This is a genomic window from Neobacillus vireti (assembly GCF_001026695.1).
GTDB lineage: Bacteria > Bacillota > Bacilli > Bacillales > Cytobacillaceae > Neobacillus > Neobacillus vireti.
This window is the reverse complement of the sequence record NZ_LDNB01000010.1, coordinates 171,218-228,888: the sequence shown is the minus strand read 5'-3', so window position 1 is coordinate 228,888 and position 57,671 is coordinate 171,218. Positions and strand designations below refer to the sequence as shown.

Genomic DNA, 57,671 nt, shown 5'->3' with positions numbered 1-57,671 from the left:
AAAATCCCGGCAGGAACCCCTATCGATGTTAAAGGGGATCCCATTATTGATAGAAGTATCCCAGGACAAGAATCCTACTATATTTCTGATGCACCAGATTCTAATAGTTTAATGAATGTGGGCGGGAATCTATTCCTAGTATCCCATTTTGAATACCAAACTCTTGACAGCTCAGGAAAATCAGCTTACGGGGTAGTTCCAGCATCTATGACCTTAACCGCATTAAATCAAGATAAAAAGAATGGCGAATTATCAGTTAAAGAAGCTAAAAAGGTTGATTTTTCCCTCGTAAATGGACTATGGATTCCATGTAATGGTTCTACCTCTCCATGGGGAACCCATTTAGGCTCAGAAGAATATGAGCCAAATGCCCGCCAATTTGAAGCAGAAATTGGGACAGATAAAGATTCAACGAATGTGAAAGGCTTTGCTAAGCTATACTTTGGTGATGAAGCGAAAGGAAATCCATATAACTATGGATGGATTCCTGAAGTGACTGTACAGCCAAATGGTGATACCAGCGTGGTAAAACATTATAGTACTGGCCGTTTTTCACATGAAATGATGCAAGTAATGCCAGATAATCGGACAGCTTTCTTCGGTGATGATGGAAACTATACCGTTACGTTCATGTATGTCGCTGACAAAGAAAAAGACTTATCTGCAGGGACCCTATATGCCGCTAAATTTGGACAAACTAGTACAGAAAATGGCGGAGCAGGTAATCTTGAATGGATCAAGCTTGGTCATGCGACTGACGATGAAGTCAGAGCGATTATTGACAAAGGTACAAAATTCAGTGATATTTTTGAAACAGCCAGCCAGCCAACAGAAGGCTTTACGGCCGTTAAAACCGATTCCAGTGGAGCAAAAGTAGAATATTTAAAAGTAAAGCCAGGGATGGAAAAGGCTGCGGCGTTCTTAGAATCCCGCCGTTACGCAGCCCTAAAAGGGGCAACAGCTGAATTCCGTAAAATGGAAGGTTTGGCAGTAAATGAGAAAGATAAGAAAGTCTACATGGCCATGTCTGAGATCGGAAAAGGGATGCTCGAAGATACAAATAAGGTTGACCCTGTCGATGATATCCGCTTACCACAGATTCTTGCAGGTGGCACCTATGAATTGAACCTAACCGGCGGACAAAAGGATAAGGATGGCAATACTATTGATAGTAACTACGTTGCCTCCGCAATGAAAGCAATTGTTGTCGGTGAGGACTTAGCTGCACCAGATGCATATGGCAATAAAGCTAATCCCGATAAAGTATCTAAACCAGATAACTTAAGCTACTCGGAAAAAATGAGAACCCTATTCATTGGTGAAGATGGCTCGGAGCACACCAATAACTTTGTTTGGGCCTATAACATTGATACAAAAGAATTGTCCCGCGTGTTATCAGTACCAGTGGGAGCAGAAGCAACGGGCTTACGTGTCCTTGATAACTTTAATGGATTCTCTTATATTTTGAGCAACTATCAGCATCCTGGGGATGAACTTCAAAATTTCCAAGGAACGGCAGTTGATAAACAAGCATTAGAGAAGGCAATGGAAGAGGGCATTGGCATCCTGAAAAAAGGCGGTATTGGTTATATCGCTGGCATGCCGCAATTAAATGATCTCCATGTTGGCTGGCATCTTGTTTCTGGTAAATGGTTCTTCTACGATGAAAAAGGTGTGATGCAAACTGGCTGGGTAAAAGTCGGATCGCAATGGTATTTCCTAGATGAGTCGGGTGAAATGAAAACCGGATGGGTGAAAGACGGATCAAAATGGTATTATCATGCGCCATCGGGTGAAATGAAAACCGGCTGGGTGAAAGATGGAGCGAAATGGTACTATCTAGCATCATCAGGTGAAATGAAAACAGGCTGGGTGAAAGACGGATCAAAATGGTACTATCTAGCAACATCAGGTGAAATGAAAACCGGCTGGGTGAAAGATGGAGCGAAATGGTACTATCTAGCATCATCAGGTGAAATGAAAGTAGGCTGGGTGTGGATCAAAANGGCTGGGTGAAAGATGGATCAAAATGGTACTATCTTGCGTCCTCTGGTGAGATGAAGACTGGCTGGGTGAAAGATGGATCAAAATGGTATTATCTTGCATCCTCTGGTGAGATGAAAACAGGCTGGGTCCAAGTGGGACAAAAGTGGTACTATCTATATAACGATGGCAGTATGGCAGCAAACACCACCATCAATGGCTACAAAGTCAATAAGAATGGTGAATGGATTAAGTAATGCCTATATAGTTCAAGAAAGGCGAACAGTGATTTTTGCTGTTCGCCTTTCTATGTTGATTTATTGCTGAAATTTACCGGAAAAGTGCATGTCAGACGCCATTTACGCCACCTTATTGGATGTCTGCCGTCACGGATGATTCAGCGGGTCTCTCGCCATTTTGTAGTTGAGCAATAGTCAAGCCAAAGTCCATTTGTAAATGAGGGTAATCTTTAAATTTAGCCCAGTCGCCGCCCCATTCAAACCCTAAAGTTTTTGCCAATGAAACAACTTCGTTCCAATCTGCCTTTCCATTTTTATTTCCATCATAATCCATATCCCAAATCACGTTTCCAGAAGGGGTCTTTAGCGCAAAATCAATGGCTAGCCCAAAATTGTGGTAGGACTCTCCGCCTTTTGCATACGTAACAATACTTCCCTCAGCCGAACGACCCTTTTCATACAGTCGATTCTGATCGTCCGCACTTCGGAAACCATCGGTAATCACGATGACAATTCCTTTATCCGCTGCTTGTTGGACCAATTGATTGGTCCGTTCCTTCACAATTGGATGAAGCTCAGTTGGTAAAGAATTAGAATGATTTATGTTCCGTTCTGTAAAAGGATTAGATTCCTTAAAAAACAGATTAAAGAATAGGAGAGCGATTAGCACAAGAATAAATAGATAAATGGAACTTCCTATCCGTTTTAGTTTCAACACAACATATTCCTTTCGTATCAAAAATGATTTCACTTTGTAAGACGTAAACAAGAGCTTAATTGTTTCATATTATTGTAAACCATATTTTGGGTGCATCATAGTAGCACAAGACATTAAAAATATGGATAACATTAAAGGAGGGCACTGAAAAAGTCCCTTGAATATTGATTGTGTGTCTAAATTGTCTGTTGATTTCCACTCCAGGCGGCTTCGCTTTCCGCGGGCGTGCCGGTGAGCCTCCTCGGCGCTAGCGCCTGCGGGGTCTCACCAGTCCCGTACTCCCGCAGGAGTCTTCGCCGCCTTCCGCTCCAAACAACAGAGTTCTTTTAATTAGATAGATACCTTTATGAACAAACAGACGACTTTAAAATTCACTTTTGGAATTTTAAAGTCGTCTGTTTAGTTGTGCTTTAGAAATTCTTGAAAAACCGAAGGTTTTTCAGTGCCCTTCATTAAAGAAATATTCCATTTTTACAGAAAATAAACAAAATTAACAAACAGTTATCGTTTGCTTAAAATTTACTTAACAAAATGTAGGTAGAATGGTACATGGTGGAAATTTAACTGAGAAGAGGGGAAGAATGTGAGAGTTGGGAAGGTTAGAAAGAAAGTAAGGAAGTTGTTCGTACTTGCCTGTATGTTCGCGATTATTCTATCAAATCTTAGTTTGGCGGCTCCAAGTAAGCGAATTTATGCAGAAGAAATGCCAAAGGATGAACAAAATGTGGATCCTGCTAAAACAGAAAATAGTCAAAGTGAACCTGTGGATCCAAGTCTACAAGGTCAAGGTCAAGATGAATCAGCTGCATCAGATCAACCCAGTGATAGTCAATATGAATCAAATGACCAAAGTCAATCAGATGACAGTCAAAATACAGAAACTGACAAAAATCAACCAATTGAACCATTAACGGAGGAAACTCATTCAGTAAAAGATGGTTCTGTATCTAGTCCACCACAAGAAGACACATCAGCAAAATCAGGTGAAAATCAAACAGATGACAATGCTGCCTCTCAAGCAATAAACGGAGTTGAAGAAGATTATAATCAGTTTCCTCAGCTGTTGATTACCGAGCTTTCTCCCAATTCTAAAGGATCAGGGACGGATTACTACGAGTATATAGAACTCTATAACAATACCAATCAACCACTTTCTCTAGAGAATTATTCATTTATTTATAAATATACAGACACGGGAGTGGAAAAGCCATTTCTCGTTCCGGCTGTAACGATTGCACCACAGCAGACGATTGTCTACTGGTTTAATAATGGCAACCTTACGTTAGCAGACTTTAATGCGAATTTTGGCCTGAATTTATCGGCTGAGCAGGTAGTAGAGTTTAAAGATGTGTTCCCTGGATTTGCAAACGGCGGGTACCGTGCCCTCGTGATTAAGGATAAGGCTGGGAAAGAGATTGTATCTGCAAGCTATTTAGGCGAGGAAACCGATAACACTGGCGCTGGGATTGAATACAAATATCCGGCATCAGGAACAGCGATGGATAAATATCGCGTGTTGGCAGCGCCGACACCTGGAGCCATTGAAGCGGAGCAGGTTCCGGTAAAACCAGTAAATCTGGATGAAATCCCGAAGGACGAAGAGGCGCCAGTTATTAAACATACACCTGTAACCGATAGTGATGCTTTTTCGCCTATAAAAATAGAAGCAACGGTAACTGACAACATGGCCGTACCATTTGTCACCCTTCATTATAAAATAGGGGAAGAGAAAACTTTTACATCGGTTTCCATGAATGCAAGTAAAGATGATTCAACTAAATACTTTGCCGATATCCCCGGTGTAAATGTAGAGTCCGATATTACATACTATATCGAAGCTTCTGACGGTACTAATAGTTCAAAAACAGAAGAATATCTCATTACTGTAAAGAAATCCACTATGGATTATAATAAACTTCCAGCCTTTTTAGTTACAGAGCTTGTCCCGGATTCTACTAATGTGGGTTCAGCTGATGGCTATGAATTTATTGAAATCTATAACAATACGGATAAAGATGTGAACTTTAAGGATTATAAGATTCAATATCGCTATGGCACCGATCCGGCAACAGACGTTATTTGGGCTTCAATCCCGGATGTTGTGTTGGTTCCTTCTCAAAAAACGCTCGTCTTCTGGATTATTAATGACCAAAACACGGAAAAAACAGTTGCTGATTTTAATGCGAATTATGGATCGAATTTGGTGGAAAACAAAGATATTGTAAAAATTTATAGTGCGGGAATGGCCAATGCATCGACAAGAGGCCTCGTTGTGGCAACCAATACGAAAAAGGAAATCGCAGTTGCCTACTATAATGAAGAAGCAAATGTGCTTGATACCAAGCCGGATAAAGGGATTTTCTATAAATATCCGCTGGATGGGTCGACTAAAATGGCAAAAATCAGTGCTGGTGTGAAAGACGCTACACCGGGAATGGTTGATCCATCCCAGGTTCCGGCACAGCCGGCCCACATTAGCGATGATACCATCAAGCCTGTGATTGAAAACATGACAAAGGTAACGGAAGTGAATCAAAAGGATAACATTCAAATTGTTGCCGATGCTTCTGATGACAGGGAAGTAAAAACAGTACGTTTATTTTATCGTCCTAACCATCAACAGGAATACAACCAGGTCCTGTTAGCGGAAGATTTCGATGATATGATGTATCACCATACGATTTACTCTCCCGAAATCATCGGGAATCAATACGTGGAATATTACTTTGTTGTCTCAGATGGTACAAATGAAGTAACGAGTGAAACATATAAAATCACTATAACGAATGATTTGGACGATTCCAGCTTGCGCTTGAATGTGAAATTGAATGAGATTGTTTCCAAAGAAATGATTCTTAAAGGAACATCTAAATCGGAATCACCGGATCAGGTAAGACTTTTCATTGATGGCTCCGAATTGACCGAAAATACGTACCAATCGTTGGAACATGATGCGTATTTTGCTTTTGAAGCGAGCGGAGTGGATATATTTTTCCAAAATGGGGTTACCATGGGAGATGACATCATCCGAATTTTTGATGATGGCATTACGAACTGGGATACGATCACCGTACCAATTGATGCCGATCGCCTGAAGATTGGAGAAAATGTGATTACCATTCGTTCTGGTAATAAAGCATCACCATTTCAATTAGAGGAATCTAAAGAAAATCGCGATGATTTTGATATTAGAAATGTTCGTTTAGTTTTAGCAGACGGCACGATTTTACGAGACCCTATGAAAAATAACCCCACGAAGGTTTATGATATGGGGGATGACGGAACCTATCGGCCATTTGAAGATTTCAAGTTTACGATTACATCGGATCAAGCTCCTTCCAAGTCCTACAAATGGGATACCACGAAGGCAGCTGAAGGAAAACATGTTGTAAAGGTACAAGACTCCGATGAAGAAGTAACAGTTTCAGTAAACGTCGATAATACTGCACCAGTGATTACAACCAACCTTGAGGATGGGAAGGAATACAAGGGCAAGTTTGACATCCAGGTCGATGTGGCTGATGCCATTGCAGGCGTGCAAACACTTCAAGTCATGCTGGATGATGAGGAAATAACGGTTCCATATGAAACAGCTTCGTCAAAATTGACGCCTGGTGACCATACGCTGACTGTCACAGCCTTTGATAAAGTAGGAAATAAGGCAGAGAAGATTGTTCGTTTTTCAGTTGTGAATGAAAATCCAAACAAGCCTGAGCTGATTTCACCGACAGATAGGAGTTCAACTCCTGTAGATGGAAATCCTACTTTAAAGGTAAAAGTAACCGATCCAACTAACGACGATTTAGACGTTACCTTCTTTAAGGGCTTTAAATATGATGCCAGTCAAACGGATCGTGTAAAGGCATTTAAAAATGCTACAGATACAGAACCGCCAAAAGCAATGGTTCCTGACGGTGAACAAGCCCTTACGGCGGATGATATATCACTTGTTTCAAAGGAGGATCAGCAGTACTTAGTGACGGATTCAGCCACGCAATTTCCTTATCAGCGGTTTGAAGTGGAAGTGGATGGTTCAGTTGACGAAACAGACCTTGTTGTATTGGAGTGGAAGGGGAATTCTCTGCCAGGCAGAAAGGTATCCATGTATGCATGGAATCATAAGCTTGGCAATTGGTCAATGATTCAATATAAAATCGCTGGAGAAGAAGATTTTGAATTGAAAGGGAATGTGGCTGTCAGCGATTTTGTCAAGGATGATAAGATTAACGTGTTAATCCAAGATGAAATCCCTGCAACTTCTGACCAGTATGATTATACATTCGTGTGGATGTCAGACACGCAATATTATTCGGAAAGCTATCCATATATTTATGAGCGGCAAACAAAGTGGATTGCAGAGAAACAAGAGGAGATGAAAATCAAATATGTATTCCATACAGGTGATATTGTCGATAAAGCAGACAAGGAGGACCAATGGCAGGCTGCCGATAAAGCTATGAAAGTGCTTGATGATAACAATATTCCGTATGGAGTCTTAGCTGGAAATCATGACGTAGACCATAAGACGAGTGATTATACACAATATTATAAGTGGTTTGGCGAAGATCGCTTTAAGGACAAGCCATACTACGGTGAATCTTATAAAAATAACCGCGGCCACTATGATTTAATCTCAGCTAATGGAAATGATTTCATTATGCTATACATGGGCTGGGGGGTGGAAGATGAAGATATTAAGTGGATGAATGATGTCTTAAAACAATATCCACACCGTAAGGCAATTTTGAGCTTCCATGAATATCTTCTAGTTTCCGGCAACCGGAGTCCAATTGGCGAGCAGTTATATCAGCAAATAGTGCTGCCAAATAAAAATGTCATTGCAGTTCTTTGCGGTCATTATCATGACTCGGAAACATTGGTTGATGCAATCGATGATGATGGCGATGGGATACCAGACCGCCAAGTTTATCAAATGCTTGGCGATTACCAAGGTGGGCCTGAGGGCGGCCAAGGATACATGAAGCTGCTTCATTTTGATCAAAAAAATAACAAAATTATCGTTAATACGTATTCACCGTATTTAGATAAGTATAATTATTATGACCCAATTGAATTTCCAGAGAAGGATGAACGGAATTTAGAAGTAGACTTGGAGCCGAAGCTAAAACGCGTCGCGACTGACTATTTTACAGTCAATGTTTATACCGATACTGAAATCGGTAAGGCAGAAAACATTCCAAGTGGGTCTATTGCTCAAGCTGAATGGAAAGGATTAGCCGAGAATCAATCGTACTCTTGGTATTCAGTCGCCGAAGATAACTATACCGGAAGAGCTGTCTCTGATATCTGGACATTTACAAAAGGGAAGGATGAAAATCCAAATTCAGATCCAGATCCAGATCCTGTTCCACAAGAACCATCTGATCCTAAAGATGGGCAAGGAAACAATCCTGGGAATAACGATGGTTCTACCGATCAAGGGGACAATCCTGGGAATGACGATGGTTCTAGCGATCAAGGGGACAACCCTGGGAATAACGATGGTTCTACCGATCAAGGGGACAATCCTGAAACTACCGATGGTTCTGTCCCCGGTACATCCAATACGGATGGATCAGGGAAAGGCGGCAATTCAAAAGGAACAAGTCCTGACAAGAAACCAGCAGCTCAAGGCACTCATTTGCCTTCAACCGCGACAAACACATTTAACTTACTTCTTATTGGAATTTTGATCATCACCATTGGTGGAACAATGTGGGTTTTAAGACGGAAATCAACTGGAACCGAGTATTAAAAATAGTAGATGGCGATGCGGAAAAACCGCATCGTCTTTTTAACATATTGGAGAAAATTCCGATTATTATGGAGGGTATTAAAAGATGATGAAGAGCATGTTAAGAATTTATGTAATATCAACAATACATAAACTGCCCCTAAAAATGGAAAGATAAATAAAAATTGGGGGTGGTCCGGAATGAAAAAAAACATCTTAGTCTCATTAATTAAGATTTTCAATAAGGAGCCCCAATTCAACGAACAATCCAATGCGAAAATCATTTATTTAAAAGAGCGGGATATTACCGGGCATTATGACCAAAATTTAGCGACTTTTAAGTCAATTTTTAGTATACCGAAAAATACAGATGTGAAAATCCGTGAATTTACCATTCGTGCACTAAAGCGCCGTGCCTTTATACTATACATCGGCACCATGGTGGACAGCGAAAAAGTTCAGCAGAGCATTTTGAGGCCGCTTATTGAAAACGAACGGCCAACTGGAAAGATACAAGATATTATTTCTTTTCCGGTTGAAAAGACAACCACCAATATTGGTGATATTATCAATAACATCACAAGCGGCATCACCGCGCTTTTTATCGATGGAGATCGTCAATGCTATATATTTGAAACAACACAAGTTCAAGGGCGCAGCATTGAGAAGTCCGATAATGAAGTCATTGTCAGAGGGGCAAAAGAGTCCTTTAACGAAAGGCTCGCAGATAATATTGGGTTAATCCGTAAAAAAATTAAAAATGAAAATTTGATTGTTGAGGGATTGGTGGTTACAAAACGTTCCCGAAACGACATACTGCTTGTTTACGAAAAAGACCTAGTAAATGATGAGTTACTTCAGAAGATCAAAGATCGGATTCATATGATTGATGCAGATAGTGTCATTGATTTAAGTATATTGGAACAATATTTGGAGGAAAGGCCTAGGTCGCTGTTTCCTACGATCCTTAACACGGAACGTCCTGACCGGGCAGTCTCTTTTATTGAAGAAGGCCACATTATTTTGTTAATGTCCAATTCACCAAACTGTCTTGTTCTGCCTGCTACCTTTTGGGCATTGTTTCATTCGCCGGAAGATCATTACCTGCGTACTCCATATGGTAATTTCATTAGGATTTTGCGATTCATTGCATTATTTATCTCTGTTTTTGCGTCATCCTTTTATATTGCAATTACAAACTATCATGTCGGGATGATCCCGCCTGATTTGTTAATGGCATTTGCAGGAACAAGGGAAAGGGTTCCCTTTCCGTCTATAATTGAAATCTTAATGATGGAACTTGCCTTTGAACTGATTCGCGAAGCCGGGCTGCGTGTGCCTTCTCCAATTGGACCAACAATTGGAATTGTAGGAGCCTTAATTCTGGGACAGGCTGCTGTTCAAGCCAATGTCATTAGTCCGATAGTTATTATTGTAATCGCCTTAAGCGGCTTAAGTTCCTTTATTATCAGTGATGTCAGCATGAATTTCGCTATTCGTATATCGCGCTTTTTGTTTATTTTTGCCGCAGGCTTTATGGGTATCTATGGACTAGCTGCTTTGGTTGTGAGCGGACTGTTTTATTTAGTTTCATTAAAATCTTTTGAAGTCCCTTACTTTGCCCCAATGACACCCCGTTTCTTCTCGGCAAAGGACTTAATTATTCGTCATGTGCCCATCAAGGAAAGGTTTCGTCCAGGGTATTTAAAACCAAAAGATATGGTCAAACAAAGAGGGGATTCAAATTGATGAAGCAGCAGCCGGGGAAGCTAGGTATCCGAGAATATGTATCAATTACGGTTTTGATGGTTGGTTCAAAAGCATCAGAAGATACACCATCCCTTTTGTCCATTCAGGTGCAAAACGCAGCTTGGATGATTCCAATCCTATCTGCTGGACTCTTCTTTATCCCGCTCTTTTTATTAATCAAGACGATATCGCTATTTCATGAGAAAGACTTGTTTTCTGTCATTGAAAAATTATTTGGAAAATACATTGGCTTTTTTGTTTGTCTAGTTATTTTTGCCATCAGTTCATTTGGCATTTCAGTTGATTCAAGAACGTATACAAATATCATTAGGGCCTATTATTTTAATACAACTCCTGTATTGGTCCTTTACGGTCTTTTCATGGCGGTTTGTGCCTATGGGGCAAAAAGGGGAATTAGGAATGTGGGGTCCGTTTCTTATCTGCTTATCTTTTATACATTACTCTCCTTGTTTATTGCATTATTATTATGTACTCGAGAAAGTAATATTCAAGCAATCATGCCGATTTGGGGACCTGGGAAATGGGAAGTTTTAAAGGGAAGTTTGAAAAACCTGTCTCTTTATGCTGATTTTTTTCTGCTCACCATGCTTGTTCCTTACTTAAGGTCAAGTAAAGAATTTCGACGAGGCACTTGGATTGCCTATATTTTCACTATTATTTTGACTAGTGCTGCTACGATCGTTTTCGTTTGCATGTTTGATCAATCTTTAGGGGGAATCGGCTATCCGTTCCATTCGGCAATTCGTTATATTTCACTTGGAAGTTATATTCCAAATCTCGAAATCATCTTTTTTGTGATCTGGATTATGGGGGCGTTTATTCGCTTTACAGCCTTTTTGTATATTAGTGCTCTTATGTTTGGTCATCTGTTTAAAATTAAAGATTTCGAATACTTGATTCCACCACTGGCTGCCGTTTATTTATTGATTGGGGCTATACCTGAAACTCCAATTGATGTTAGCCTTGAGTGGAAATCTATTGTTCGAATGACAGCGGGTCCTGTGTTTACTGCCATTTCGCTTATTATCTGGCTGGCTGCTTTGTTAAAAGGAGAATTCAAACATGCAGAAAACAAAAATAGTATGTGAAATTTTGTTGATATTCATCCTTGTTTCTACCTTAACAGGCTGTTGGGATCGTGAAGAGCTTGAGGACCGAGCATATGTAATTGGAATTGGACTCGATCGCTCCAAAGCTAAAGGGAAAATTAAAGTGACCATGCTGCTGGCCAATCCTGAAGTGGGGAGTATGCAGGGCGGCGGCGGTTCAATAGAAAAGCCGCGTGAAATTATTTCATTTGATGCCAATGATTTCGTTACGGCGAAAGTGACAGCAAATGCGATCATCTCTCGAAAGATTAGTTATGATTTATTAAAGATTATGGTGGCTTCTGAAGACCTAGCAAGACAACCCTTGTTTTATAATCTCATTAATGACGCTGCCTATGATAAAGAAATTCGGATGAATGTTTTTTTAGCTGTATCAGAAGAAAAGGCCAGTAAGTATTTTTTAAAGAATCGTCCGAAAATGGAAACAAGGCCACATAAGTACTTCCAATATATGATCGATCATGGAATTGAAAATGGGCTTATTCCTGATTCTACTCTTTTTCGCTTTTTTAAAACGACCGAAAGGGGAACAGACCTTTTTTTGACGATGAACACAACAGCTACCAGAAAGAAGGACACTAAAATGAAAGGGGAGGACGAATACTATGCCGGGCAAGTAAATGCAACAGGGGAATTCGATGATACTCAATTTATCGGGTCGGCAGTATTTAAGAATGGAGTAATGATTGGCAAGTTGACCGGTCAAGAAACAAGTATTGCCAATACTCTTGATGATACAACGAACATTAGTGATTTTTTAGCGGATATCCCTAATCCCTTTCCAGGCAAACGGAAATCATTTGCAATCAGAGTCATGAAAAGAGAACATAATAAAGTGAAAATGGATCTAAAGGGCCCTAGGCCAAAGATTTTTATCACCCTCCCGTTAGAGTTTGAGTTTAAGTCAAACCCATCAATGGTCGACTTTTCTAAGAAAAAGAACCAAGCAATCATAAAAAAAGAAATAGCCCGCCATTTTAAAGAACAATTTGAGGGTTTATTAAAAAAAACACAGAAACAATATAGAGGTGCACCATATCCGTTATCCTTTGATGCCCGAAAATATTTTGGGACTATTCAGGAATATGAAAGATTTAATTGGAACAAATCGTTTCTAAAAGCAGACATTTACGTAAAGCCAGATGTTGAAATTGTCGATTATGGAAGCTTAACAAAGAAGGCGGGTAATTAGGTTGAAATTAGTCACTGTCATTGTGTTGCTAGTTATTTCTATATATACCTTTGGTTTCGCCGTCTCATTATGGAAGGAGAAACAAAAATTCGGGTCGGCAGCGGTTTTTTTTCTTACCCTGGCTATTCTTATTCTTCCATTATTTTCAATTTTTTGATACGAATATTAGGGCTTCTGATTGGCAAAAAGGCGTACAGAATCCTCACTGTCCGCCTTTTCTTTCTTGTAAGGACAAATCAATCAAGAAAGATCCCGTTCGGTAGCTTATCGAGGTTATAAGCTACCGAACCTGTCAAAAAAGAAAACGTTGGGTAGCTTATCGGGCTTATAAGCGACCGAATCCATCAAGAAAGATCCCGTTCGGTAGCTTACCGGGATTATAAGCGACCGAATCCATCAAGAAAGAACCAGTAGGGTAGCTTATCGAGGTTATAAGCGACCGAATCCAGCAGGAAAGAGTCAGTTGGGTAGCTTATCGGGATTATAAGCGACCGAATCCATCAAGAAAAAACCAGTAGGGTAGCTTATCGGTCTTTAAAGAGTAATCTCTGTCGTCTCAATCAGCTTAGAATCATAGTCTAGTAAATCTCATTGGTCAGACGCCCCTTACAGAGAGGTAGTGGGAGTCTGCCCTTTTTTTCCTGCTTTTATCTCCAGTTTTTCACTTAAAAAAGTCGCCCCTAGGACAAGAACACCGCCAATCATTTGAATAAAGGTCATGCTCTCGCTTAAGAATATCGCTGCGATGATGACGGCGGAAATAGGATCGATATAGCTGAGAACAGCGATCGTTTGCCCTTTTAGTTTTTGAAGCGAAGTAAAATATAAAAAATAACCTAACCCTGTATGTACAATCCCTAGGATTAAGATAAAAATAATGGAGGTTGAGTTTATACCGGCCAAATTTAGTTGTCCCTGCCACCATATATAAGGAAACAAGACCAAAGCAGCGGCCATTAATTGTACTAAAGTAGTTTCAAAGCCGGACAAATTTTTGATGAATTTGTTCATTAATATAGCACTTGCATAGAATGCTGCCGCTAAAAGGCCATAGAAAATACCTACTGTATGATTCTGTGAACCGCTTGTACCGCTAGACCCATTATTCACGATTAAAAACAAACCAACCATTGCCATGATGATACAGACAATTTTCACACTCGTCAGCTTTTCTTTCAGGAGCCATGGTGCTAACATCATCACAAAGATGGGTGCAAAGTAATAGCTGATCGTGGCATTGGAAATCGTCGTATAGCGGTATGCCTCAAAAAGAAAGATCCAATTAAAGCCAACAGCCGCCCCCGATAACAGCAGTAGAATGGCATTTTCCTTTAAGGCTTTTAAAGATGGCTTATGTTTGACTAGGAAACAAGCAAGAATTAGGAATATACTGCCGATTACTCCTCTTAAAAACGCAATTTCACTTGAAGTCAGATCAATCTTTTTGACAAAAACCCCGATGCTCCCAAATATGAGCATGGCCGTAATGAACCTCATTTTCCCTTTCATTCCCATCCCCCTTTTTTATTCTTAATCCAATCACAAAATGAAAGATTTCTCAACTGGTTTTTATGCTATTCGGCTTTATAGGCGACTGAATCCATCAAAAAAGAGTCCGTTCGGTAGCTTATCGTGTGAAGAAAATGTTAAGAGTTGACCATGGATGGTGATACTGATTGCTTTTTTAACATAAAGTGATGGTAACCATTTGTAAAATTAGGAGCGGACATATGAATCTTTCAAAATTTGTTGATGAACTCCCTGTGCCTGCTGTTTTAAAACCTCGTTATAAAGATCGATTCCATACCTATTATGAAGTGAATATGACACAGTTTAAGCAATCCCTCCATCGTGACTTGCCTGAAACAACAGTATGGGGCTTTGAAGGTGCGTATCCAGGGCCGACGTTTGAGGTGGAAAGCGGTGAAAAAGTTTTTGTAAAGTGGATCAACAACTTGCCTGATAAGCATTTGCTGCCGATCGACCATACAGTTCACGGTGCCCACTTGGGTGTTCCAGAAGTCAGAACGGTCATTCATTTGCACGGTGCAAGTGTTGAGCCGGAAAGCGACGGCTATCCGGAAGCTTGGTTCACGAAAGGGTTTGAGCAAGTAGGACCTCATTTTTCAAAGGAGATCTATCGCTATGATAATTTTATGCCCGCTTGCACTCTCTGGTATCATGATCATGTCATTGGGATTACCAGGCTCAATGTGTATGCTGGATTAGCAGGATTTTATCTGGTAAGAGATCAAAGGGAACGTGAATTAAATTTACCAAGTGGACAATTTGATATTCCGCTAATTATCCAAGATAAATCCTTTCTTCCAGATGGTTCGCTTTCTTATCCGAAACAGCCCAAAAAGCCGGTGAAGGAATTAGATACCTCTATCATTCCTGAATTTTTAGGAGATGCCATCGTGGTGAATGGGAAAGTATGGCCCTATTTCAACGTGGAACCGCGTAAATACCGTTTCCGGCTGTTAAATGGATCGAATACCCGTTTTTACCGACTTAAGCTAGATTCGGAGCAGCTTCTTTACCAAATTGCTACAGATAGCGGCTTAATCGAATATCCGAATGGAATCAAAGAAGTCATTTTGGCGCCTGCAGAGCGGGTAGAAGTGATCATTGATTTCACTAAACTTGAAGGAAAAAGAATCGTTATGACAAATGATGCCCCATTTCCGTTTCCAGATGGCGAGCCAGTAGATTCTAATACGGTTGGAAAAGTGATGGAATTCCGAGTGGTTCTGCCGCTTTCAGGCAATGATACGAGTGTCATTCCGTCTTTCATGGTGCCTTTTCCGAAAAGGAGAGTGCAGACAGCCTCAAAGTTTAGGTTTCTAGCCTTAACATCAAAAATGGATCAGTATGGTCGTGAAGTGATGCTGCTCAATGATCAAGATTGGGATGCCCCGATAACCGAAAACCCAAAATTAGGGCAGACAGAAGTATGGTATCTCCTCAACCTTACAACCGATACACACCCGATCCATCTTCACCTAGTCGATTTCCAAGTTATTGACCGCAGAGCTTTTGACGTTGAAAAATATAAACAGAAGGGAATTCTCGATTACACTGGCCAGGCAATGCCTCCGACTCCACAAGAAAGAGGGCGGAAGGATACCGTCATTGCCTATTCTAATCAGGTTACTCGGATAATTATGAAATTTGGACCTTATACAGGATTGTATGTGTGGCACTGTCATATCTTGGAGCATGAGGATTATGTTATGATGAGACCGTTTTGCGTCATCCCATGATGCCGATTTTGCGATAATTGAATACAAAAAAAGTATAAGAAAGTTAATAAACTTTTCTTATACCGGATAATCGGATGGAGAAAGAATTTTGCTGTTCATCTTTCAGCGAAAGAATTTGTTCGCGCAAATTTAGGCGATAGACACGTCCTTTAATAGTTTGTAAAATACCATTTTTATCATAGTCAATTGTGACAAGTTTTCTTTCAGCCAGTTTTTTTAAAAACATTCAGATTCCTCCCTTCATAAGTAATGGTTCATACAATGACATTGTAAACTGAACATATTAAGAAATAATGAAGTAGTTGTTAAGGATAGATGTTAAAAAGGTAAACATTTTGGAAATCATGAACTCACAAATCATAGAAAGGGTGCGAAAATTTGTTTCGCACCCTTTAAGTTGGTATGTAAACTACGAAATTAGAAGATGAAGGATTTCTCAACTGTTTTTTACTACGAGATGAATGAAGATTTAAAATATTGAGAGTGAGTATATGGTAAAATAAGTTGGATGGAAATGGCATCTTTAGCAGTTCGTTTGAAGTTGTTGTAAAATATCGACATTTTAATGAGGAGCAATTTTATGGAAACTAAAAAGTGGATATTGTCTTTTGGGGTGTTATGGACGATTCTTTTTTCCGGCTTGAGTTTTTATTGGGCAATGGGAGGCATGTTTGGTGTTAGATCCCTTGGAGGATCCATTTATGAAATGGCATTAAACCCACCACCATCGTTTGTAAAAATAGTTTGGATAACTGGATTCATCAAATTGCTCGGAGCCTTATTGCTTATGATGCTGTTAATTAAATGGAGAAAATCTTGGATTCAAACGACACTCTATCTCATAACGAAGATTTGTGGACTATTACTTTTTTTATATGGTTTGTTCAATTTCATAACAATATCCCTGGGTGCAATGGATGTTTTAAACCTTGAATTGGAAAGGTACGCCACCTTTTGGAGGTTAGTCTTTTGGGAGCCTTATTGGATGGTTGGGGGTATACTTTACTTTTTTTCGATTAAAAAAACGAATTAAGAATGGATGGTCAAGTAAATGGCAGTTTGGAGGAATAAAATGCATCAACTAATTTTTAAGAAATTTGAAGCAACAGATTTTCAGGATTACTTCCGACTAGTATCGAATGAACAAGTTATGGCTCAAATTACAGAACGATCAATTCCATTAAAAGAGGCTCAAGTAAACTATCAAAAATTAATAAAACGTAATGAAAAATATGAGCTATATGGCTCATATAAAGTCTACAATAGTGTAACGAATGAATTTATTGGGCTTGGACATTTAACATTAAATGAAAACGAAATTGAAGAAGCTGAAATTGGCTATATGATATTACCTGAATTTTGGGGTAAAGGATATGGTAGTGAAATTGCAAAAAAACTAATTGAATTAGCTAAGCAAACAAAATTGATCATTCTGAAGGCGATTATTGACCCAGAAAATATCCCGTCTAGAAAAATTTTAATAAAGCAAGGATTTACATCAGAGAAGATTTGTAAAATCGAAGGGCTACCTGGTGAAATTTTAAGTAAGTTATTGAACCAACACAAATTCAATATAACTCAGTATAGTCCCAAGTATGCTGAACAGACAGTGGCTATGTGGCGAGATAGTAAGGAACAGGCTATTGGCCAGAAAGAAATTCACAGCTTTGAAAATCACCTATATTTTTTAAATTCTATATTACCTGAACAATTTCAAATAGATTTAGCGTTAATTGATGAACAAGTAGTTGGAATGATTGCCTATAATGAAAGGGAAATAAGCCAGCTTTATATTCATAATGATTATCAAGGAATCGGATTAGGTCAAACATTACTAGACAAAGCAAAAGAACAATCAAGTGGGAGATTAACATTATATACATTTGAAGTAAATGAAAAGGCACAACGATTTTATGAAAAACATGGATTTAACAAGATTGGTTATGGACATGAAAATGAAGAAAATTTATCTGATATTCAATATGAATGGATGTCCAAATAAATAAAGTAATCACGTAATAAAATAAGTATTGGGGCAAGTAATACCTTGAGGCATTAAGAGGTGATCGGTTTGGTGAAAACAGATAAATAGCCTCCAAAAATTCATAAATACAATTTTAGGAGGCTAATAAAATGAAGTTTAATTTAATTGATAGAGAAAATTGGGATAGAGATCAGTATTTCGAGTATTATTTAAATGAAAAGTGTACGTTTAGCATTTCAGCAAATATAGACATCACAGCATTATTAGAACACCTGCGCAACAAGGGGATTAAACTTTACCCGAGCTTTATATATATGGTAAGTAAAATAGTAAATTCTCATCCGGAATTTAGAACCTGTTTTAATGATGAGAGAGTTCTGGGGTATTGGGATCAAATGATTCCTAGTTATACAATTTTCCATGATGATAATAAAACATTCTCTTGCATTTGGACTGAGTTCTCAAATGAATTTTCTGTCTTTTATGAAAACTATCAAGAGGATATAAAGCAATACGCAGATGTTAAGGGTCTTTTTACGAAAGAAAATGAACCTAAAAATTCATTTCCTATATCCAGTATTCCATGGGTTAGTTTTACTGGATTTAACTTAAATATAAATAATGAAGGCGACTTTTTATTACCTATCATTACAGGGGGAAAATATTTTAATCTGGAAGATAGAACTTTGTTGCCTATTTCATTACAAGTACATCATGCAGTTTGCGATGGTTATCACGCTAGTACATTTCTTGACGAGTTACAGCATTTAGCTAATAATTGCCATAAGTGGCTCACTTGAAAAAAATATATGAGAGTTCGTCTTTATATAAGGAGTTGTTATAGAAGCTCCTTTTCTTCAACTGGGCCAATTATATTAACCCGTTGCTAGGGACTTCCAAGAGCAACTTTTATCATAAGGTTGTAATTAGGACATGAGTTCAATTATTTGAAAAATCTATATATTATATCATCACGTAAAAGGAATGAAAGATGCAAGGGACTTGCCAAAGTTGCTGTAGAAGGGACTAATTAACCCATGACCAAGGCTGTAAATATGCTTTCTATACTATGGTTGCTCAATACTGGAAAACGAATGACTGCCCAGCAACTGGCAGAAGAATTGGAGATCAATATCCGCACAGTGTACCGTTATATCGATGCGTTGTGTGCCAGCGGAGTTCCGATCATTTCTGATGCGGGTCATAATGGCGGCTACAGTTTGCTCCATGAGTTTACAAAGGCGCCATTATTTTTTGACGTAGACGAGCAAAAAGCGCTGATTCATGCAGCAAGTTTTGCATTAGAGGCAGGTTATCCATTTAGTGAGTTTTTGAATAGGGCAATCACAAAGTTGAAAAAATATACAAATCCAGAACAATTGGATTATATTAATCGTCATGAAATAGGGTTTGATGTGATTCAGCCTCCAGCTAATTTAGAATTGGAATCGCTAGATCCTTATGGACTTATTTATTGGAAAGGCAATTGGTATGTCATCGCCTTTTGTCACCTCCGTCTTGAAATACGCAGCTTTCGTGTGAATCGGATAGTGAGTCTATCTCGAACAGGTATTGAATTTGATCGTCCAGCAGATTTTTCAGCACGTTCTTTTTTTCTAAATGGACTTTTGCCTGATTTAGATCAGCCCGAACAACTGATATCTATTCAAATTGAAGGAAATAATCATGCCCTCGATGACTTATGCCAGCATTGGTTATTTGGGCATGCACTTATCCGCCGGTCGGAAAATCATGCTCATTTTATGATCGATGAGCAATCGATCGATACTTATGTACCCTACTATCTTCTTCCCTATGGAAGGGCCATAAAGATTCTAGAACCGTTATTTTTAAAAGAGAAAATGGTAATGGTCACTTCAGAATTAGTAAAACATTATCAAAACTTTTAACTTCACTGACCATATATGTCAGTGAAGTTTGTTTATGATGGAAAGGTAGTACAATAATGAGGAGGGATTTTTTTGATGAAGGATCTGAAGTATGTATTTTATATTGGTGGAAGTCCAGAGGAAGTATGGAAGGCATTAATCTCGCCGGAGGGAACAAAACAAATTTATTGTGGAAGCGTGATCCGATCCACCTTTCAAGTTGGAGATCTGCTGGAATACATTGGCCCGGGGGCTGATGGCGATGAAACGGTTCATGTTTATGGGAATGTATTAGAGCATGTTCCAAATCAAGTACTACGTTTTACCCACTTTGCTGGAAAGTCGTACACGAAAGATGATAAACAGGAATTTGAATCTAGAATTTCCTATCTGCTTGAGCCAGTAGGCGCGTGTACGAAGTTAACCTTCATTCATGACCAATGGCAGAAAGGAGATCCTCTTTACGAGAAAAGTGATGCTGCATGGTGGATGATCCTTAGTAACACAAAGACATTAGTAGAAACAGGCAAAACACTTGATTTAGAATAAAAGTACTTAATTGTGTTGTAAAATTGGTGGTCCCCTCTTACACGCCGTAGGATTAAATACTATTTCCGGGTTGGATAATAGTAGATAAATATGTATTTATAATATAAATCCCGACAATCCAGGGAATATTATTTCTGACGGAATTGAACGGGAGGGTTGTTTTTTGAAAATAATGAAGTATTCGAAGTCATTAATGCTTTTGATGATAATACTTTCTTGGTTTACTACCCTATTATTAGGGAAAAGCTCATTTAAACGGTATTTACCTGCAGGGTTATTTAGTACTTTGATGGTGAGAATTGTTAATATAATCGGGGGCCGTTCTTCGTTGGTTTAATGTGGATATTAAAATGGACATACGGTAAGTTTTTCAGGTATATGATTTTGAATGGAATTTTTGGTTCAATATTTACTTACATTAACGTGCCATACTTAACCAAATTCGGAATAGCGTCTTTAGTACGAATGAAAAAATACAATTAATGTATGTTTTCGCAGTTCTATCTTCCCTGTTATATTTGTTTCAAGTCTTAAAAGAAAAAGGTCAAAATAAAATGGTCGGGAATCAAGAAATTAATAAATAAATACCTTCAGCTTACCTGATGAGAGCTCTGATAACAAAAAATATGTTATTAAGGGCTTTTTTTTTGGGAATAAAGTTGTGCTTGAATCCTAAAAATTTCCTATTGAACCTCACCTTACTTTAGGAATTATAGTAAATATATTGAAATGGAGTCACAAGTTTCTCCTATCTTCCAATTAATCATTCTAAAGTTGTAGAAAAAGCCAGCCCTTTTGCCGAAGTGAAAAAGGTTATAAAATTGTATGATATTAAACAGTCGATGTTAAGTGACATCATAACTTTTTGGGGAGAAAATAATAAGCAATAGAATAGAGCAAAGGGGGCTACTATTATGACATCAAAAATGATGCAAGCGATTCAGGTTTATCAATATGGTGGACCAGAAGAACTGAAAATAGAGAATATACCGTGTCCAGAACCAAAAGAAGGGGAAGTGCTAATTCGCGTTGAAGCGGCAGGTGTCCTTCCGATTGATTGGAAAATTCGACGAGGGTTAACTAAAAATATTGTTCCTGTTCACTTTCCTTATATACCTGGCTCTGCTTTTTCCGGTGTGGTTGAAAAACAAGGGCCAGGGGTTACAGACTTTCAAATAGGACAATTTGTCTTTGGCCGGGCTAAAGGAACCTATACTGAATATACCATTTCTTCCGTCGATGAACTCATTCCTATGCCGGAAAATCTTACTTTTACAGAAGCTGCTACGATTACAGGTGGGGCTGCAACTGCCTATAATGCTTTATTTAATGAAGGGAAACTAGTGTCTGGTCAGAAAGTGCTCATCCATGGTGCTGCCGGAGGAGTTGGTTCATTTGCGACACAGCTAGCTCACTGGAAAGGAGCGAACGTCATCGGGACTGCCTCAACAAAAAATCTAGATTTTATCCGTCTTCTTGGTACAGATCATGTGGTAGATTACATGAAAACTCAGTTTGAAAAGGTTGTAAAGGATGTTGATCTAGTTTTAGATACGGTTGGTGGCGATACTCTTCAGCGGTCTTTATCCATTATCAAACCCGGTGGAACGTTGATTTCGCTTGTGGGACAGCCTCCAATAGATAAGGCTAAGGAACTTGGAATTAATGCGAAAAGAAGTAGTAGTTTTGCCTCTAAGGAGGATTTATGGGCGATTGCAGATTTAATTGCTCAGAAAAAGATTAAAGCTATCGCTGATAATATATTTACATTAAATGAAGTCCAGCACGCACATTCAGTGAGTGAAACGGGACATGGACGAGGACGGATAGTGCTTCAAATTGCCGACACATTAAGCAGATAAAAAAGAAATAGCGCATTTTTCTAATAAGCCCTGATAACAATATGTTAGTTATCAAGGGCTTTTTTTCTTTTCGAGAAGGGACCTTTAAAAATCATGTCTTGTTACGGTTAATTGTATAACGATTCCAAATGGGTCTCGTACACTGCCATAACCCGGGCTAAATGAAGTTTTTTCAAAAGGTGTTAAGGTTTTCACTTCATTATGCTTAGTTAGATTATGATAGAGTGTTTCAATAACTGAGAAGTCTTTCGATTGAATACATAATGAGAAGCTATTACTTAATTGCCATGGACGAGTTGAATCCATTGCCTCTTCAGCAATCATGATTTTGTTAACACCAATTTGTAAAACAGAATGCGTAATATAATCGTCCTGGCCATCTTCATACGTAAACTGCGGATCCATTTCTTTCATTTCTTTATAATTTTTCTTAAATAAAACCTTTGCCCCTAAATATTGTACATAAAAGGCAATGGCCTCAGCCCCTTGTCCATTTAATGATAAAAAAGGAATAACTTCAAAATTCATTGTATTGCCTCCTTCGATTTTGTCTTTTACACTTATTAGTATACATTTAAAAGGTGACAACTAATGGCACTGATAAGGAGAATTTTTATGAAAAAAAGTGACCGCTTAAATCAGATGCTGCGCTTTATCAATCAGAAACAACGGTTCACATTGAAGGATTTAATCCATGAATTTCAAATTTCTAAAAGGACAGCATTACGTGATATTTCCTCATTGGAGGAAATGGGTGCCCCTCTTTATGTAGAGTACGGTCGGTATGGCGGGTATCATTTACTGAAATCGATGACATTACCACCGATTTCATTTTCGAACCAAGAAGTTTTTGCACTTTATTTTTCCATGCAAGCATTACAAAGTTTTGCTAGTAGCCCTTTTCAAATATCCTTTAATTCCATTAATGATAAGTTTTTAGAAGTGGTTTCACCAAAACAACGGGAGCAAATTGAAAGCTTTCAAAAGAGGGTCGCTTTTTATCATACAGAACAAACACATGAAAGTGCTTATCTAGAAGAACTCTTGTTAGCTGCGGTTCAGAATAAGGTTTTAAAGATACACTACACAACACCAAAACAAACGACCATTCGCTGTATTCAACCAATCTCTATTTATGCAATGAAAGGTTTCTGGTATTGCCAATCTTATGATTTATATAAAATAGCTTATCGTGTTTTTCGCTGTGATCGTATTACGTCAGTAGAAGTAGCAGATCTAGAACCAAGAGTAGATTTGAAAGATGTAGATATTGATAACGCTCATAGTCTTTGGCAAGCAACTGAGCATGCTGTTCGTTTTAAATGCTCGATTACTGCTTCAGGTGTTGAAAAATTCAAGCAACAACATTTTTCTTCTATGAAATTGATTGAGGAAGATGAAAGTAGTTATTTGGTTGGAACATATGAGCCTTCGGAAATGGGTTTTATTATTCCTTATCTAGCTAGCTTTGGTAAATCCATAAAGATAATTGATCCGCCTATGTTAAAAGAAAGGCTGAAAGAATACTATTTAGATTTAATCAATCATTTGTAGCCAAGCTGCCTTAAAGGTATGAACCTTTATATGGCAGCTTTTTTAATTTAATCTTTCATTCAGATTTTATACTTTTTTTAGAATTGCTTTAGAGGCGGTTTAGACATGAAAGGTATGATGAATGATAGAAAGCTTTGGCAAGTCTCACTCGGAGGGAATGCAGCTAAGGCTTTTCAATTAATAATCTAGGAGGTTTATCAATGAAAAAGAAATGGATGACGGCGGGAGCAGGATTAGGAATCGGAGCGGTACTGCTTTTAGCAAGTGGTTTTTCCGCGATGGCAAACACATCCGGTTATGATGCCTACAAAACTGCACTGAAAAATACGAAGGCAGAATCGAGTATAACTATGAATGTTGACTTGACGATAACAGATAACGGGAAAAAGCTTGTCACAGGAGCTGCTGATTTGAAAGTAAATAAGGATCAGAAAGCTGGAAGCGTGGCTGCAACCATTGGTGATTCTACTGAAAAGCGCTCGATTAATGTTTTTCGACAAGATGGAAAGGTCATTTTTAAAAGCAGTGAAGAGGATGTTTATAAGGCCAAGGAAATCAATGCTCCAAAATGGCAGCATAAAGGAGATCATTCGAACTTGCCAAAAGCGATGCAGCAAGTTTTCGGGACATTGCTAGGGAATATTAAGGACCTTGCGACAGTCGAAAATCAAGCAAACGGTGGCAAGCATGCGGAACTGCATCTTTCCGGAGACCAGGTTCCTGCAGTAGTAAATGTAGTGGGAACAGTTGTTGTATCTAAGATTGCGAATCACGAAAAAAATGAAAAAACACCAGGCTGGATGGCCAACATGTCGAAATTAACAGACAATATTAAAGTTGAAAAAATCGATATCGATGCTGAAATTAGCACAAAAGATATCCTGGAAGCGCAAACGGCAAAAATTAATATAACTGGTACTGATGAATCAGGGAAAAAACATGAACTGACGATTACCATTCATGTCGATTACTCTAATATTAATAAAACGGTACCTGAACATATCGATTTAACGGGTAAGAAAATAGAAGAAATCAAAAATGAGGGAATGAAGCGCGGCTGGCGTCATTAATAGGCAGGGCAGCCGGACAGCGAAATGTCCAGTTGTCTTCGCTAATCGTACATCAGAGGAAGGGGTGGTTGGAAAATGGAAACTGCATTGGAAGTAAAAGGAATTACTAAGCGATATAAGAGTGGCCGTGGTGTTCGAGATATCCGTTTTGACATCGCGAAGGGAGATATCTTCGGTTTAAATGGACCAAATGGGGCAGGAAAAACAACTCTATTAAAAATCATTATTGGGTTAATTCGGCCGGACCACGGAAGTGTCACTATTTTTGGGAATAATACGACTGATCAGTTTGAACAAGCAATGAAACAAGTCGGGTGCATGATTGAAACGGCTGATTCATACGACTATTTGAGTGCCTACGATAATTTGAAACTATCTGCACGTTTTTATCCGGAACTGCCAAGGACTAGGATTGACGAGGTACTGGAACAGGTAGGTCTAGCTCCATATAAGAAAGAGAAGGTAAACGGTTTTTCGCTCGGAATGAAGCAACGCTTGAGATTGGCTTCAGCCTTGCTGTCGAAACCAAAGCTAGTAATTTTAGATGAACCGACAAACGGTCTAGATATCGAGGGCATCGTCAATTTTCGAAACACGATTCAGCAGTTAGCCTGCGAACACGGTATTACCTTCTTGATTTCGAGCCATATGATTAATGAACTTAGTCTCATTGCGGGTCGAATTGGGATCATGCAAAACGGGCAGCTGATCCGTGTTGGTGGCGTGAATGAATTAGTGAAGCCAGGCATTACGTTAGAACAGTATATTGTTTCCCAATTACACACATCAAAGGAAGGAGATCATGATGATCATCGCCAATATATTAAATGAGACGGAAAAATTATGGAAACATAATAGAACAAAGGGATTTCTGCTACTTGCCATCTTGCTCCCAGTGATATCTGCTTTTCTTCTTTTGCATAATAATTTGGGGCTTGGCAGCAATCTTCCCATGTTGATGCTTCGTTTGTTCACGTTTTCCTTACTCCCATTGTTATTGTTTATGTCTGCATCGGAATCTTTTTCAGGTGAAGTAGCATCAAACACATTAAAGCTTGGGCTTGTTCGCCCAATTACAAGAGCGAAAGTGTTTGCATCGAAAGTGGCGGCTATCACTATCTTTCTAGCCATACTTCTCGGGGTGTTAATGATTACGACTATCATTTTGGGATGGCTGGTTCCGGGTGGAAATTTCGCGAGTGGTTTGCTCGATATCATTACGGCCTATGTGGCAGCGTTTATTCCAATAATGGCCATTGGTTTCGTTTCGGTGTTGATCGCCCAATTTTTTAACAAAAGCAGTGGAGCCTTGGTAACGATGATTCTCATTTATGCTACTGCTAAGCTCGCACCGTTCATATTCCCGGTAATCTCAGTATGGTCGATCTTTTCCTACACAAACTGGTATGTTCTCTGGATTGGAAACGGGGCATCTTTTGCGAAGCTTGCCAACTCGTTCATTCTGATGCTTTCATATTGCATAATGACTTATTCAGCAGGAGTGATTCTGTTCGAGAAAAAACAGCTTTAAGGAGATTCGTCCATGTCCATCAAGAAGAGACTATTGCTTTCCTATATTGCTATGACCATTATTCCGATCGTCCTGTTTGTTTTAATAGCCACAACGCTAGTTTCAGCTTTTTATAAAGGAATGGCAGGTAAAGATGGTGGCAAGGGAATGCCGGCCTTTTGGGAAACAGCCAACCAACACCGAGACTTGATTGCCGGAGTCAAGTTTATGACGCAAACAGACCCTGACCGATTTACCGACAGCGAGTTTTTGAAAACCACTGACGAACAATTGAATCGTTTGCATACAGGACTTGTGGTGCTGAAGAATAACCAAGTGAGCTTTACTTCACCCTTTGTGAGTAACCTTCATTTAAATACAGAGATTCAAGAGCTGCAAACCAGTCAGACCCGAGAACGTTGGGGGAAAAGTCGTTATTCTATTGAAAAATATACAATTACCTACAGTGATGGCACTACAGGTACGGTATATTTGCTCTCCGATTTAAAGTCTTTTTTTAACGAAGCAAGGAAGTTTTTTCCGTTGCTTCTGTTGTCTCTCCTATTGGTAATTGGGCTAACCAATGGATTTCTTACTTTCTTAGTTTCCCGCAGTTTCATTAAACCTTTGTACACGCTTAAACATGCTGCGGAACAAATAAAAGAAGGAAACCTTAAACAGGAAGTTGAGTTAAACAGGAAAGATGAAATTGGAGAACTGGGTGCTTCTTTTGAAGAAATGCGCATCCGGCTAAACGAGTCCATCCATCTTCAGCTGGAGTACGAAGAAAACCGTAAACAATTAATCTCCAACATTTCTCATGATTTAAAAACACCGATCACCGGAATTAAAGCTTGTGTTCAAGGCATTCAAGAGGGTATTGCGGATACCGCTATCAAACAGGAAAAATATATCAATATGATTGCGAAAAAAGCAGAAGATATGGATCATTTGATTGAAGAATTGATGTTGTATTCTAAACTTGATTTAAACCGTCTGCCGTTTCATTTGGAGCCGATCGATCTTCATTTGTTTTTGCAGGATTGTGTGGAAGAATTGCGACTTGACCCGCGAATGGAAGAAATCAATCTTACGTTCATTGTTGAAACCGATAAGCCGGTTCCTATCTTGGGCGATCGTGAAAAGCTGCGAAGAGTCATGATGAATATCATTGGCAACAGCTTAAAATATATGAACAAGGTTCAAAAGGAAATCAGAGTGGAATTGTTCGACGATAAGACGAAAGCAACGGTGCACATCCGTGATAACGGGCCGGGAATTAAAAGTGGGGTACTAAGCCATATTTTCGATCGTTTTTACCGGGCAGATCCATCAAGGAATACAGAAACGGGAGGCTCCGGCCTTGGACTTGCGATCGTCAAACAGATAGTCGAAGGGCAAGGCGGTAGTGTTTGGGCCGAAAGTCAATTAGGGGAAGGAACAAGCATATATTTTACGCTGCCAAAGACCAATAATGAGGGTGAGCAAGAGTGAGACGAATTTTAATCATAGAGGATGACCAGGTAATTGTGGAAGTGGAAAAAGATTACTTAGAAGCTAGCGGCTTTCAGGTGGAACTTGCCACCAGTGGGGACCTGGGCCTCAAAAAGGCCTTGGAGGAGGATTATGATCTGATTATTCTCGATCTCATGCTTCCGCAAACGGATGGCTTTGAGATTTGCAGACAGGTTCGCATTAAGAAAAACATTCCCATCTTAATGGTATCAGCTAAAAAGGAAGAAATCGATAAAATACGCGGTCTCGGACTTGGTGCAGACGATTACATGACCAAGCCGTTCAGTGTTGGCGAACTAGTGGCGAGGGTTAAAGCACATCTAGCTCGTTATGATCGATTAATGACAGATAACCAGATGAGACAAATAGACGAAGTCCAAATAAGAGGGATTCGCATTGATAAGTTATCGCGTAAGGTTTACGTGAATGAAACGGAAGTTCAGTTCACCTCGAAAGAGTTTGATCTGCTGCTATTTTTGACGATCCACCCAAATCGGGTTTTCAGCAAAGACGAGCTGTTTGAAAAAATCTGGGGACTGGATTCTATGGGTGACAACGCCACAGTCACTGTTTTTATTGGAAAGCTGCGTGAAAAAATTGAAACGGACCCATCAAAGCCGCAATATATTGAGACAATTTGGGGTGTTGGATATCGTTTTAATGTTTAATTGTGGTCGGAAAATTGAGTTATATGGAATGCTTAGCGGCCTATTCACATTTCGGTGAGGGTCGTTTTATTTTTTCTCTAGAGAACAACCTTGCTATTTTTATACTTTTTTTAGATTTGCTTTAGAGTCCTTTTAGACATAGTTATTACTATTAAATACGGAAAGAGTTTTGAAGAAAGGGGTCCATAGTATGAGGAGACTTACCATTACAAAGAGAAAATGGCTTTTGACAATCCATCTATTGTTTTCTTCGATTATGCTTGGGGTGGCAGTCATCTATTTAATTCTGAGCATTACAGCAGCAAACACAAACGATGAAGGGCTGCTTAAAGCTTGCTATATCATTATGCATAAGCTGTCCATGACAGCCGGACGGTATTCGACGATTGGAACTGTGTTGACAGGAATCCTTCTATCCGTACTGACCCAATGGGGGTTGTTCAAATTTTACTGGATTATCGTTAAAGAAGGGTTAACACTTATCTCCATTCTACTTGGGCCAATCGCTATGTATTTTTTGACCCTAAACGCGGTAACGTTAACAACAAATGATGGGTTAAATGCACTTTTGGAACCAGCGTACACGGTAAACAAGTGGCAGATGTGGATTGGAATTATCCTCCAAATCATTTCTCTTGTTTCCATGTTCGTAATTTCGGTCTTCAAACCGTGGGGGCCGCGAAAACAGAAACAACAATCAAGGATTGCTTGAAACAAGTTAATTTATGGGGGATGAGTTGTTTGTTTGCATAACAACCTCATTTATTTGCGAACCTAAAAATCAGGCAAACAGTGTCAGATACTGTTCGCCATTTTGAATCAAGCAATACGGGTTGTTGTCATTCATTTAGTTTTTCTTGTATCAACTGAATAATCGTTTCATAATATGAAAGCCCATGCGGGACAAAGGAATTTGTCCCAACCATTCTATCAATACCTAATGTTTGTCCATTAGGATCAATCTCAAATCCTTTTATGTGTACGTTTTGTTTAGCTCCTGTCCAAAGGTCAATAAAATCAGTAAACTTCACTTTGATGACACCTGAAACTTCTTCTTCTTGTAAGCTAAATACATCAAAAGCCAGATTCTTTTTATATAAAAATGTGTGTGCAAGTTCATTATCAATTAAGTCCTCATGGTTGACACAATAATTGATGATCCCTAATGGTATAAGCTCTGAAAAAGTAACATCAATTCCTAATTCTTCTTTGATCTCTCTAATGCCATCCAATGCCGATTCATGGGCTAATAAGTGTCCTGCTGAGGTAATATCAAACAGATTCGGATGGTCTTTTTTCATTTCACAGCGAAGCTGCAGATAAAGATAATCGATCTCTTCTTCACGGCTAACAATCCAGCAATGAAACGACTCATGCCATAGCCCGAGTCGGTGGACTTCCTCCCTAGTTGCTACTCCAATAGGATTCCGATTGGCATCAAAAACTCTAACTTGCTCATCTTCCATCATCAGATCTCCTTGTATATAAGTATTCTATATATGTAGAATTTCTATGTATATATATATAGGATACTCTATTCATATTTTTCGTGCAACTATTTTTACTTGTGCCTAAATAAAAAAGGAAAATACGTCTTCTTTAGAGAAAATATAGATAGAATATAATTATAAAAAGGCAGGTGTTTTACTGATGAAACAGGATTCGCTGCGTTTGTATGATTACCATGTTTGGGCGAATAAGCGGGTTTTTAACCACTTGAAAGATTTGCCAAATGAAGTATATCGACAGGAAATAAAGAGTGTATTTTCAAGCATAGAACAGGTCGTGATCCACCTTTTTAAAACAGATGTAGTTTGGTTGTGTGCGATGTCAGATAAAAACTATGAAGAAATACAGCAGTTTGTTGGAAAGTATTCCTCGGAAATTGAAAATAAAACTCTCGAAGAAATGGAAAGTAAGTACTTGAAATTCTCGGAGCAATATATTAATTTTCTAAGCAGCCAAGAGGACTTAGATGCCAAAAAGACGCTTAAACATCCGATGTATGGTCAACTGGAAACAAGGATTTCAGAATTGGTCCAGCATGTCGTCAATCACGGCACCTACCATAGGGGAAATATTACGGCTATGCTCCGTCAATTAGGGTATCCAGGCCCATCTACAGACTATATCTTTTACTTGTATGAAAAAAAGGGGAATTAGAAATCACATGAATCCCCCTTTTAATTTTGAACATTAAAGGCAACCCCCAAATGTGAGGGGGAGTTGCCTTTCTTTACGGTTACATTCTACATAAAGTTCCATTATGGCCGGAAAAATTGCAAAACGGTTCCTTTTCCTTTTGCAGCGTCAACCTCAATCTCAGCATAAGCACCATTGATGAAGGTGATTTGTGGGGGAACGTGGCCGCAATCAATGTCGTAAATAATCGGAATGTCGAGTTCATCAGCTAGGTCTTGGTAAACATCCTCAATCGTATAGTGATCAACTGGCGTATTTGCTGGGCTTCTGCCAAACATCAAACCTGAGCAATAGTCAAACCAGCCGGCTAACTTCATTTGTACCAATGACCTTCGTAAATCTGCAGTGTTCATTTCGCAGTTCTCCAAATACCAAATAACTGGCTCTCCATTGATATGTTGACTTCTAAAGCTTTGAACATCGCCATATGGTGTGCCGATTAGATGCCTGATAATATCAATACATCCGCCTAGCAATCGGCCTTGTATCTTCACATTCCGATTTGAGACAGTTTTCCACTCAGTCTTTTCTGTTAAATGAAAAACGCATGGAGAGGGATCGGCGTGATTCCATTCCTTCTGATGTTGAACTGAGGATTGTTGAAGGACAGATTCACCCGTGTTTGTCGATAATACGGACTCCCATTTGGCTGTCGTTTCGTCTGAAAATTCACCACGTAAATCAATTAGGTTAGTCCCGTGAGCGGTTGCGATTCCTGTCTTCAAAGTGATGGCTAAGAGTAAGCCGCTAATATCGGAATAGCCTAAAACCCACTTATTATTAATATTTTCATAGTCAATATGTTCGAGAACCTCCATCAATAACTCGCCGCCCCATGGGGGAATGATGATGTCGGTGTCACTATCAGCCATCAGCGCATTAAATTCAGCTGCCCGTTTTACCGCAGGTGCTGATTTTGCCTTGTATTGCGTCCACACAGTGTCGCCGCATGTAACTTGAAAACCTTTTTGCTCTAATCGGCTGCATGCAAGTTTGACGAGATCATGTAATTCGGCAGGTACTCCAGAGGAAGGTGCTGTTACTCCTATTGTCGCGCCTTTCTTTAAATGCGGATATGTAATCATGGAAATCCCCTCCTAATCTATTTAGATGATTTTACCAAAGATCATGACTGAAGTTAACCTATATTTCTACAAAAAAAACAGCGGTCTTCTTTACTGAAGAAAACCGCTGTTTTTTGTCTAAATTAACTTGCTTTTAAGGCAGGGAACTCGTCTCCGCTAATTGCTGTTCGATGTTCAATGATATATTGAAGCATGAACATGATTTCTTTTTTATCCACTTCCTCCAAGTGTTTATCTGGGAGCTGGCTAATACGCAGGTAAAGTTTTTCTAGAGATTGATAAGCTTTATTTTCCTGACCTTTTTCAAACGTTTTAATCACGTTTTCCAATTGAGCGATAAGGGATGTTTTAATTCCATTATTACCCTTTGCTTGTTTCACTAAAGCAACTGTATTTTCGATTGTCGCAGATGTAATCAATACTTTAATGGTTTTCGTCGCCGAAACATTATGCACTTTATCGATTGCACGGTATTGAATGGAGTTTTTACCTGCTTTATTTACAGTAAGCCCTTTGTCATAACGGTTCCAAGTGACACCATTATCAAGGCTATACTCAATACGCGAAACGCCAATACCAGGATCTGTTGCTTCTAAGGCAATGGTAACATCATGAAGATAGGACCCGTCTCTGAAGTCGGCCGCAGGTAATTTCGCATCCGCGATTTCAGGCGCTTGGGTATCTTCCGATATTCTTCCTTCCGCTTCATAATGGATTGGCCCATTAATGCTTTTTACGAAATTTACAGTGGCTTGTAAATCTTCAGGTCCTTGAATAGGGTCTTTACCATATTGGCGAATTTTATATTTATCTGTCGCATGTTCGTACATATAATTGTTGACCGTAAGTGAATACGTCTTATTTTTATCAATTGGCGTTCCATCTGGAAGATAGATGTTCACGACTTTGTTTGTCCTACTATTCCATGTATAAGAGAAACCGCCAATGGAAACGTCCGGCCCATAGGATGAAATTTGCGCATTTAAAATCGGTTCTAATGCAGATCCTGGAATCGTGACACTAATCAAAGTGTTATTAAAGGGCTGGATATTGAAAAGATTCTCCCAAGTAATTTCGCCTTTACCTAGAATGTCACGGATTCCTCCACCGTTCATTAACGCAAAATCAGACTTCATTTCATAATTCATTCCATCTGCAATTAAGTTTCCTAGCGCATTGTCACCAATGATGCCTTTTATCGGATAGCCGCCATCCATTGGAACGGAGGCAACTCCAACTACTTCATTTAATATTGGCCCGACCATTTTATGATATTTGGCTAAAATGGCACTGATCTCAGGATCGGGAGTTACATCTTTTTGAATAACATCCACAATTTCCGCATGTTTTTCAACAATATCACCTGTCACAGGATCAATTTTCAAATCAATGTCGGCAAAAGCTTTTCCATATTCCCATGCTTGGACAACTAGCTTGTTGTCTACAATCGCATTAAGCTTCACATGGTTATGGGCAGCAATAATGACATCTACCTCGTCATCTACGCTTTTCGCTAATTTGGCAATTTGACCTGTTGCCGTTTCGCCGCTTTGGTCTCCGGGAACGTGGGCTAAAACGACAATTGCTTTAATTCCTTGGGCTTTTAGCTCTTCTGTATATTTATTAACCGCTGCTGCCTCATCCGTGAAACGAATATCCTGAATACCAGTAGCCATTACCATATTAGGTGTTTCAACCGTAGCTACACCAATAAAGCCAATTTTTACACCAGCTACTTCTTTAATGGCATAGGGGTCAAATACAAGCTTTCCGGTATCTTTGTATTCCACATTGGCAGCAACAACTGGAAAGTTCATCCCTTTATATCCTTTTGTGCCGTTTGGATGGTCACCGCCATGGATCATCCGAAGGAGTTCTTGTGTACCCTCATCAAATTCATGGTTACCCACAGTTCCCACATCGAAGCCGATTGCATGCATGATTTCAACAGTTGGCTCATCTTGAAGCAAGGCTGAAACCGGAGAGCTTCCGCCAATCATATCTCCAGAATGGATAATCAGCGTGTTATCTGGATTGGTTGCTTTACGGGCTTTTAAGTATGTAGTCAAATAATCTGCGCGTCCATAATCGACATTATTCACAGTTCCTGTTACATCAATCTTGCCATGTAAATCATTTACAGAAAGCAATTTAACAGACACCGTGTCTTCTGCATGCGCACGAATGGAAATACTAGAGAAGATTGGTAGAACCAGCGCAGCAATAACTAGTAAATTAAAAAACCTCTTAAAAAATATGTTTCTCATTATGTCGCTCCTCTTCATTTATGATGACGACCCTATTATAAGCTGAGAAATTATCTAGAATATTAAGCTAATGTAAATTTTCAACAATACAGTTATTCTCTCCTAGTATATTAATCCAAGATTAGTTCCGTAGACCTGCTTCTGGTTCATCCAGAGGAAGAAAACAGATACTAAAGATGGTGAACCATGTACTTAAGACAAAACCTCTAAACTATTGGTGCCTGACCCCATTTACGTTAATGCTTTAACTCACTAGGGGTTAGGCATATCTATTCGGAAGAGTTTAAATAATCCGAAATATGTCTACACTGTTGAAGAAAATTATTATTTTGAGGTGGTATTTTGAAAAGGTTAGTATTTTTTAGTGTGCTGGGTGTTGTTTTGGCAGCAGGGCTGGGGACCGCATTTTTTTGGAATGATAATGATGACGCAGGTGATGCCGGTAAAAAACAGGGTTCCTTTCAGCAGGATGCAAATGAGGTAATCAAAAGGGCGGTAGAGGTAGCGGTTTCGGATGATGGGAGTGTCAATGCGAATCACTTGAATATCCCATGGACGATTAACAAAAATGGCAGTTGGATTTTCTTAAGTCAGCGGGAAGGCTCGGTCATTCAAATTGACGGAAATCTTGGCTTAGTAGATGTGCAGAATGTAAAGGTTTCTGAGGATATTTTCCATGAAGGGGAAGGCGGTTTTCTTGGATTCACGTTAGCACCTGATTTTGCGACAACAAAGATGGCATTTGCTTATCATACCTATAAGAAAGACGGTAAGACGCTAAACCGAATTATTTCGCTTAAACTGAAAGACCATACGTGGAAGGAAGAAAAAGTCCTTTTAGATGGGATTCCAGGCGGTATGGTAAATAACGGCGGCCGGATTAAAATTGGTCCGGATGGAATGTTATATGCCACTACAGGTGATGTTGGCCAGTCGAGCAATGCCCAAAAACTCGACAGTTTAGCTGGAAAAATTTTAAGAATGAATGTAAATGGCGGTATACCGGCGGACAACCCATTTAAAAATTCGTATATTTACTCCTATGGTCATCGTAACCCACAGGGATTAGCATGGGATAATGGTAAAAACCTCTATAGTTCAGAACATGGAGAATCAGGTCATGATGAAATTAACCTGATTCAAGCAGGGAAGAACTATGGATGGCCTGTTATTCAAGGGGATGAAGAAGCAAAGGACATGATAAAGCCGATTATTCAATCCGGGGACAAAACTTGGGCGCCATCAGGTATGGCTTTTAATGATGGAAAACTCTTTGTCGCTTCATTAGCTGGCAAGAAACTATTTTCCTATGATCTGGCCACTAAGCAATTTCAAGAATTTTTCGGAGATGCAGGCAGATTAAGGGATGTACTGGTAGAGAACAATGAGTTGTATACGATTACCAGTAACCGTGACAAACGCGGAAATCCAACTGAAAAAGATGACCAGTTAATTCATCTTTCATTAACAGAAAAGGCATCTACTAGTGAAAAATAATCAATAAGGTAATCGTCCATTAAACAGGACGATTACCTTTTTTGTTTAAAGGATAAGAATGTATAAAATTTTGACTTTGAGAATTGTCCAGCGCCCAGCGGCTAGTGGACTTCACTCTTCTCCCTACGATAAGTCAACATCGAATCGCTCTGCTCTTCGTGTTTCCTTTATCTCAGTCGAAGCGCTCCAGTCCATACGCCGCTAACCGGGCGCTTCCGCTTTTCTATTATCCGCCGCCAAGGCTCTTTACATACTTGGAAACTGCTTGAATTTCATCTTTACTCAACGTATCTTTAAACGGGGGCATCTGGCCTTTTCCATTTGTCACCTGTTTAATGATGGCATCTAGATCCATTTTTGTCTGTTGTAAATTTGGACCATTATGTCCGCCCGCTCCTTCTGCACCATGGCAGGCCAAGCAATTGTTTTTATAGATATTTTCCCCCGCTGCCGTGTTGTTTTCTTCTTTTTTGGTTTTATTTTTATCAGCGGCCGGCTGCTTTTCTGTTTTAGCAGCAGTATTTTTGACAGGTGAAGTATTGATTTTATCCTTAGGAATATCCTTTACAGATCCATATTTGCCCTCTAATGAGAAGGTATAGATTTTATCCCCATGTTTTGATCCTGCCAGTGAATTCCCGGCTGCGAAGATGGAGATATATTGTTTCCCATCGACTTCATAGGTGATTGGCGGGGCATTTGCGCCGGCATCCATTTTAAACTCCCATAATTGGTCACCCTTGGCTGCATCATAGGCAATAATCCGTCCATCATTATGCCCGGTGAATACCAGGTTTCCTTTAGTTGTTAAAAGGCCGCTGTAAGCGATGGCATCCCACTTCTGTTGCCAAACAATTTTATTCGTTTTAATATCGAGTGCGGTCACGGTGCCGCGGCTAGGGGACTTTTCTACCGGCTGCCAGACACTACCGATATACTCTTTCCCTTCTGTAAACCGATCCTCTTCCTCTTCCCCGTAATGGGCATAAGCAAAATAATTGTCATTACCCAATACGTAAAAATACTCTGTGTTCGGGTTATAGGCAGATGGCGGCCAGTTTGCGCCCCCTTGAGGCGACGGTTTGAGGGTCATCGGCTTATCCCAAAATGGAGTAAAGATACTGCCAATCTCACCTTTAAAATCTTTTGGCAGATCACGTTTCACATCTTCCTCCGTGACCGCCTGCGGTACAAAGGCATCACCAATTGGAAATGGCTGAGTAGGAGATGTTTTTTGGTTCGCGTTTTGCGGAACCGGTTTTTCCTCAATCCCTATCAGCGGCTTGCCGTTTGTCCGGTCCAAAATGTATAGCCACCCTGTTTTCCCGGCCTGGGCCATTCCTTTTTTCATCTGTCCGCCCATTTTCACATCAAATAGAACAACAGGGTTGGAAGGATCCATGTCCCAAATATCATGATGAACCTCTTGAAAATGCCATTTGTATTCGCCTGTATTGGCGTCCAAAGCCAGAATGGAGTCGGCAAATAAATTATCACCTTCTCTTTTGCTGCCATCCAGGTCTGGGGAGGTATTCCCGGTTGAAAAATAAATCAGTCCCAGTTCCGGGTCAATAGCTGGAGTCTGCCAAACCGGCGCACCGCCTGTCAGCCAGTTCCTGCTATCCTTTGGCCAGGTATCGCTTCCTTTTGCGCCTGGAGCAGGCAGCGTATAGCTTCTCCAAACTTGTCTGCCTATCTCTGAATCATAGGCGGCAACATATCCTCTTATTGCATACTCGCCGCCGGCAATCCCCGTATAGACCTTGCCATCATAATAGAGGGGGGCGCTTGTAATGGTATATCCTTTCTCCCAATCATCCACCCTCGTTTCCCATAATACCTTCCCGGTTTTTTGGTCTAAAGCGACCAGTCTTGCATCCAATAATCCTACAAAAACTTTTCCGTCGCCTAGTGCCACACCGCGGCTTGTCCACCCGCAGCAGACAGTGTTTAATCCATCAGCTAGTTGTGGGCGATATTCCCAAATCATTTTCCCTGTTTTAGCATCAAGGGCTTGGACTTGGTTGGCTCCAGTAGTGGTGAACATGACCCCATCATAGACAAGCGGAGTCGCCTCACCCGAATATTTAAATTCTAAACCCGAACCTAAGCTTGTGACCCATTCCACTTTTAGATTTTTTACATTTGAAGCAGTGATTTTTTCGAGGGGAGAATATCTGCTATTATGAATATCTCCGCCATTTGTTGTCCAATTTCCAGCTGGAGGTTTGGTCAGTTCATCGGCTGTAAACTTTGGCGCAATCTTGGCTTTGTAGGCCATATGCTGATAAGAACGATAGTCGGTGCCAGCCAATTGATCTATCGGCTTACCATTATCCATTTGCTGTGCACTGTCCTCACCCTTGTTTTCTTTCTTTATTTCTGATTTCGTTGCATTCTTCCCATGCTTCTCAGGCTTGTTGGTAGTAGTACACCCGGAAATAATCAAAAGCAATAAAACAATTATAATCCAACCAGACTTTTTCAAATAGTTAACACTCCTATCTATACCTTTTAATCTAATTTGCCCGTTTATTAATAAAATAGTCGAACTTGAAGATTGATGCCTGCTCCTGATTTGTTACGTTTTCACTCACTGGGGAAGGCATCCTTTTCGCGTGCTTCCGGCTTATGATACAATCTTTATATTAACTATTAATCCTTATGGAAGGAGCAAGCCTCGTGAACATTAGATTAAATCATAAAGTCATTCAAGAAATGTGTGGCATGGTCTCCTTCAAACGAGGAGATTATTTTTATCGTTCGGATAAGGTAACTTTTGAACACTATCAGCCTAATCGTTGTCAAGCAACTGTTATTGGAGAGGAAAAGTTTCATGTAACAGTTGAAACGGATACCCATGGAAATATCCTAACCGAATGCAGCTGTCCGAAGCTCGCATCTTTTGCTAAGGATTGTCAGCATATTGCAGCTGTTTTAATAGCGATTTACGACCACCAGCGTCAAGGAACCATCCCTTCCACGGCAACTAATCAGGGACTGGCAGAGGGGTTAAGGACTCTTTTCACAGATCCGCCTGTCCGCTCAAGCGGTCACCAGCTTCATTTTGAAAAAAGAAAAGTGCTTGATGTCGAATTTACCTGTAAACCAATTGCAATCGGAAACGGCCGCTACATATTCGGGATAGAAATGAAGCTAGGGTCAACTACCGTGGAAAATATCCGCGGTTTTTTGGAGCAAGTTCGAGTAGGAAAACGCTGCTTCCTTTCCGCTTCATTCACGTACGACCCCAGTCTGCATTGTTTTCAAAATGAAACAGATGCGGTTATTCAGCAGCTCATCCAGGTGATTCGGGATGAAAGTGTGTATGGTAACACTGAGTCAGAGCTGGAAAACCATCAGACACTCCATATTCCGCCAACTACATGGGAACAGCTGCTGCCTTTACTGGTGAAAGCATCACAAGTGAAGATGGAATATAATGGACGAACCTTTGCGGGAATGCACGTAACAGATGAATCGCTGCCATTACAGTTTGACTTTATAGAAACGGAAGGGGAGGGATATCAACTGAAGGTGAACAGCTTTCACCGGATGATTGTCCTTGAGGCCTATCGGACTGTTTTATTTGAAGGGAAAATTAAGCAGCTGGAAACTCAAGACTGTAAACGGCTTTCGGACTTGAAACAGATGCTCGCTGCTTCCGGAACCGATCAAATTCCGATTCCCCACGCGCAACTCCATTTTTTTCTGGAAAAAGTGGCTCAAGGTTTAAAAAAATTAGGCAAGGTTACCGTAGCTGAAAGCTTAACCAGTCAATGGATGAAGACGCCGCTTTCTGCCAATCTCTACCTTGACCGTGTCAAGAATCGTCTCTTAGCTGGGCTTGAGTTTCACTACGGAAATATCGTTCTTAACCCTTTGGAAAACAGGGAACTCCCTGCAGGAACGATGATGGTTAGGGATGTGGACAAGGAAGAAGAAATCCTAAAGCTAATCGAGGATAGCTCGTTTGCCAAAACAGACGGCGGCTATTATTTGCATAACGAAGAACTCGAGTACGAGTTTTTATACTATATTGTTCCGAAGCTCCAAAAGCTGGTTCAAATTTATGCAACGACAGCCGTAAGAAATCGAATTTTTAGAGAAAATGCTCGTCCACAGATAAGGGTGAAGGTCAAAAAGGAACGGACCAATTGGCTAGAATTCAAATTCGAAATGGACGGTATTCCGGAAAAACAGATACGCGAGATATTAGAGGCTTTAGAGGAAAAGCGGAAATATTATCGTTTGCCAAATGGCTCGCTGCTCTCGCTCCAGACAAGAGAATTGGAAGAAATTCAGCGTTTTCTTCAGTCACCGCATGTAGAAAATAAAGATATCGCAGGCGGTTTAGATTTACCGGTTGAAAAGAGTCTTCAACTGCTTGATTCAGTTGATGTGAGCGATGCCTTCAAGCTGGAGGAATCCTTTCGGCAGCTGCTTGATCATCTCTACCATCCCGGCCGCTTGGAGTTCGAGATCCCAGCGAGCTTAGACCCGATTCTCAAAAGTTATCAAAAGCTTGGGTATCAATGGATGAAAACCCTTACCTACTATGGATTTGGCGGGATATTAGCCGATGATATGGGACTAGGAAAAACAATCCAAAGCATTGCGTTTGTTGTGTCAGAGCTTCCCAATATTCGCAAAAATAAGCAGCCAGTCCTCGTTGTTTGCCCATCGTCCGTGACGTATAACTGGCTGAATGAAATCAAGAAATTTGCCGGTCCTGAGATACAAGCGGTTGTCATCGATGGGAATAAAGCAGAGCGATCCAAGCTATTGAAGGAAGTAACCGATATTGATGTGCTGATCACCTCCTACCCGTTATTACGCAGGGAAATTACCTGGTTTGAGAAACAATCGTTTCATACGGTGTTTTTTGATGAGGCCCAAGCTTTTAAAAACCCTTTGACTCAGACCGCTCGGGCGGCGAAGAAGCTCCAGTCTGTTCACCGTTTCGCGCTTACGGGTACACCAGTGGAGAATTCATCTGAAGAGCTGTGGTCGATTTTTCACGTCGTCTTTCCTGAACTGTTCCGCGGCTTAAAGGAATTTAGTCAACTTTCCAGGAAAAAAATTTCCCGGAGAATTCGTCCCTTTTTACTTCGCAGGTTGAAGGAGGATGTACTTGCAGAACTTCCTGAAAAAATCGAGTCGCAGGAATCAGTAGAGCTATTTCCTGAACAGAAGAAGCTGTATGCAGCATATTTAGCGAAATTGAGGCATGACACGTTGAAGCACCTCGATAAAGATACGATTCGGAAAAATCGCATCAAAATTTTAGCTGGTTTGACGCGGCAGCGGCAGATTTGCTGCCACCCCAGCTTGTTTGTCGATGGTTATAAAGGAAGCTCATCGAAATTTGAACAGCTCTTGCAGATTGTCGAAGAATCAAAGCAATCTGGCAGAAGGGTGCTCATTTTTTCCCAGTTCACGAAAATGCTTGAGCTCATTGGCAGGGCGATAACAGCAAAAGGACTGCCCTTCTTTTACCTGGATGGAACGACTCCCGCAGAAGAACGGGTGAAAATCTGCGAGCGATTTAATCAGGGTGAACGGGATTTTTTCCTGATTTCTTTAAAAGCTGGAGGAACGGGACTAAACCTGATGAGTGCGGATACCGTGATTTTATATGACACTTGGTGGAATCCAGCCGTCGAAGAACAAGCGGCCGACCGTGCCCATCGGATGGGACAGAAAAACGTTGTCCAGGTCATTAAGCTTGTTGCCCGCGGAACCATCGAAGAAAAAATGAATGAACTGCAAGACAAAAAGCGCCATCTTATTGAAGAAATCATTGATTCTGAGGAAAAAATAAATTCTATTCTTACCGAAGAAGATATTAGGGAAATATTGATGATTTGAAAAGTGGCGTGTGAGTCCCCGATGAACCCTGACCGGGCAAAAATATTTGAATGAGGAGAGTGGTATAAATGGTTTATTCTATTATTTTATTTATTTTTGCTGGGTTAGCGGAAATTGGCGGAGGTTATTTAGTTTGGTTATGGCTGCGGGAAGATAAATCATTTTGGTATGGAATAATCGGCAGCATCATCCTAATTCTGTATGGAATCATCCCAACCCTTCAAAAATTCCCGACCTTCGGAAGGGTTTATGCTGCATATGGGGGCGTCTTTATTATTCTTGCAGTATTGTGGGGCTGGGCCGTTGATAAAAAGGCCCCTGATACATACGACTGGATTGGCGCATTTATTTGTTTAATTGGCGTCTCCGTCATGCTGTGGGCACCAAGACATTGATTTCCTTCATTTAGGAAAAATCAATGTCTTGGGGGAACAGAGTTTGTTGGTAAAAGGTAGGTCCCAAATTAATTGTGCCCGTCGAGCATGAAAAGGGGTCCGCACGGTCACAAAAAAGAATAATTATGCCCGTGGAGCGTAAAAAAGGGTCGGCACGGTCACAAAAAAGAATAATTGTGCCCGTGGAGCGTGAAAAAGAGCTCGCATGGTCACAAAAAAGAATAATTGTGCCCGTTGAGAATCCAGAGTGCCCGTCCTCTCAGAAAATGAGGGTCAACGGGCACTGTGAACGATCCAGAGTGCCCGTCCTCTCAGAAAATGAGGGTCAACGGGCACTGTGAACGATCCAGAGTGCCCGTTCTTTCAAAAAATGGGGGTCAATGGGCACTGTGATGCTTTTCAAAATGAAACTGGTTATCTTATTTACCACTTTGAATAAATTTAGAGGAATTTTTGCGGCGAGCATTGAAAGAAAGTAAGTATGTTTATCTCTGTTTTAATTTTTCGTAAAGGGGAGCTTGATATTGAATAAAAATAAAATAAATCTGCTAATCGCAATAATGGTAACCATCACGATCCTAACAGTTGGGGGTGTTAGAATCACTCAAATAAAAAATAATTACCAAGCGAACAAACTTATATTAGAATCGTGCGTAGATAATGGAGGCACCGCGGTGATCGGGCAAAAGCATTTCTGGTCTCTTACATCAGCTGCATGTGAAGAAAATTAACTTAATTTCGAACTTAAATCTAAAGTCATTTATTTTAGGTAACAAGTGTTTTAGAAAAAACGAGTAATAATGTGAAGAATGGCTTGGAGAAATACTCCGAGCTATTTGTTATGCATAAAATACTGTGAAGTTCTTCGCAATATTGAAAAAGGAAAAAACAAACACTTCCCTGCAAGTACTGGCTCCGCCTTCGCCACATACCATGATAGCCACGCATGCTATCCCCGCTACTATTTACTATAACTCCCGATTATTAATAAAATATGAATTAGATATTACTTAATCGTTAAATTGATAGTAAGTTTTCTAAAACTGTGGTCATTCTCTTTTTTCTTTGATTTTTCCATTCGAGAGTTTAAGGTATAATGATGTTAACATATATTCAATGTTGGTTATAACGACGTAGTTATAGATGCCATGTTTGAAAACAAAAAATAGGTGTGAGAAAGCATGAATTTCAATCAAGAGGATTTGACTAAATCAAAAAAGCCATTATACATTAGTGTTTACGATAAGTTGTTTAAGCTGATTATGGAAGGGACATTTCCTCCAGATAGCAGGCTGCCAACGGAACCTGAACTGGCGAAAAAGCTGGGGGTAAGCAGAATGACACTGAGACAGGCTTTGGCTCTTTTGCAAGATGATGGCTTGGTCCGAAATGTTCATGGGAAAGGGAATTTTATTACAAAGTCCCATCAAAACCATCAGACAGTCGGCCTCGAAAAAGTAGGAAATCCGCTTTATAAATGCCATTCGGAAAAGATTGATGAAGTCGATCTGAATTTTAGGATTGATTTAGTCAGCGACTATGCAGAGGAAGTATTAAGGAAAAAGATGGCTGCAGTTGTGGCATTTGAACGCTGGTATAAAAGTGGAGAAAAAGTAGTGGCTTATGCCCTTACAATGATGGCCGTTGAAACTGTGACAGAATTAAATCTAGATTTACAAAATGATAAGCAATTATTAGCCATGCTTGAAGAGAAAGTATATGAACTTGCTAATTCATCAACCATTGAAATCAAACGTTCAATTGCCGTGAATAAAACATTCCAGAAATATGAACTTTTTAAGGGCGAGGAATGTGATTTGATTCTGGAAAGCGTCTATATTAGCGACCAATATCCTGTGGTTTATAACAAATACTATATACCAAAAGAGTTTAGTCAAATTAGAATTAATGCAGCCAAATAATTAATTCCTCAACCAAGCAAAACAGTGACGTTTCTTTATGAAACGCACTGTTTTTTTTGATTAAAAAAGAAAAAGCTAATGCTAAAAATAATTATTGCTTACAGAATAATTGTATGTTATTCTTTGGTTGTAAAAAATATAGACAACTAATTATACAACTATACAACGTTGTTTAATTGAAGAGTCATCCAATGCATTATTTGAAAGCGGAAACAAGATCACATATTTAATCAAAAGGAGAGAATCATCATGAGTACAACTGAATTAAGAGAAACACCTCATATCAAACCAAATGGTGTCGAAATTGCCGAAACAATCCTTTTACCAGGAGATCCTTTGCGGGCAAAATTTATCGCAGAAACCTATTTGGAAGATGTAGTCCAGTTTAATGATGTTCGAAATATGTTTGGTTATACAGGCACATTCAAAGGAAAAAGAATTTCCGTTATGGGAACGGGCATGGGCACACCGAGTATGAGTTTGTATTCATGGGAACTTATCCATATATTTGGCGTGAAAAATTTGATTCGGATTGGGTCATGTGGAGCGATTCAGGATCAATTGAACTTGTATGATATCGTTTTTGCCATGGGAGCATCTACTGATTCTAACTATGTCCAGCAATACAATCTTCCTGGACAGTATTCGAATATTGCTTCGTTCGCTCTATTAGAAAAAGCGAAGAAAGTGGCGGACGAAAAAGGACTTCCTGTTCACGTAGGAAATGTACTCTCAAGTGATTTCTTTTATAATGCCGATCAAACAGCATTGGAAAGATGGAGTAAGATGGGCATTTTATGTGCCGAAATGGAAACAGCCGGACTTTATATGAATGCTGCTCATGCCGGAGTGAATGCATTAACCATTCTAACCGTAAGTGATCATATTTTTAGACATGAACAAACAACAACGGAAGAAAGACAAACTGCATTTACGAATATGATGGAAATTGCCTTGGAGCTTGCTTAGGTAAATCATATCTTTGTATGGAAAAGGGGAGGAGCGGCGCAAAGGCAAATCACTATTACCAATTATAATGTTTATACTTTCGGTAACTGAAGCCTAGCCCTGCTCACACCGCCTTTAATAGCTGACTGCGGTTAGTTCTCTTTATTTATTTTCCATGATAGATGGTGGCGTGGAACGCAATATTAGTTTTATATAGAATCATAGAACTGTGGCAATGGAGAGGGGAAGTGTAGCAGATGGCTACCTTTAGTATGAATAAGGCAGAAGCACAAGACGTTACGATAAAAAAGGCTGTCCCGGTTTTATTATTATTGTTTGTGTTGTGCTTGGTAATCGACAATTCATTTAAAATTATTTCTGTAGATATGGCCAAAGACTTTGGTATTTCTGCGACAACAGTTAGTTGGCAATCCACTTTGGCTGGTCTTGTCATTGGCATTGGAGCCGTCGTCTATGCCGCTTTGGCTGACTCTATCAGTATTAGAAGACTCTTGAGCATTGGTATCATCTTAATTTGTGCCGGTTCATTAATGGGCTATCTGTTTCAACATTCATTTACGCTTGTGATTATAGCACGTATCATTCAAACAGCTGGGCTGGCTTCAGCAGAAACATTATACGTAATTTATGTTACGAAACATTTACCCCAAAATGAACAAAAGAAATTTTTGGGATTCAGTACGAGCAGTTACGCCCTATCACTTGTTATTGGTTCATTGGCAGGTGGGTTTATTTCGACGTATTTACATTGGACAAGCCTATTTTTAGTAGCCCTTATCACAATCGTCATTCTTCCTTTTATCTTAAAATATCTTCCGAAGGAAAACGGAAAGGGCGGCTATGTTGATGTTATTGGCCTGTTCCTTGTTGGTGTCATTGCCGCTTTTCTAATGTTGTATATTTCAAACTTTAATTGGATTTATTTACTCGTGTTTATTGTGGCGATATTGCTATTCCTTGCTTATATCAGCAAGTATTCAAAGTCATTTATAGATATTTCCTTCTTTAAAAACAAGCGCTTTGTATCAATTCTTGCTGTAGCTTTTGTGATTTACTCAGTTCAATTAGCGTATATTTTCCTGTTTCCATTTTTGCTTGAAAACATTTATGGCTTGAAACTGGATACGATTTCGTTATTATTGATTCCAGCCTATGTTTTATCCGCAACTGTTGGAGCGCTTTCCGGAAAAATTGCACAATTTTTCGGAAGTAAGCAATCGATTATTGTAGCCATGGCTGGCATTACTGTCAGTGTATTATTAGGTGGCTTTTTTGTCCAAAGCTCGGTGGTTGTGTTCGTAATTTCAATGATTTTATTCTCCAGTTCCTTTGCACTCATGTATGCACCGATGATAGATTCATGCGTAAGCACGATTGCGAAGGAGAATTCTGGTACAGCGGTTGGATTTTATAATCTCGTTTTGAATGTTGCTGCATCGATCGGAATCGCCTATACAGCAGCTATGATGGATTCACCTTCTATGAAAAACAATCTATTAGGATATATTCATTTTGCAAATGCATCCTCATATAGCAATATCCTATTAATTCTATCATTAATCTCAGCTTTTAGCTTAATTGTTTACTGGGGATTAGTTGGACGAAAGTAATAAAAACCTTATATGTTGTTAATCAATGAGAACCCTGAGACGAAAAGTCTAGGGTTCTTTTTTTGCCGGATAATCAAACTGGTGTTACTTGCCTTGAATGAATCTGATAAACGTTAAAAAAAAGCAGTATAATGATAGTAGAAATATTATGACTTTTAGCTAGAATCTATTACCAGAAACTGCTGAAATAATGACAAGTTTTTTCGTGGAAGGTGGAAAGCAGATGCAACTTTATTTTTACAATGAGGGATTCAGAAATGCGATTGAACAATATACATTAACGGCGGAACAACTTCGTTTTACCGGTACACCCGTTGACAGTATAAAACTATCTAATGAAGATTCAGATCGAGATTCAATCTTAGCTATCGAGGGGGATGATCTGGTTACATTTTTCGTTCTCCACAGAAATGAGGGAATAAAGCCATATTCAAATAATCATAACGCGATTTTGTTAAGGGCTTTTTCAACAGATTTTCGTCATCAAGGTAAAGGGTTTGCCCACCAAGCATTAATGTTATTGCCCGATTTTGTTAGGGAGCATTATCGAGAAATAAATGAAATTGTATTAGCTGTTAACCTTCAAAATGATGCAGCACAAAGCTTATATCAAAAATGTGGATATGTCGATGAGGGTGAACGAAGGATGGGGCCAAAAGGCGAGCTTATCATCATGAGTTACTATTTATAAACTTTGTTGAAGGCTTGCTACAGCGTAGCTTGGGTACAGAATTTTAAGCAGAGACTAATAAGAATAGTTTAAAAACCCACCATTCGGCTGGAGACATTTCGAACAATTCAAATTACAATACGATTGGATACATATAACACTAGATAGGGAGATTTGTTGATGTTAGCTTCATTTATTCATGGATTTATTCTTGCACTTGGACTCATTCTTCCGCTTGGGGTTCAAAATGTTTTCGTTTTTAATCAAGGGGCATTGCAACCACGCTTTATTAAAGCATTACCTGTTGTGATTACCGCTGCATTGTGTGATACCCTATTGATCTTGGTGGCTGTTTTAGGGGTTTCCTTCATCATTCTCGGTTCTTTTTGGATAAAAACGATTTTAATTGTAGGAGGGTCCGTCTTTTTAATCTATATGGGCTGGATCTCATGGAACAGCAAACCAAGCCAGGACAAGGAAGATGTAGCAAAGAAATTTCCGTTTAAAAAGCAAGTGTTGTTTGCGGCCTCTGTTTCCTTACTGAACCCGCATGCGATCATGGACACAATCGGTGTCATTGGAACCAGTTCGTTAAAATACCAGGGAGAAGAAAAAGTCATATTTGCGGTTACCTGTATTTTAGTGTCATGGATTTGGTTTATGGGGCTTGCCCTAGCTGGAAGAATAAGTGGAAAGCTCGATCAATCGGGAAGATTTATGTTGGTTTTGAATAAACTATCTGCCTTAGTTATGTGGGGAGCAGCCATTTACCTTGTATTTTCTTTATTTTTTAATTAGAACATTTAAGTATTTTGGGGATTAAGAAATGTAATACTTTAAATCTTCTGCCATCATTAATGATTCCTCCTCTTGTATTTTTAATAATTAAATAAGCACATTTATAATTTGCAGTTATTATGTTCGAGAAAGTGTTACTTAAACAAACAGGGGCAAGAGTTGAAGATCAAGGCCGTCATTAAGGCAGCTTTTTCTTATTGAACTCCCTAAAAAATGCTTTATCTATATAATATTAAGAGCGTGTTTTGATCAATCTTTTTTCAAAGCATGCTTTTTTTATTTGATTGACAATCCCTTGTAACGCTTGTAACCAAACTGTAAATTTCTTCGTAAAACCCTTTAGCGGCAGGGTGTTTGGTCAACCAATAAAATTTGGTGGAATATTTTCCCGCAAAGACCAGTCGCTATTATATGTTACACTCAGTTGTGTTAATAAGTATAATACTTTAGGAGGTAACCCATGAAGAAATATTTGATTACAACTACACTAGCAGTCTCAATCGGTTTTAGTTCTTTTTTTGCGGCTCCTATCGCTATTAATCCAATAAAGGTCTCAGCTGCAACAGTTAATCCACAAAATAACCAACAAGCAGTTGAAGCAAAGGCGAATCAATTAATTCAAACTGGGAAGAGTTTAATAGGGAAGGCTACCTACAGTACTGCCGAATATAAGACAACATACCCTTATAAATTTTCATGTGCAACGTTCATTGATTATATTTTTAAACAAAATGGGGTAGACTTGGCAACTTATAATGAAGATTATATGGTGCAGCAAGGGTCATACGTTCCAAGAAGCCAATTACAAAAAGGGGATTTAGTGTTCTTCAAAAGTAAAAAAACGGGCACGGATCCTGACCATGTAGCCATGTATATTGGCGACAATAAAGTCATTCATATGGCTGACTCTAAACAAAATATTGTAATTGCTGATATGAATAGTAAGCCATATTATACAGACGCTTACTTTTCTGCACGAAGAGTACTTCCAACTTTACTCCCTTCAAACCCGGCAACAAAAGGGGATAAGGTTGTTGAACAATCCTTTAATTTAATGAAAAAAGTGACCATGGGCAGTGTGAATAATGAAGGGGCGCTGAAGTTTACAGGTCCTGGATTCATCAACTACGTTTATAAAAATAATGGCGTTAATCTGGGAACAACAAATATTAAAGACCAAATGAAACTGGGCACAACCGTATCACGCAGTCAGTTAAAAAAAGGTGATTTAATCTTTTTTAACAGTACGATTGGTTCAAGCGCAGCTTCGATGGTCGCCATTTACGCAGGAGACCACAGACTTATTATTCCAACTTCAAGCGGCATCACGACACGAGTTCTGTTTGTTGATTTTTACAACCAGCATTATATTACGGCAAAACGTGTACTTTAAAACGATCAGAAGCATTCGGTGCGATAGGGCATCGAATGCTTCTTTGTACTTAATTTAATTATCTCTTTTTAAGCTATTCGCAAAATCTATCATGGATCGGCTTGACAAAAATAACTAGAAGTGTGGATTTAAAATAAATACATCCTCTCCAGTTAAAGCCGTTCTCTTTTGGAGTACCCACATAAGAAAAGGCACATTTCAAAAAATAAAAAAAATAAGCCAACATGGTTGTGTGGCTTATTTTTTCATGTTCTTTTTAATAAAAATGGTGCAGTGCAAATTACTCCTATAATGTATAGAACTACTGCAATATAAGCAGGTAATAAGTGAACAAAATCAGTATAGCCAATAATAAAATGTGTGATAATCCCGGATAAAAATGCTGGAAGGGCACCGATAGTGAAGGTCCACCAAACCCAGCTTTCTCCTTCGCGAATTCCCCATAAGGCAAGCATTAATACGAGTAGGCCCACACTTAGCAGGGCACTGCCAAACCCGGCCCGATCATGTGCTATCACAGGGATTAATCGTTCATTAAAGTCACTTAGCGCTTCCGGAGTAAGACATAAATAAGAAAGATCGGTTGGAACAAATATAGTTGATACTCCAACGACTGAGATTACGATTCCGCCAATCGTTAATGCAAACCCTAAAAGGACAAACGATAATTGACCAATTAAGCTCAACTTCCAGTATTTATGATTAAAAAGATTGATGCTTGATGGCGCTGCTTTCGCATTTTTGGATTTCGTATAGCCAATTATAAATAACGGTAATAAAATAAGCCAAAACAATCCATGGAGCCAATCGAAATAACCATAACCGATAAATAACAAAATTCCAAGGAAACCAATTATCCCTGCGATATTGACTGCTTTTCTTGCCCAATGGTGGCCAAATCTGATTCCGTGCCTCGAAAGCTGCATGTAGATGATTCCGCCTGAAATCATGGTCCCTGAAAGAGTCATCCGGTCATGTGCCATAAAATATAAAATGGCAGGATTGAAATCTAAGATATCCCTTCTAATTAAGCCTAAAAAGGATTCATCGTATGGAAGGATAATGGCGGTCATGCTGAAAAACAATGCGATGAATCCAGCAACTGTTATGGCCAAACCAAACAACCAATACGAAAGCCATCCTTTAGCCATCACGGGTTCCTTAGGGAGCCTGTTGCTGTATGCCTCGTTAATCCGCTTCGGCAGACCAGGTCCAGCAAATACATATTCAAAGCCTAACATGACAAGTGAAGCTCCGTTTTCCAACAATTTAATAGCATCTACGGGCTCTCTAACCCCACCTGAAGTGATAATAGGAACATTAGTAAATGATTTCCTTAAGGCTATAAGCGTTTCAGTCATCCTATCAGTCGAATGACATCCTTCAAGAAGTATTCCACTTGGATTATAGTTTTTCAGCTTATCAATATTAGCCGTAGTTTCTGTTGAAAAAGCAAATATTACGGGCTTACTTAATTTTTCTTGAAATTGGTTATATTGATCAGCTGAATCAAACGCATTGCTGTTGAGTATAAATCCGTCACTAAAAGGAAGGAGCTCTTCACAAATCTCAGTTATTTCCTGAAAAGTTCCTTCAACCCTAATAAAAAAAGGGACCTTCTTTTTTTTAAGAGAGTGTAGTTGTTCCTTAACTGTAGAAAGCATTATGGAGAAGCCGGTAAATCCCCATACCTGTTCGTTTTTATAATCAACAAGAAGTTCTTCCTTCTTTTCTGAACCGTGAATGGATACTGGGCCAATCTCAATGAAGCCAAAACCAAGATTTTGAAAAGCTTTCAGCCCAGATAATTGGGGATCGATTTGGCCACTTAGTCCAACAGGAGAGGTAAACTGAACATCGAATACTGGCTGCGCCATTTGATTAGAAGGTGCCATATGACCAAGGAATTCTATACATGCTTCTCCTATTGCCGAAGAAGATAACATGCCCATCCCGCGATGAATAAACTCACGACTAAAGGAGGGGGGCAGCTTATGAAGAATCGGCTTAAAAATGGTATGATATGACCAATCTGGCAAGGCTGATCACCCTCCCTTCCTTAGCAATTAGAAAAACAATCAACATGTTTTATCTATTCATGATTTTTTGTATTTCTGGATGACTCATGAGAATTTCATTTCCATAAAAATAACTAATAGACAGCGCAATGATTAGACCAAGATAAATTAAAAATAATTGCACTTTCGTTTTTTTACTCGTTTTATAATAGGTTTCCGTTGTCTCTACTTCTGTTTTAAATTTTGCAATTTTTTCTGCTAAATTGTTGAGAATACCTTCCACAACTTGTTGATTGTTATCGCTATCTTCTTCGCTTAATGTATGAACACCTGATAATTGTTGGAGATAAAGTTCCTTTTTAATTTCGTCAATTTTAGAATTCAGATGATTTATTGTTTCTGTAATCTCCTGGTTCGAGGTTTCCAATTTTACTTTTTTAGTCAATTCTTGTACTGAATCAAAATCATGTGATTCTTGTTTTAATTTTAGTATTAAATGTTCAAGTTCCTGTACTTCCATTTTGTCTTTATTTAAACTTTTTTGTTTTTTATATAATTTATACCATTCTTTTGAACCGATGATGACAATGATAAACCCTATGATACTAAAATGCATGACAGAAAAAGCAAGTAATAATACAATCCCTAAGCCCCATAGTTTAGTGCTGATCCCTGCTGCAATTCTTCCCCCATCTAATGGGGTAATCGGAATTAAATTAAATAAATTTATCATCCCGCCCAAATAAATAAGAAGTGCCCAGAATGAGTGATGTGTATATAAATACAATGGAATGGCGGGTAAAAACGCTAACAATCCAAATAAGGGCCCCATGTAGGCTAAAAACCCCTCGTCTTTTGCACTTTTAGGCATTTCCTTTAGACCAATAACTGCACCCATAAAAGGAATAAATACAGCTGGACTAACAGGCAGTTTCATCCTTTTAGCTGCATACATATGTCCCATTTCGTGCACAAACAAGAGGTAGACTAGAGCTACTGCAAACTTCCAACCAAAAATTAGGGCATAGGTTCCGAGATAGATAATCATGCTTATCAGTGTATGTAGTTTAAGGAATTAATTATCAAAACAAATTTAAATTTACCTAATAATAGTGCTCCAATTGTCCCAACTATTCCCCAGGCGGATTTCTTGCCGCCCTTTATATTCTCTTCTACAAATAAACATCCCCTTTAAAATACAACACCTTTTATATGAAGCAAACTATATTTGTATGTCAATTATACAAGAAATTACAGAATTGTAAGCAGGATTTTAAGTTTGGTTTATTGAATTAAATGAAGTCAAAACATAAAATACAGGAGAAATGGATGATTGAGATCATAAACTATTACTAAGTAAAAATAAAACCTGTCCTTAGGTAAAAAGGTCAGGTTTTGCTATTTATCTTGGTAGTGTCATTTCTAATAATTGGACATAATTTTTTATTTGTTGTTCTTCTAGTTCAACCCCAATTAAAATTAAGGAAGGATTTTCATGAGATTTGATTTTAGTAAGTATCAGTTGATTGGAAGAATATTGAAAATTATAAATTAATCCGTCTTCTTTTAGTTGAACGAATCCTTTTCCTCTAACAATATTTTTTGGTAAACCATTTAACCAATCTTTAAATTTTTCCCTTTCTACTATTGGAAGATGGTTTATTCTAATTGCTTGAATTTGGTCGTGGTGAGCCTGGTGTTTGTGATGGCCATTACCATGCATGTGTTCATGATGTTCATGATTGTCAGATAATTGGATGGTAGGGTTCCCGAAAGAACCGATTAACAAATCTGTATTGATATTACAAAATTCTGTTTTATAGATAGGGGTCCCTTCGCTTAAAGTCGGTGTTAGCTTATTTTGAATTTTTTCAAGCTTTTTACTGGATACTAAATCGACTTTATTTAATATCACTATGGAAGCACTTACAAGCTGTTGCTTTAAAAGTGTGCGAATTTCATTAGAACTTGAAAAAATACTTTGATACTCTAAATAGTTACTCGCATCTACAACCCCAATTATGGATTGCAGCAAAAAGTATTCCAGATATTTAGGGTCGCTTAAAGCTTGTTTTATTTCTAAAGGGTTGGCTACCCCAGTACCCTCAATAAATAAGGCATCAACGTGTTCGAATGATTCGTTGATAAAATAATCAAAAGTGGATTTTAAATCGTTTTGGATCGAGCAGCAGATGCAACCGTTTAATAATTCCACCATATTTTCTTTCGGGAATAAATGACTTTCAACATTTACATCACCCAGCTCGTTTAAAATAATACCAGGAACGAATCCCCTTTTTTTAAAGGTTTCAATTAATTTAAGTAAAATCGTTGTTTTTCCGCTGCCAAGAAAGCCGCTAATAATGTATACGGGGATCTTTTTTTTGTGCTTCATCCTTTTCCTCCTATAAAGCATACTACCATAATTATAGTAGTATCTATCATTAATAAAGGCAATAGACTTTCAATAATTTTACATTGATCTTTTTGTTTTATCTGTTTAAAGTCAAATCAGTATGTTAAGATTAAAAATGTTCGGCAATTAAATGAAAACTGAAAATAGGAGAAGTTATGAAAGTTACTTATAATTTTTTCAAAGAATTATTGGGTTACCTCGTCGGATTATTGATTTTTGGTTTAATCTTTATATTATTTATGAATGGTTCTTTTACTAGTTTTTCATTTCAGCTTCCAAAATCCGTTATTAATGTAAACACCATTTTTATTAGTATTATAATCGAGGCTATTCCCTTTGTTTTATTAGGTGTATTTGTTTCATCTCTTATTCAAATGTATGTGTCTGAAGAAAGACTTCAGAAAATTATTCCAAAGAACCCGTTTTTAGCACTTATTCCAGCAGCCCTTTTAGGTGTTCTATTTCCTGTATGTGAATGTGCTATTGTACCGGTAGTAAGAAGGTTGATCAAAAAGGGTATGCCCTTGCACGTGGGAATGGTATTACTCCTTGGCGCCCCCATTTTAAATCCAATTGTTTTCTTTTCTACGTACGTTGCTTTTCGTATGGATGTTCAAATGGCATATGCCAGAATGGGACTAGCATTCTTAATCATTATTATTATTGGACTTTTCATCTATTTAATTTTTGGAAATAAAGATCAATTAAAATGGGCTCGGGAAGATCTGGTGGCATCTGCTCAGGGAACAGCAACCACTCCAAGAAAAAGTTTCAAGGCTGTTTTATATCATGCAAGTGATGAGTTTTTTCAAATGGGGAAGTACTTAATCTTTGGGGCATTTATTGCTAGTTTATTTCAGACTTTTTTTAACAGAAGTATTCTTCTTGAGTTGGGTTCAAATAATTTATCTGCGCCTCCTGTCATGATGGGATTTGCATATGCTTTATCCTTGTGTTCAGAAGCGGATGCGTTTATAGCTGCCTCATTTCTTAAAACTTTTTCAAAGGGATCGATTTTGGCATTCCTGTTGTTCGGCCCAATGATCGATTTTAAAAATACGATCATGCTTTTTGGCTATTTTAAGACAAAGTTTGTCATTGCTTTTATGGTCATTACAACCATTGTAGTTTTAAGTGTAGTTTATCTATTTCAATCAATGGTCTGGGGGTGAGGATATGAAGCAAGAACAAAGAAAGATTAATCATGTTATGGTTAGAGGGATTGTTTTATTAGGATTTACTAGTTTATTACTGAAATTGGTTATTACTGGAGATTTAAAATATTTTATTGCTCCAAAGGTGGCTCCATTAACGTATTTTTCGATTGCAGCATTTCTACTAATGGGTATTGCTCAATTTTGGAGGAATAAAAGCGGGGATGATGTTGATTGCGATTGTGGCAGTGATCATGGGACTTCCGATTCGGATAATAAGTCGATCATCATCTATTCAATGTTCATTATTCCTATTTTGACAGGAATGTTTTTTTCCAATAACACTCTTGATAGTGCAGTCGCAGCGAACAGAGGAGTGCATTTCGGAGAAAAAACGAAAAGTGTAAATAATCAACCAGACACTCAAAAGAAAACAATAACTGAATCAGAAGCTCAGGAGTCTACTACATCGAATGGCTCTGTAACAGATCAGTTCGCAAATTGGAGCCAAGAGTCTGACGTTGAGGAGAAAAATCTGTTATCAAGTGAGAAAATTATCGTTACAGATGAAAATTTCATTTATACCATGGATAAGATCATGCAAAAGTTGGATCTGTTTGTTGGTAAAGAAATAGAGTTTGTTGGATTTGTATATAGACCTGAAGGCTTTCCGGATGATCAGATTATTGTATCAAGATTTGGTGTTGCATGTTGTATTGCCGATTCTGACATCGTCGGAATGTTATCTATTGGCGATGTCAGTGGTTTTCAACAAGATGAATGGGTAAAAGTAAACGGAACCATTGACAAGTTTACATATCAAGAAATAGGTCTGCCTTCTGTAAAAATAAAATCTATAGAAAAGGTTCCAAAACTTGATGATCCATATGTTTATTACTAATAATTAGAATTCTACCACCCTTCAAGAGAGGGTGGTTTTTTCTTTAAATTTAGGCTGTGTTAAAGCACATTGTTGATTTTGAGCATAATGTTGATTGGAGTGGAAGGCGGCGAAGACTCCTGCGGGATTAGCGGGACAGGTGAGACCCCGCAGGCGCTTTAGCGCTGAGGAGGCTCACCGCCCGCCCCGCGGAAAGCGAAGCCGCCTGGAGCGGAAATCAACATTCACATTTAACAGAGCCTAAATTTAAGGGACAAGGGGTACAGTTTAATAGTATCTTGTCCCTAAATTATTAATTCATATGTGAATACTGAAATGGTTTTAAGAAAAAATCAGTATTATGATATAATTATTTCAAAAGAAGGAATTATTAATCAATTGTTCGGGAGAAATTGAATATTATATGGAATGGTTTAATATTTTTGGATTAATAATCTCTGTTATTTGTTTGCTGGCGGGACCTGTACAGTTGTATCGTTTTAAAAAAGAATATCAAAAACTTGATGAAGATCAAGTTATTACTGATGAATTGGAGAAAAAGTGGGTTAAGCGTTTATATTAGGTGATTTTTTGGATTATCTTAGGAGTAATTTTGAGTATTGTAGCAACAGTTCTGCACTATCTGTAAGTAATAATATCATTGGCATAAAGATATTAGTAACCAAAGTATTTTTTCATATCAATCGCAGAGTTGACATAGTATTCTTTTGTTAGAAGATTACCATCATTTGTAAATACTTGTAATTCAAGTTTCTTATCCTTTTTTTCGAAAACAAGAATGCCGTCAGGGCCTTTTTCAAAAACGACACTATCTGCATCTTCCTTTTTACTACTATTAATCAAGTTGGTTAATTCTTGTATTTTCTTTTTATCTTTTAGTTGTGCAACTTTTTCTGCTTTATCATTCTTAATTATGTACAGGCTTACAATCTCATAATTGCCGTCAACTATTTTTGTGACACTGCATGAAACAAGAATTGAGAGTGAAAAAATCGTGAGTGAAAAAAGAAGTATGGTTTTAAACATTGAAATTTACTCTTCTTTACAACATTCCAACTTTGGGAATTTACTGACCGAACCAATGGACAGTATGGAGATAGCATCCCAAACACTAAATGTTTATTTTAAGTTTAGTTGATAAAGAACTTTTTGAAAAGTAATAATTTTTGATGATGCAAAAGACTCTAATGAGGTGAATAGCTATGAGGTCCGAAAAAGAAATGTTTGATTTGATTTTAGGGATTGCTCAAAAGGATGAAAGAATTCGAGCTGTCTATATGAACGGTTCAAGAACAAATCCAAATGCTCCAAAGGATATTTTTCAAGATTACGATATTGTTTATGTCGTGACAGAAACCGCATCTTTCATAAAAGATGAGAATTGGATTAATTGTTTTGGAGATTTACTGATGATTCAAGAGCCTGATAAGAATGATAAATCAGTTGGAGAGGATATGGATTTTGATCGGTCTTATGGCTATTTAATGCTCTTTACAGATGGAAATCGTATCGACCTTCATATCGAAATCATAGATACAATGAATGCTGAATATGGCAATGATAAACTGACGGTACCATTATTAGATAAGGACAATATTCTGCCACATATTCCAGCTCCCACAGATATTGATTACCAAGTAAACAAGTCAACAGAAGCTATGTTTTTTAGTTGTTGCAATGATTTTTGGTGGTGTCTGCAAAACGTTGCCAAAGGAATTTGGCGTGATGAATTACCATATGCAAAGCAAATGTTTGAATATGTTATAAGGGCTAGATTAGATGAGATGGTTTCTTGGTGGGTAGGGATAAACCACGACTTCGAAGTTTCAACAGGAAAAATGGGAAAGTATTTCAAAAAGTACCTTTCTGAATCATATTGGGAAATGTATGA

44 protein-coding genes and 5 pseudogenes (2 of these 49 running past the window's edge) are annotated in these 57,671 nt (G+C 38.8%); 37 read left to right on the top strand and 12 right to left on the bottom strand.

Features of this window, described 5'->3' with window-relative positions:
• Together AA980_RS11765 and AA980_RS11755 are read left to right on the top strand one after the other, a co-directional pair.
• Nucleotides 1–2,005: pseudogene (locus tag AA980_RS11765) on the top strand (alkaline phosphatase PhoX) (its annotated part extends 372 nt beyond the left edge of the window); the annotation flags it as partial.
• Between the two features lies 1 nt (nucleotide 2,006).
• Nucleotides 2,007–2,240, top strand: a pseudogene (locus AA980_RS11755) (choline-binding protein D); the annotation flags it as partial.
• A gap of 112 nt (nucleotides 2,241–2,352) precedes the next feature.
• Here the strand turns inward: AA980_RS11755 and AA980_RS11750 are convergent.
• Nucleotides 2,353–2,958, bottom strand: coding sequence for a M15 family metallopeptidase (locus AA980_RS11750; protein WP_407937461.1), 606 nt, complete (start codon nucleotides 2,956–2,958; stop codon nucleotides 2,353–2,355).
• 565 nt (nucleotides 2,959–3,523) lie between these two features.
• Between AA980_RS11750 and AA980_RS11745 the strand changes: the two genes are divergently transcribed.
• From AA980_RS11745 to AA980_RS11730, 4 genes are all read left to right on the top strand, one after another.
• Nucleotides 3,524–8,695 (top strand): lamin tail domain-containing protein, encoded by a 5,172-nt coding sequence (locus AA980_RS11745; protein WP_047771595.1) that lies wholly within the window; start codon nucleotides 3,524–3,526, stop codon nucleotides 8,693–8,695.
• Nucleotides 8,696–8,875: 180 nt separating this feature from the next.
• The gene (locus AA980_RS11740) at nucleotides 8,876–10,423 is read left to right on the top strand and encodes a spore germination protein (protein ID WP_024028665.1); all 1,548 of its coding nucleotides are present in this window, start codon (nucleotides 8,876–8,878) and stop codon (nucleotides 10,421–10,423) included.
• On the top strand, nucleotides 10,423–11,532 hold the full coding sequence (locus AA980_RS11735) for a GerAB/ArcD/ProY family transporter (protein ID WP_024028664.1): 1,110 nt from the start codon (nucleotides 10,423–10,425) through the stop codon (nucleotides 11,530–11,532). The genes AA980_RS11740 and AA980_RS11735 overlap by 1 nt, the downstream gene beginning before the upstream one ends.
• A complete protein-coding gene (locus tag AA980_RS11730; protein ID WP_024028663.1) occupies nucleotides 11,507–12,745 on the top strand; it encodes a Ger(x)C family spore germination protein in 1,239 nt (412 codons plus the stop codon). Before AA980_RS11735 ends, AA980_RS11730 begins: the two co-directional genes overlap by 26 nt.
• Nucleotides 12,746–13,351: 606 nt before the next feature.
• On the opposite strand, the gene AA980_RS11725 is transcribed toward AA980_RS11730, so the two are convergent.
• Nucleotides 13,352–14,254, bottom strand: coding sequence for a DMT family transporter (locus AA980_RS11725; RefSeq protein ID WP_024028662.1), 903 nt, complete (start codon nucleotides 14,252–14,254; stop codon nucleotides 13,352–13,354).
• A 221-nt stretch (nucleotides 14,255–14,475) separates the two neighbouring features.
• On the opposite strand from AA980_RS11725, the gene AA980_RS11720 reads away from it, so the two are divergent.
• Nucleotides 14,476–16,011 carry a multicopper oxidase family protein gene (locus AA980_RS11720; protein WP_024028661.1) on the top strand — a complete coding sequence of 512 codons (1,536 nt, stop codon included), beginning with the start codon at nucleotides 14,476–14,478 and terminating at the stop codon, nucleotides 16,009–16,011.
• A gap of 43 nt (nucleotides 16,012–16,054) precedes the next feature.
• On the opposite strand, the gene AA980_RS11715 is transcribed toward AA980_RS11720, so the two are convergent.
• Entirely contained in the window at nucleotides 16,055–16,237 is a 183-nt protein-coding gene (locus AA980_RS11715; protein ID WP_024028660.1) for a hypothetical protein, read from the bottom strand.
• A gap of 339 nt (nucleotides 16,238–16,576) precedes the next feature.
• Here AA980_RS11715 and AA980_RS11710 point away from each other — a divergent pair, with 339 nt between their 5' ends.
• The 8 genes and pseudogenes from AA980_RS11710 to AA980_RS11680 all read left to right on the top strand — a co-directional run bounded on the left by AA980_RS11710 (nucleotide 16,577) and on the right by AA980_RS11680 (nucleotide 22,295).
• The gene (locus tag AA980_RS11710; protein WP_047771592.1) at nucleotides 16,577–17,044 is read left to right on the top strand and encodes a DUF3995 domain-containing protein; all 468 of its coding nucleotides are present in this window, start codon (nucleotides 16,577–16,579) and stop codon (nucleotides 17,042–17,044) included.
• A gap of 39 nt (nucleotides 17,045–17,083) precedes the next feature.
• Nucleotides 17,084–17,557, top strand: a pseudogene (locus tag AA980_RS27600) (GNAT family N-acetyltransferase); the annotation flags it as partial.
• Between the two features lie 6 nt (nucleotides 17,558–17,563).
• The gene (locus AA980_RS27595; protein ID WP_034724109.1) at nucleotides 17,564–18,013 is read left to right on the top strand and encodes a GNAT family N-acetyltransferase; all 450 of its coding nucleotides are present in this window, start codon (nucleotides 17,564–17,566) and stop codon (nucleotides 18,011–18,013) included.
• Nucleotides 18,014–18,144: 131 nt separating this feature from the next.
• Entirely contained in the window at nucleotides 18,145–18,795 is a 651-nt protein-coding gene (gene catA, locus AA980_RS11695) for a type A chloramphenicol O-acetyltransferase (protein ID WP_024028657.1), read from the top strand.
• Between the two features lie 237 nt (nucleotides 18,796–19,032).
• Nucleotides 19,033–19,905 (top strand): helix-turn-helix transcriptional regulator, encoded by an 873-nt coding sequence (locus tag AA980_RS11690; RefSeq protein ID WP_024028656.1) that lies wholly within the window; start codon nucleotides 19,033–19,035, stop codon nucleotides 19,903–19,905.
• Nucleotides 19,906–19,980: 75 nt separating this feature from the next.
• A complete protein-coding gene (locus AA980_RS11685) occupies nucleotides 19,981–20,433 on the top strand; it encodes an SRPBCC domain-containing protein (RefSeq protein ID WP_024028655.1) in 453 nt (150 codons plus the stop codon).
• Nucleotides 20,434–20,596: 163 nt separating this feature from the next.
• Nucleotides 20,597–20,770, top strand: coding sequence for a hypothetical protein (locus AA980_RS27810; RefSeq protein ID WP_235815154.1), 174 nt, complete (start codon nucleotides 20,597–20,599; stop codon nucleotides 20,768–20,770).
• 577 nt (nucleotides 20,771–21,347) lie between these two features.
• The gene (locus AA980_RS11680) at nucleotides 21,348–22,295 is read left to right on the top strand and encodes an NADP-dependent oxidoreductase (protein WP_024028654.1); all 948 of its coding nucleotides are present in this window, start codon (nucleotides 21,348–21,350) and stop codon (nucleotides 22,293–22,295) included.
• 84 nt (nucleotides 22,296–22,379) lie between these two features.
• On the opposite strand, the gene AA980_RS11675 is transcribed toward AA980_RS11680, so the two are convergent.
• Nucleotides 22,380–22,823: a VOC family protein gene (locus AA980_RS11675; RefSeq protein WP_024028653.1), complete on the bottom strand. Its 444-nt coding sequence runs from the start codon at nucleotides 22,821–22,823 to the stop codon at nucleotides 22,380–22,382.
• 87 nt (nucleotides 22,824–22,910) lie between these two features.
• Here AA980_RS11675 and AA980_RS11670 point away from each other — a divergent pair, with 87 nt between their 5' ends.
• The 7 genes from AA980_RS11670 (at nucleotide 22,911) to AA980_RS11640 (ending at nucleotide 29,324) form a co-directional block, all read left to right on the top strand.
• Nucleotides 22,911–23,849: a helix-turn-helix transcriptional regulator gene (locus tag AA980_RS11670; RefSeq protein ID WP_024028652.1), complete on the top strand. Its 939-nt coding sequence runs from the start codon at nucleotides 22,911–22,913 to the stop codon at nucleotides 23,847–23,849.
• A gap of 200 nt (nucleotides 23,850–24,049) precedes the next feature.
• Nucleotides 24,050–24,919 carry a hypothetical protein gene (locus tag AA980_RS11665; RefSeq protein WP_024028651.1) on the top strand — a complete coding sequence of 290 codons (870 nt, stop codon included), beginning with the start codon at nucleotides 24,050–24,052 and terminating at the stop codon, nucleotides 24,917–24,919.
• Between the two features lie 75 nt (nucleotides 24,920–24,994).
• Entirely contained in the window at nucleotides 24,995–25,750 is a 756-nt protein-coding gene (locus tag AA980_RS11660) for an ABC transporter ATP-binding protein (RefSeq protein ID WP_024028650.1), read from the top strand.
• Nucleotides 25,722–26,450 (top strand): ABC transporter permease, encoded by a 729-nt coding sequence (locus AA980_RS11655; protein ID WP_082195716.1) that lies wholly within the window; start codon nucleotides 25,722–25,724, stop codon nucleotides 26,448–26,450. Before AA980_RS11660 ends, AA980_RS11655 begins: the two co-directional genes overlap by 29 nt.
• A gap of 12 nt (nucleotides 26,451–26,462) precedes the next feature.
• Nucleotides 26,463–27,923: a sensor histidine kinase gene (locus AA980_RS11650; protein WP_024028648.1), complete on the top strand. Its 1,461-nt coding sequence runs from the start codon at nucleotides 26,463–26,465 to the stop codon at nucleotides 27,921–27,923.
• On the top strand, nucleotides 27,920–28,612 hold the full coding sequence (locus tag AA980_RS11645; protein ID WP_024028647.1) for a response regulator transcription factor: 693 nt from the start codon (nucleotides 27,920–27,922) through the stop codon (nucleotides 28,610–28,612). The genes AA980_RS11650 and AA980_RS11645 overlap by 4 nt, the downstream gene beginning before the upstream one ends.
• Nucleotides 28,613–28,802: 190 nt before the next feature.
• Nucleotides 28,803–29,324, top strand: coding sequence for a hypothetical protein (locus tag AA980_RS11640; RefSeq protein WP_024028646.1), 522 nt, complete (start codon nucleotides 28,803–28,805; stop codon nucleotides 29,322–29,324).
• A 127-nt stretch (nucleotides 29,325–29,451) separates the two neighbouring features.
• On the opposite strand, the gene AA980_RS11635 is transcribed toward AA980_RS11640, so the two are convergent.
• Nucleotides 29,452–30,081 carry an NUDIX hydrolase gene (locus tag AA980_RS11635; protein ID WP_328586696.1) on the bottom strand — a complete coding sequence of 210 codons (630 nt, stop codon included), beginning with the start codon at nucleotides 30,079–30,081 and terminating at the stop codon, nucleotides 29,452–29,454.
• Nucleotides 30,082–30,262: 181 nt separating this feature from the next.
• On the opposite strand from AA980_RS11635, the gene AA980_RS11630 reads away from it, so the two are divergent.
• On the top strand, nucleotides 30,263–30,775 hold the full coding sequence (locus AA980_RS11630) for a DinB family protein (protein WP_024028644.1): 513 nt from the start codon (nucleotides 30,263–30,265) through the stop codon (nucleotides 30,773–30,775).
• A 101-nt stretch (nucleotides 30,776–30,876) separates the two neighbouring features.
• Here the strand turns inward: AA980_RS11630 and AA980_RS11625 are convergent, their stop codons facing one another.
• On the bottom strand, nucleotides 30,877–31,899 hold the full coding sequence (locus tag AA980_RS11625) for a S66 family peptidase (protein ID WP_024028643.1): 1,023 nt from the start codon (nucleotides 31,897–31,899) through the stop codon (nucleotides 30,877–30,879).
• Nucleotides 31,900–32,021: 122 nt separating this feature from the next.
• Nucleotides 32,022–34,166 carry a bifunctional metallophosphatase/5'-nucleotidase gene (locus AA980_RS11620; RefSeq protein WP_053005476.1) on the bottom strand — a complete coding sequence of 715 codons (2,145 nt, stop codon included), beginning with the start codon at nucleotides 34,164–34,166 and terminating at the stop codon, nucleotides 32,022–32,024.
• A gap of 342 nt (nucleotides 34,167–34,508) precedes the next feature.
• On the opposite strand from AA980_RS11620, the gene AA980_RS11615 reads away from it, so the two are divergent.
• Entirely contained in the window at nucleotides 34,509–35,663 is a 1,155-nt protein-coding gene (locus AA980_RS11615; RefSeq protein WP_024028640.1) for a PQQ-dependent sugar dehydrogenase, read from the top strand.
• A gap of 226 nt (nucleotides 35,664–35,889) precedes the next feature.
• On the opposite strand, the gene AA980_RS11610 is transcribed toward AA980_RS11615, so the two are convergent.
• A complete protein-coding gene (locus AA980_RS11610) occupies nucleotides 35,890–38,151 on the bottom strand; it encodes an outer membrane protein assembly factor BamB family protein (protein ID WP_024030960.1) in 2,262 nt (753 codons plus the stop codon).
• Nucleotides 38,152–38,345: 194 nt separating this feature from the next.
• Here AA980_RS11610 and AA980_RS11605 point away from each other — a divergent pair, with 194 nt between their 5' ends.
• From AA980_RS11605 to AA980_RS11565, 9 genes and pseudogenes are all read left to right on the top strand, one after another.
• The gene (locus AA980_RS11605) at nucleotides 38,346–41,534 is read left to right on the top strand and encodes a DEAD/DEAH box helicase (RefSeq protein ID WP_024030959.1); all 3,189 of its coding nucleotides are present in this window, start codon (nucleotides 38,346–38,348) and stop codon (nucleotides 41,532–41,534) included.
• 68 nt (nucleotides 41,535–41,602) lie between these two features.
• A complete protein-coding gene (locus AA980_RS11600) occupies nucleotides 41,603–41,929 on the top strand; it encodes a YnfA family protein (protein WP_024030958.1) in 327 nt (108 codons plus the stop codon).
• A gap of 1,181 nt (nucleotides 41,930–43,110) precedes the next feature.
• The gene (locus AA980_RS11590) at nucleotides 43,111–43,851 is read left to right on the top strand and encodes a GntR family transcriptional regulator (RefSeq protein WP_024031219.1); all 741 of its coding nucleotides are present in this window, start codon (nucleotides 43,111–43,113) and stop codon (nucleotides 43,849–43,851) included.
• A 249-nt stretch (nucleotides 43,852–44,100) separates the two neighbouring features.
• On the top strand, nucleotides 44,101–44,820 hold the full coding sequence (deoD, locus tag AA980_RS11585; protein WP_024031220.1) for a purine-nucleoside phosphorylase: 720 nt from the start codon (nucleotides 44,101–44,103) through the stop codon (nucleotides 44,818–44,820).
• Nucleotides 44,821–45,071: 251 nt separating this feature from the next.
• Nucleotides 45,072–46,430 carry an MFS transporter gene (locus tag AA980_RS11580; RefSeq protein ID WP_235815200.1) on the top strand — a complete coding sequence of 453 codons (1,359 nt, stop codon included), beginning with the start codon at nucleotides 45,072–45,074 and terminating at the stop codon, nucleotides 46,428–46,430.
• A 223-nt stretch (nucleotides 46,431–46,653) separates the two neighbouring features.
• Nucleotides 46,654–47,121, top strand: coding sequence for a GNAT family N-acetyltransferase (locus tag AA980_RS11575; RefSeq protein ID WP_024031222.1), 468 nt, complete (start codon nucleotides 46,654–46,656; stop codon nucleotides 47,119–47,121).
• Between the two features lie 159 nt (nucleotides 47,122–47,280).
• A complete protein-coding gene (locus AA980_RS11570; RefSeq protein ID WP_024031223.1) occupies nucleotides 47,281–47,898 on the top strand; it encodes a LysE/ArgO family amino acid transporter in 618 nt (205 codons plus the stop codon).
• A gap of 5 nt (nucleotides 47,899–47,903) precedes the next feature.
• A pseudogene (locus AA980_RS26900) lies at nucleotides 47,904–47,993 on the top strand (DUF554 domain-containing protein); the annotation flags it as partial.
• Between the two features lie 365 nt (nucleotides 47,994–48,358).
• Entirely contained in the window at nucleotides 48,359–49,291 is a 933-nt protein-coding gene (locus AA980_RS11565) for a C40 family peptidase (protein ID WP_024031224.1), read from the top strand.
• A 245-nt stretch (nucleotides 49,292–49,536) separates the two neighbouring features.
• Here the strand turns inward: AA980_RS11565 and AA980_RS11560 are convergent, their stop codons facing one another.
• The 3 genes and pseudogenes from AA980_RS11560 to AA980_RS11550 form a co-directional block, all read right to left on the bottom strand.
• The gene (locus AA980_RS11560; protein ID WP_024031225.1) at nucleotides 49,537–51,330 is read right to left on the bottom strand and encodes a beta/alpha barrel domain-containing protein; all 1,794 of its coding nucleotides are present in this window, start codon (nucleotides 51,328–51,330) and stop codon (nucleotides 49,537–49,539) included.
• Between the two features lie 543 nt (nucleotides 51,331–51,873).
• Nucleotides 51,874–52,473 (bottom strand): annotated as a pseudogene (locus tag AA980_RS28245) (site-2 protease family protein); the annotation flags it as partial.
• 238 nt (nucleotides 52,474–52,711) lie between these two features.
• Nucleotides 52,712–53,704 carry a CobW family GTP-binding protein gene (locus tag AA980_RS11550; RefSeq protein ID WP_024031227.1) on the bottom strand — a complete coding sequence of 331 codons (993 nt, stop codon included), beginning with the start codon at nucleotides 53,702–53,704 and terminating at the stop codon, nucleotides 52,712–52,714.
• A 176-nt stretch (nucleotides 53,705–53,880) separates the two neighbouring features.
• On the opposite strand from AA980_RS11550, the gene AA980_RS11545 reads away from it, so the two are divergent.
• From AA980_RS11545 to AA980_RS27225, 3 genes are all read left to right on the top strand, one after another.
• On the top strand, nucleotides 53,881–54,897 hold the full coding sequence (locus AA980_RS11545) for a permease (RefSeq protein ID WP_024031228.1): 1,017 nt from the start codon (nucleotides 53,881–53,883) through the stop codon (nucleotides 54,895–54,897).
• Nucleotides 54,898–54,901: 4 nt separating this feature from the next.
• Nucleotides 54,902–55,780 carry a TIGR03943 family putative permease subunit gene (locus AA980_RS11540; protein ID WP_024031229.1) on the top strand — a complete coding sequence of 293 codons (879 nt, stop codon included), beginning with the start codon at nucleotides 54,902–54,904 and terminating at the stop codon, nucleotides 55,778–55,780.
• Between the two features lie 403 nt (nucleotides 55,781–56,183).
• Nucleotides 56,184–56,342 carry a hypothetical protein gene (locus AA980_RS27225; protein ID WP_156351187.1) on the top strand — a complete coding sequence of 53 codons (159 nt, stop codon included), beginning with the start codon at nucleotides 56,184–56,186 and terminating at the stop codon, nucleotides 56,340–56,342.
• 92 nt (nucleotides 56,343–56,434) lie between these two features.
• On the opposite strand, the gene AA980_RS11535 is transcribed toward AA980_RS27225, so the two are convergent.
• On the bottom strand, nucleotides 56,435–56,806 hold the full coding sequence (locus tag AA980_RS11535) for a hypothetical protein (RefSeq protein WP_024028852.1): 372 nt from the start codon (nucleotides 56,804–56,806) through the stop codon (nucleotides 56,435–56,437).
• A gap of 176 nt (nucleotides 56,807–56,982) precedes the next feature.
• Here AA980_RS11535 and AA980_RS11530 point away from each other — a divergent pair, with 176 nt between their 5' ends.
• Nucleotides 56,983–57,671, top strand: partial view of an aminoglycoside 6-adenylyltransferase gene (locus AA980_RS11530; protein ID WP_024028853.1) — the 5' portion only. 193 nt of this gene lie beyond the right edge of the window; the window shows 689 of its 882 coding nt (coding positions 1–689); it begins with the start codon at nucleotides 56,983–56,985; its stop codon lies off the right edge, out of view.

What these genes read in the sequence shown, in the direction of transcription:
- AA980_RS11740 (WP_024028665.1), top strand. Translation starts at nt 8,876, where the DNA reads ATGAAAAAAAACATCTTAGTCTCATTAATTAAGATTTTCAATAAGGAG.
- AA980_RS11735 (WP_024028664.1), top strand. Translation starts at nt 10,423, where the DNA reads ATGAAGCAGCAGCCGGGGAAGCTAGGTATCCGAGAATATGTATCAATT.
- AA980_RS11730 (WP_024028663.1), top strand. Translation starts at nt 11,507, where the DNA reads ATGCAGAAAACAAAAATAGTATGTGAAATTTTGTTGATATTCATCCTT.
- AA980_RS11725 (WP_024028662.1), bottom strand. Translation starts at nt 14,254, where the DNA reads ATGAAAGGGAAAATGAGGTTCATTACGGCCATGCTCATATTTGGGAGC.
- AA980_RS11720 (WP_024028661.1), top strand. Translation starts at nt 14,476, where the DNA reads ATGAATCTTTCAAAATTTGTTGATGAACTCCCTGTGCCTGCTGTTTTA.
- AA980_RS11715 (WP_024028660.1), bottom strand. Translation starts at nt 16,237, where the DNA reads ATGTTTTTAAAAAAACTGGCTGAAAGAAAACTTGTCACAATTGACTAT.
- AA980_RS11710 (WP_047771592.1), top strand. Translation starts at nt 16,577, where the DNA reads ATGAGGAGCAATTTTATGGAAACTAAAAAGTGGATATTGTCTTTTGGG.
- catA (WP_024028657.1), top strand. Translation starts at nt 18,145, where the DNA reads ATGAAGTTTAATTTAATTGATAGAGAAAATTGGGATAGAGATCAGTAT.
- AA980_RS11690 (WP_024028656.1), top strand. Translation starts at nt 19,033, where the DNA reads ATGACCAAGGCTGTAAATATGCTTTCTATACTATGGTTGCTCAATACT.
- AA980_RS11685 (WP_024028655.1), top strand. Translation starts at nt 19,981, where the DNA reads ATGAAGGATCTGAAGTATGTATTTTATATTGGTGGAAGTCCAGAGGAA.
- AA980_RS11680 (WP_024028654.1), top strand. Translation starts at nt 21,348, where the DNA reads ATGACATCAAAAATGATGCAAGCGATTCAGGTTTATCAATATGGTGGA.
- AA980_RS11675 (WP_024028653.1), bottom strand. Translation starts at nt 22,823, where the DNA reads ATGAATTTTGAAGTTATTCCTTTTTTATCATTAAATGGACAAGGGGCT.
- AA980_RS11670 (WP_024028652.1), top strand. Translation starts at nt 22,911, where the DNA reads ATGAAAAAAAGTGACCGCTTAAATCAGATGCTGCGCTTTATCAATCAG.
- AA980_RS11665 (WP_024028651.1), top strand. Translation starts at nt 24,050, where the DNA reads ATGAAAAAGAAATGGATGACGGCGGGAGCAGGATTAGGAATCGGAGCG.
- AA980_RS11660 (WP_024028650.1), top strand. Translation starts at nt 24,995, where the DNA reads ATGGAAACTGCATTGGAAGTAAAAGGAATTACTAAGCGATATAAGAGT.
- AA980_RS11655 (WP_082195716.1), top strand. Translation starts at nt 25,722, where the DNA reads ATGATGATCATCGCCAATATATTAAATGAGACGGAAAAATTATGGAAA.
- AA980_RS11650 (WP_024028648.1), top strand. Translation starts at nt 26,463, where the DNA reads ATGTCCATCAAGAAGAGACTATTGCTTTCCTATATTGCTATGACCATT.
- AA980_RS11640 (WP_024028646.1), top strand. Translation starts at nt 28,803, where the DNA reads ATGAGGAGACTTACCATTACAAAGAGAAAATGGCTTTTGACAATCCAT.
- AA980_RS11635 (WP_328586696.1), bottom strand. Translation starts at nt 30,081, where the DNA reads ATGATGGAAGATGAGCAAGTTAGAGTTTTTGATGCCAATCGGAATCCT.
- AA980_RS11630 (WP_024028644.1), top strand. Translation starts at nt 30,263, where the DNA reads ATGAAACAGGATTCGCTGCGTTTGTATGATTACCATGTTTGGGCGAAT.
- AA980_RS11625 (WP_024028643.1), bottom strand. Translation starts at nt 31,899, where the DNA reads ATGATTACATATCCGCATTTAAAGAAAGGCGCGACAATAGGAGTAACA.
- AA980_RS11620 (WP_053005476.1), bottom strand. Translation starts at nt 34,166, where the DNA reads ATGAGAAACATATTTTTTAAGAGGTTTTTTAATTTACTAGTTATTGCT.
- AA980_RS11600 (WP_024030958.1), top strand. Translation starts at nt 41,603, where the DNA reads ATGGTTTATTCTATTATTTTATTTATTTTTGCTGGGTTAGCGGAAATT.
- AA980_RS11590 (WP_024031219.1), top strand. Translation starts at nt 43,111, where the DNA reads ATGAATTTCAATCAAGAGGATTTGACTAAATCAAAAAAGCCATTATAC.
- deoD (WP_024031220.1), top strand. Translation starts at nt 44,101, where the DNA reads ATGAGTACAACTGAATTAAGAGAAACACCTCATATCAAACCAAATGGT.
- AA980_RS11580 (WP_235815200.1), top strand. Translation starts at nt 45,072, where the DNA reads ATGAATAAGGCAGAAGCACAAGACGTTACGATAAAAAAGGCTGTCCCG.
- AA980_RS11575 (WP_024031222.1), top strand. Translation starts at nt 46,654, where the DNA reads ATGCAACTTTATTTTTACAATGAGGGATTCAGAAATGCGATTGAACAA.
- AA980_RS11570 (WP_024031223.1), top strand. Translation starts at nt 47,281, where the DNA reads ATGTTAGCTTCATTTATTCATGGATTTATTCTTGCACTTGGACTCATT.
- AA980_RS11565 (WP_024031224.1), top strand. Translation starts at nt 48,359, where the DNA reads ATGAAGAAATATTTGATTACAACTACACTAGCAGTCTCAATCGGTTTT.
- AA980_RS11550 (WP_024031227.1), bottom strand. Translation starts at nt 53,704, where the DNA reads ATGAAGCACAAAAAAAAGATCCCCGTATACATTATTAGCGGCTTTCTT.
- AA980_RS11545 (WP_024031228.1), top strand. Translation starts at nt 53,881, where the DNA reads ATGAAAGTTACTTATAATTTTTTCAAAGAATTATTGGGTTACCTCGTC.
- AA980_RS11540 (WP_024031229.1), top strand. Translation starts at nt 54,902, where the DNA reads ATGAAGCAAGAACAAAGAAAGATTAATCATGTTATGGTTAGAGGGATT.
- AA980_RS27225 (WP_156351187.1), top strand. Translation starts at nt 56,184, where the DNA reads ATGGAATGGTTTAATATTTTTGGATTAATAATCTCTGTTATTTGTTTG.
- AA980_RS11535 (WP_024028852.1), bottom strand. Translation starts at nt 56,806, where the DNA reads ATGTTTAAAACCATACTTCTTTTTTCACTCACGATTTTTTCACTCTCA.